The sequence below is a fragment of the Candidatus Izimaplasma bacterium HR1 genome (assembly GCA_000755705.1).
GTDB lineage: Bacteria > Bacillota_I > Bacilli_A > Izemoplasmatales > Izemoplasmataceae > Xianfuyuplasma.
Genome location: CP009415.1, coordinates 980,415 through 1,038,085, shown reverse-complemented (window position 1 = coordinate 1,038,085; position 57,671 = coordinate 980,415). Strand labels below are relative to the sequence as shown.

At 31.6% G+C, this 57,671-nt stretch carries 46 protein-coding genes and 2 riboswitches (1 of these 48 only partly in view); of the genes, 10 read left to right on the top strand and 36 right to left on the bottom strand.

What is annotated here, in order from left to right:
* On the top strand, window positions 1-1,343 hold the 3' portion of the coding sequence (locus tag KQ51_RS05050) for a nucleoside kinase (RefSeq protein WP_038469688.1). Its footprint begins 292 nt before the window's first position; the window shows 1,343 of its 1,635 coding nt (coding positions 293-1,635); its start codon lies beyond the left edge, outside the window; the stop codon is at window positions 1,341-1,343.
* Between the two features lie 203 nt (window positions 1,344-1,546).
* On the opposite strand, the gene KQ51_RS05045 is transcribed toward KQ51_RS05050, so the two are convergent.
* Window positions 1,547-2,029: a GNAT family N-acetyltransferase gene (locus tag KQ51_RS05045; protein WP_038469686.1), complete on the bottom strand. Its 483-nt coding sequence runs from the start codon at window positions 2,027-2,029 to the stop codon at window positions 1,547-1,549.
* A gap of 176 nt (window positions 2,030-2,205) precedes the next feature.
* On the opposite strand from KQ51_RS05045, the gene glnA reads away from it, so the two are divergent.
* Window positions 2,206-3,639, top strand: coding sequence for a type I glutamate--ammonia ligase (gene glnA / locus KQ51_RS05040; RefSeq protein WP_052609218.1), 1,434 nt, complete (start codon window positions 2,206-2,208; stop codon window positions 3,637-3,639).
* A 26-nt stretch (window positions 3,640-3,665) separates the two neighbouring features.
* On the opposite strand, the gene KQ51_RS09420 is transcribed toward glnA, so the two are convergent.
* The 3 genes from KQ51_RS09420 to KQ51_RS05025 form a co-directional block, all read right to left on the bottom strand.
* Window positions 3,666-4,502: an NYN domain-containing protein gene (locus tag KQ51_RS09420; protein ID WP_052609216.1), complete on the bottom strand. Its 837-nt coding sequence runs from the start codon at window positions 4,500-4,502 to the stop codon at window positions 3,666-3,668.
* A 69-nt stretch (window positions 4,503-4,571) separates the two neighbouring features.
* The gene (locus tag KQ51_RS05030) at window positions 4,572-5,750 is read right to left on the bottom strand and encodes an L-serine ammonia-lyase, iron-sulfur-dependent, subunit alpha (protein ID WP_038469683.1); all 1,179 of its coding nucleotides are present in this window, start codon (window positions 5,748-5,750) and stop codon (window positions 4,572-4,574) included.
* 86 nt (window positions 5,751-5,836) lie between these two features.
* Entirely contained in the window at window positions 5,837-6,172 is a 336-nt protein-coding gene (locus KQ51_RS05025; RefSeq protein ID WP_038469680.1) for a thioredoxin family protein, read from the bottom strand.
* A 112-nt stretch (window positions 6,173-6,284) separates the two neighbouring features.
* On the opposite strand from KQ51_RS05025, the gene KQ51_RS05020 reads away from it, so the two are divergent.
* Both KQ51_RS05020 and KQ51_RS05015 read left to right on the top strand, forming a co-directional pair.
* Window positions 6,285-6,827, top strand: coding sequence for a tRNA (mnm(5)s(2)U34)-methyltransferase (locus KQ51_RS05020; protein ID WP_038469679.1), 543 nt, complete (start codon window positions 6,285-6,287; stop codon window positions 6,825-6,827).
* Between the two features lie 37 nt (window positions 6,828-6,864).
* On the top strand, window positions 6,865-8,310 hold the full coding sequence (locus tag KQ51_RS05015; protein ID WP_038469677.1) for a bifunctional metallophosphatase/5'-nucleotidase: 1,446 nt from the start codon (window positions 6,865-6,867) through the stop codon (window positions 8,308-8,310).
* 31 nt (window positions 8,311-8,341) lie between these two features.
* On the opposite strand, the gene KQ51_RS05010 is transcribed toward KQ51_RS05015, so the two are convergent.
* Window positions 8,342-8,719 carry a nuclear transport factor 2 family protein gene (locus KQ51_RS05010; RefSeq protein ID WP_038469675.1) on the bottom strand — a complete coding sequence of 126 codons (378 nt, stop codon included), beginning with the start codon at window positions 8,717-8,719 and terminating at the stop codon, window positions 8,342-8,344.
* 113 nt (window positions 8,720-8,832) lie between these two features.
* Between KQ51_RS05010 and KQ51_RS05005 the strand changes: the two genes are divergently transcribed.
* Entirely contained in the window at window positions 8,833-11,052 is a 2,220-nt protein-coding gene (locus KQ51_RS05005) for an alpha-amylase family glycosyl hydrolase (RefSeq protein WP_038469673.1), read from the top strand.
* A 42-nt stretch (window positions 11,053-11,094) separates the two neighbouring features.
* Here the strand turns inward: KQ51_RS05005 and KQ51_RS09415 are convergent, their stop codons facing one another.
* The 13 genes from KQ51_RS09415 to KQ51_RS04940 all read right to left on the bottom strand — a co-directional run bounded on the left by KQ51_RS09415 (window position 11,095) and on the right by KQ51_RS04940 (window position 37,375).
* A complete protein-coding gene (locus tag KQ51_RS09415) occupies window positions 11,095-12,285 on the bottom strand; it encodes a carbohydrate ABC transporter permease (RefSeq protein ID WP_052609214.1) in 1,191 nt (396 codons plus the stop codon).
* Between the two features lie 2 nt (window positions 12,286-12,287).
* Window positions 12,288-13,616 (bottom strand): carbohydrate ABC transporter permease, encoded by a 1,329-nt coding sequence (locus tag KQ51_RS09600; RefSeq protein ID WP_071162088.1) that lies wholly within the window; start codon window positions 13,614-13,616, stop codon window positions 12,288-12,290.
* Window positions 13,613-15,931 (bottom strand): DUF5696 domain-containing protein, encoded by a 2,319-nt coding sequence (locus KQ51_RS04990; RefSeq protein ID WP_038469670.1) that lies wholly within the window; start codon window positions 15,929-15,931, stop codon window positions 13,613-13,615. Before KQ51_RS04990 ends, KQ51_RS09600 begins: the two co-directional genes overlap by 4 nt.
* Window positions 15,928-18,336: a YIP1 family protein gene (locus KQ51_RS04985; protein ID WP_038469669.1), complete on the bottom strand. Its 2,409-nt coding sequence runs from the start codon at window positions 18,334-18,336 to the stop codon at window positions 15,928-15,930. The genes KQ51_RS04990 and KQ51_RS04985 overlap by 4 nt, the downstream gene beginning before the upstream one ends.
* Entirely contained in the window at window positions 18,336-19,211 is an 876-nt protein-coding gene (locus tag KQ51_RS04980) for a carbohydrate ABC transporter permease (protein ID WP_038469666.1), read from the bottom strand. The genes KQ51_RS04985 and KQ51_RS04980 overlap by 1 nt, the downstream gene beginning before the upstream one ends.
* A gap of 4 nt (window positions 19,212-19,215) precedes the next feature.
* Window positions 19,216-20,109 carry a carbohydrate ABC transporter permease gene (locus KQ51_RS04975; protein WP_038469663.1) on the bottom strand — a complete coding sequence of 298 codons (894 nt, stop codon included), beginning with the start codon at window positions 20,107-20,109 and terminating at the stop codon, window positions 19,216-19,218.
* On the bottom strand, window positions 20,109-23,138 hold the full coding sequence (locus tag KQ51_RS04970; RefSeq protein WP_038469661.1) for an extracellular solute-binding protein: 3,030 nt from the start codon (window positions 23,136-23,138) through the stop codon (window positions 20,109-20,111). Before KQ51_RS04970 ends, KQ51_RS04975 begins: the two co-directional genes overlap by 1 nt.
* 96 nt (window positions 23,139-23,234) lie before the next feature.
* Window positions 23,235-25,088, bottom strand: coding sequence for a hypothetical protein (locus tag KQ51_RS04965; RefSeq protein ID WP_052609209.1), 1,854 nt, complete (start codon window positions 25,086-25,088; stop codon window positions 23,235-23,237).
* A 24-nt stretch (window positions 25,089-25,112) separates the two neighbouring features.
* On the bottom strand, window positions 25,113-28,709 hold the full coding sequence (locus KQ51_RS04960) for a hypothetical protein (RefSeq protein ID WP_038469658.1): 3,597 nt from the start codon (window positions 28,707-28,709) through the stop codon (window positions 25,113-25,115).
* Window positions 28,710-28,986: 277 nt separating this feature from the next.
* Window positions 28,987-32,169 (bottom strand): type I pullulanase, encoded by a 3,183-nt coding sequence (pulA, locus tag KQ51_RS04955; protein ID WP_038469655.1) that lies wholly within the window; start codon window positions 32,167-32,169, stop codon window positions 28,987-28,989.
* A gap of 158 nt (window positions 32,170-32,327) precedes the next feature.
* Complete coding sequence (locus KQ51_RS04950) at window positions 32,328-33,530, bottom strand: DUF819 family protein (RefSeq protein ID WP_038469651.1); 1,203 nt, start codon at window positions 33,528-33,530, stop codon at window positions 32,328-32,330.
* 2 nt (window positions 33,531-33,532) lie between these two features.
* Window positions 33,533-34,624, bottom strand: a complete 1,092-nt coding sequence (locus KQ51_RS04945) for a hypothetical protein (RefSeq protein WP_038469648.1) — start codon at window positions 34,622-34,624, stop codon at window positions 33,533-33,535.
* A gap of 126 nt (window positions 34,625-34,750) precedes the next feature.
* Window positions 34,751-37,375, bottom strand: coding sequence for an InlB B-repeat-containing protein (locus tag KQ51_RS04940; RefSeq protein ID WP_038469645.1), 2,625 nt, complete (start codon window positions 37,373-37,375; stop codon window positions 34,751-34,753).
* 289 nt (window positions 37,376-37,664) lie between these two features.
* Here KQ51_RS04940 and KQ51_RS04935 point away from each other — a divergent pair, with 289 nt between their 5' ends.
* The 5 genes from KQ51_RS04935 (at window position 37,665) to KQ51_RS04915 (ending at window position 41,930) form a co-directional block, all read left to right on the top strand.
* Complete coding sequence (locus KQ51_RS04935; RefSeq protein ID WP_038469642.1) at window positions 37,665-39,050, top strand: YfcC family protein; 1,386 nt, start codon at window positions 37,665-37,667, stop codon at window positions 39,048-39,050.
* A gap of 91 nt (window positions 39,051-39,141) precedes the next feature.
* Window positions 39,142-39,216, top strand: a riboswitch (cyclic di-GMP riboswitch).
* A gap of 24 nt (window positions 39,217-39,240) precedes the next feature.
* Window positions 39,241-39,750: a hypothetical protein gene (locus KQ51_RS04930; RefSeq protein WP_038469639.1), complete on the top strand. Its 510-nt coding sequence runs from the start codon at window positions 39,241-39,243 to the stop codon at window positions 39,748-39,750.
* Between the two features lie 67 nt (window positions 39,751-39,817).
* Window positions 39,818-39,892, top strand: a riboswitch (cyclic di-GMP riboswitch).
* Between the two features lie 51 nt (window positions 39,893-39,943).
* Window positions 39,944-40,426 carry a hypothetical protein gene (locus KQ51_RS04925; RefSeq protein ID WP_038469636.1) on the top strand — a complete coding sequence of 161 codons (483 nt, stop codon included), beginning with the start codon at window positions 39,944-39,946 and terminating at the stop codon, window positions 40,424-40,426.
* Between the two features lie 60 nt (window positions 40,427-40,486).
* The gene (locus tag KQ51_RS04920) at window positions 40,487-41,341 is read left to right on the top strand and encodes a hypothetical protein (RefSeq protein WP_038469633.1); all 855 of its coding nucleotides are present in this window, start codon (window positions 40,487-40,489) and stop codon (window positions 41,339-41,341) included.
* A gap of 10 nt (window positions 41,342-41,351) precedes the next feature.
* Complete coding sequence (locus KQ51_RS04915) at window positions 41,352-41,930, top strand: signal peptidase I (RefSeq protein ID WP_038469630.1); 579 nt, start codon at window positions 41,352-41,354, stop codon at window positions 41,928-41,930.
* Between the two features lie 86 nt (window positions 41,931-42,016).
* On the opposite strand, the gene KQ51_RS04910 is transcribed toward KQ51_RS04915, so the two are convergent.
* From KQ51_RS04910 to KQ51_RS09410, 18 genes are all read right to left on the bottom strand, one after another.
* Window positions 42,017-44,089, bottom strand: coding sequence for an elongation factor G (locus tag KQ51_RS04910; protein ID WP_038469627.1), 2,073 nt, complete (start codon window positions 44,087-44,089; stop codon window positions 42,017-42,019).
* Window positions 44,090-44,247: 158 nt separating this feature from the next.
* The gene (locus KQ51_RS04905) at window positions 44,248-44,544 is read right to left on the bottom strand and encodes a (Fe-S)-binding protein (RefSeq protein ID WP_038469624.1); all 297 of its coding nucleotides are present in this window, start codon (window positions 44,542-44,544) and stop codon (window positions 44,248-44,250) included.
* The gene (locus tag KQ51_RS04900) at window positions 44,544-45,137 is read right to left on the bottom strand and encodes an electron transport complex protein RnfA (RefSeq protein ID WP_038469621.1); all 594 of its coding nucleotides are present in this window, start codon (window positions 45,135-45,137) and stop codon (window positions 44,544-44,546) included. Before KQ51_RS04900 ends, KQ51_RS04905 begins: the two co-directional genes overlap by 1 nt.
* Window positions 45,130-45,894, bottom strand: a complete 765-nt coding sequence (rsxE, locus tag KQ51_RS04895) for an electron transport complex subunit RsxE (RefSeq protein WP_071162087.1) — start codon at window positions 45,892-45,894, stop codon at window positions 45,130-45,132. The genes KQ51_RS04900 and rsxE overlap by 8 nt, the downstream gene beginning before the upstream one ends.
* Window positions 45,887-46,468 carry an FMN-binding protein gene (locus KQ51_RS04890; RefSeq protein ID WP_038469619.1) on the bottom strand — a complete coding sequence of 194 codons (582 nt, stop codon included), beginning with the start codon at window positions 46,466-46,468 and terminating at the stop codon, window positions 45,887-45,889. Before KQ51_RS04890 ends, rsxE begins: the two co-directional genes overlap by 8 nt.
* 1 nt (window position 46,469) lies before the next feature.
* A complete protein-coding gene (locus KQ51_RS04885) occupies window positions 46,470-47,594 on the bottom strand; it encodes an RnfABCDGE type electron transport complex subunit D (protein WP_038469616.1) in 1,125 nt (374 codons plus the stop codon).
* Window positions 47,595-47,605: 11 nt separating this feature from the next.
* Window positions 47,606-48,640 carry a cytochrome d ubiquinol oxidase subunit II gene (locus KQ51_RS04880; protein ID WP_038469613.1) on the bottom strand — a complete coding sequence of 345 codons (1,035 nt, stop codon included), beginning with the start codon at window positions 48,638-48,640 and terminating at the stop codon, window positions 47,606-47,608.
* Complete coding sequence (locus KQ51_RS04875) at window positions 48,633-49,802, bottom strand: cytochrome ubiquinol oxidase subunit I (RefSeq protein WP_038469610.1); 1,170 nt, start codon at window positions 49,800-49,802, stop codon at window positions 48,633-48,635. Before KQ51_RS04875 ends, KQ51_RS04880 begins: the two co-directional genes overlap by 8 nt.
* Window positions 49,803-49,845: 43 nt before the next feature.
* A complete protein-coding gene (locus KQ51_RS04870; RefSeq protein WP_038469607.1) occupies window positions 49,846-50,025 on the bottom strand; it encodes a hypothetical protein in 180 nt (59 codons plus the stop codon).
* On the bottom strand, window positions 50,022-50,648 hold the full coding sequence (locus KQ51_RS04865; RefSeq protein WP_038469602.1) for a hypothetical protein: 627 nt from the start codon (window positions 50,646-50,648) through the stop codon (window positions 50,022-50,024). The genes KQ51_RS04870 and KQ51_RS04865 overlap by 4 nt, the downstream gene beginning before the upstream one ends.
* 107 nt (window positions 50,649-50,755) lie before the next feature.
* A complete protein-coding gene (locus KQ51_RS04860; protein WP_038469599.1) occupies window positions 50,756-51,454 on the bottom strand; it encodes an SOS response-associated peptidase in 699 nt (232 codons plus the stop codon).
* Window positions 51,455-52,353: 899 nt separating this feature from the next.
* The gene (locus KQ51_RS04855) at window positions 52,354-52,938 is read right to left on the bottom strand and encodes an NUDIX hydrolase (protein WP_038469596.1); all 585 of its coding nucleotides are present in this window, start codon (window positions 52,936-52,938) and stop codon (window positions 52,354-52,356) included.
* 845 nt (window positions 52,939-53,783) lie between these two features.
* Window positions 53,784-54,023, bottom strand: coding sequence for a CDGSH iron-sulfur domain-containing protein (locus tag KQ51_RS04850; protein ID WP_038469593.1), 240 nt, complete (start codon window positions 54,021-54,023; stop codon window positions 53,784-53,786).
* 65 nt (window positions 54,024-54,088) lie between these two features.
* Window positions 54,089-54,592: a hypothetical protein gene (locus KQ51_RS04845; RefSeq protein ID WP_038469590.1), complete on the bottom strand. Its 504-nt coding sequence runs from the start codon at window positions 54,590-54,592 to the stop codon at window positions 54,089-54,091.
* Window positions 54,593-54,772: 180 nt separating this feature from the next.
* On the bottom strand, window positions 54,773-55,333 hold the full coding sequence (locus KQ51_RS04840; protein ID WP_038469587.1) for a DNA-3-methyladenine glycosylase I: 561 nt from the start codon (window positions 55,331-55,333) through the stop codon (window positions 54,773-54,775).
* 9 nt (window positions 55,334-55,342) lie between these two features.
* On the bottom strand, window positions 55,343-56,068 hold the full coding sequence (locus KQ51_RS04835) for an MBL fold metallo-hydrolase (RefSeq protein WP_038469584.1): 726 nt from the start codon (window positions 56,066-56,068) through the stop codon (window positions 55,343-55,345).
* Window positions 56,069-56,152: 84 nt separating this feature from the next.
* Window positions 56,153-57,127 carry a hypothetical protein gene (locus KQ51_RS04830; RefSeq protein WP_038469581.1) on the bottom strand — a complete coding sequence of 325 codons (975 nt, stop codon included), beginning with the start codon at window positions 57,125-57,127 and terminating at the stop codon, window positions 56,153-56,155.
* 11 nt (window positions 57,128-57,138) lie between these two features.
* Window positions 57,139-57,585 (bottom strand): LytTR family DNA-binding domain-containing protein, encoded by a 447-nt coding sequence (locus KQ51_RS09410; protein WP_052609207.1) that lies wholly within the window; start codon window positions 57,583-57,585, stop codon window positions 57,139-57,141.
* Window positions 57,586-57,671: the final 86 nt, after the last annotated feature.

The following is a 57,671-nucleotide window of genomic DNA, read 5'->3' as shown; positions in this document are numbered from 1 at the left end:
TTTGCTATGTAGTAAATGATAATACTATTCAAATTGAAGAGGTATTAGAAAATATAGATAAAGAGCTTAAGAGATTAATAGCATTAGATATTCCATTTGAAAGAATGACTAAAACAGTTAAAGAAGCTAAAGAATTCTATCAAAGAAACTTTTATCAAGATCGTATTGATATTTTGGAATATCGACCTGAGAAGAAAGTTCACTTCTACCGTTGCAATGGGTACCAAAATTATGTATATAGTTATATGGTTCCTAGTACTGGTTATTTAACAAAATACAAAATGAGACCTTATGATATTGGTTTTGTAATTCAGTATCCGCGTGCGGAAACTGATTCGAAAATTCCAAAATTCAAAAACTCGCCAAAATATATTGAAACATTAAGAGATGCAAGTACTTGGGCTCATTTAGTTGAAGCTGACACTATTGCTAATTTAAATCGTCATGTAGAAAAAGACAGTGTTGTTGATTTTGTTCATATGTGTGAGGCAAAACATAACGCAATGTTAACTGAGATTGGTGATTTAATAAAAGATAATGATGATATCAGATTAATTGCTATTGCTGGTCCATCTAGTAGTGGTAAGACAACTTTTAGTAATAGACTGCGAATCGAGTTAATGACTAGAGGATTAAAACCAGTAACAATTAGCTTAGATGATTACTACTTAAATAGAGAAGATATTCCAACAGATAAAAATGGTAAAGTTGATTTAGAACATATTAATACTTTAGATATTGAATTGTTCAATCAAAACATGACTGACTTAATTAAAGGAATCGAAGTAGAAATGCCTGTCTTTGATTTCACAACCAAACGTCGTGGAGGTTATCGTAAGCTCAAAGTAGGAACAGATAATCCAATTATTATTGAAGGAATCCATGCTTTAAATGATAAATTGACAAGCAGTATCCCTCATGAGCAAACATTTAAGATTTATATAAGTCCCCAATTACAAATGAACTTAGATGATCATAATCCAATTAGCATTACTAATGTACGTTTACTTAGACGTATCGTTAGAGATAAACAGTTTAGAAATGCTAGTGCATTAAGAACAATTGGAATGTGGGAAAGTGTTCGTGCCGGAGAATTTAAATGGATTTATCCTAACCAAGAACATGCTGATTATGTATATAACTCAGGACTACAATATGAATTAAGTGTTCTTAAGAAATATGCATTACCTACATTAAAAGAAATTGCTAATGATAGTGAATTCTATATTACAGCAAATAGATTAATAAAATTCTTAAAGTATTTCGTTGATATTCCTGATGAACATGTACCATGTAATAGTTTATTACGTGAATTCATCGGTGGTAGTTGCTTTAGAGAGTAATTGACCATTTAAATAAATTAAACACTGTAAAAGTTATAAAATAACTTAATACAGTGTTTTTTTAATATAACAACCTTACTAACTACTATTTCTAAATTTGCTTCTTTTCGGTAGTTTTCGTCCATTATATAGAAGGTTTTAGACACTCTTCACAGTCAACCACTTCAGTACTTATTTGATTAAAAAGTTCAAAAAAAAGAGGATTACTCCTCTTTTGAAAATTTTTCTAAGTCTTTTCCATCCATTCTAAATGGAATCCAACCACGTAATGGTTTAGCTCCCAAATTTTCATAGAATCGAATTGAAGGTTTGTTCCACTCTAGACAATTCCATTCAAAACGTAAGCAATCATTTTCTAATGCAATACGTGCTAAATATTTAAGCACTTTTTTACCAATTCCTTTACCTCTTTCCTTGTCTTCAACAAAGAAATCCTCTAAGTGTAATGTTGGTCTTGCTAAGAATGTAGAGAAAGAGTAATAATAAATTGCGAATCCAATAGGTTCACCGTCTCTTCTAACAAAGATAACTTCAGCACGTTCATCATCAAAAATATTCTTCACAATATCTTCAACTGAAGCTTTCACGTATTTCCTCATTCTTTCGTATCTAGCTAATTCTTTGACGAAGTATAAGATTTTGTCTGCTTCTTCTCTTTTAGCTCTCGTAATAGTAATTTCGCTCATTTATTCATCACTTCCTTTTCATTTAATTTTTCTTATTTATATTTTATCATATTTTTAGTTTTTTTTATAGTTTTTATGCGATATAAAAAAAATTAAAAAAGTGTTTTCAAAATCAGTTAATGTGTTATAATGTGCGTGTGAAAGCGTTTTTAGTATCTTTGAAAAGGAGTAGAATTATGTTTAAAAATATTGAAGAAATGATTAAATTTGTACAAGAAGAAAAAGTTGAAGTAATTGATTTTAAAGTTGTTGATATGAAAGGTAGATGGCATCGTCTAACTATCACTTCTCAAAAACTAGATAAATCTGTAATGGAAAAAGGAATTGGTTTTGATGGTAGTAGTTATGGATTCTTAACAGTTGAGAAATCTGATATGGTGATGATTCCAGATCCTGCTAGTTGTTTCTTAGATGAATATAAAGAACACAAGACAATTGTTTGTATAGCCGACATTTACCAAATTGATGGAAATAATTTAATTAGATTTGAAGATGATCCAAGATATATCGCTGAAAAAACTGAAAGTTTTATGCGTGATAATAACTTAGCAGATGAATGCTTACTTGGTCCTGAATTTGAGTTTTTCGTTTTAGATCATGTATCATATAAAAACACAAACCAACATATGGAAGTAAAACTTGATAGTGCACAGGCAAACTGGAATAGCAGTGATGATAGTTATAAAAATATCGGTTATACTGTTCCTCATCATGGTGGATACCATGTTGATAGTCCTTGGGATGCTAGTTATGAATTTAGAACTGCTGTTAGTTTAGCTAGTGAACGAGCTAATATTCCAATTAAATATCATCATAGTGAAAATGGTGGACCTGGACAAGTTGAAATTGAAGTAAATTTTGCTGGAATCAAAGAAATGGCAGATAGAACAATGAAGATCAAAAACATTTTGAATCTTACTGCATTTAAAATGCGTAAAAGTGTAACATTTATGCCAAAACCTTTTGTAGATGAATGTGGGAATGGAATGCATGTTCATATTCAACTTAAAAATAAAAATGAATGGATTATGTATGATAAAAAAGGATATGCTGAATTAAGTGATATAGCCCATTATGCTATTGGTGGAATTTTAAAACATGCAAAAGCAATTACGGCAATTACTAATCCTTCTACTAACTCATATAAACGTTTAGTACCTGGTTATGAAGCACCAGTAACTATTGGTTATGCTACTGCTAATAGAAGTGCAGTTATCCGTATTCCCGGATACACAATCCAAGAAGATGAAAAGCGTTTTGAACTACGTAGCCCAGATGCTACTGCTAATCCTTATTTAGCATATAGTGCAATTATGATGGCAGCATTTGATGGAATTAAAAACAAGATCCATCCGAATGATATTGGTTTTAAACCTTATGACTTCAACTTATACACTTTAAGTCCTGAAGAGCAAAAGAAAGTTAAAACCTTACCAACTACTTTGATGGAAGCCGCTAAGGAGTTAGAAAAAGATTATGAGTTTTTACTACAAGGTAATGTCTTTAGTAAAAATATTATCAATAATCATCTAAAAAGAATTAAAGAAGAATATTTACTCGTTAATAAAATGCCTCATCCAATTGAATTTGAGATGTATTATAGTTTGTAAAAAAAAGGAGCTAAATTTTAGCTCCTTTAATCTTTTTGTATGCTACTTAAATATAAAATGATTTTTTGCTTATCGTTAAGTGTAAATTGATGACTTGAATCTTTTAGAAACTCAATTAAATGTGCATCTACTAAAACTTTATATACTGCTTTAAATTTCTTGAATTTAGTTTGCGATAAATTTAAGTTTTCATCAATTTGTCTGAATCTATTGTTTGTATCTAATGTTGTATAGATTTTTTCTTCTTGATAAGAACGCATTACTTTTAACATGTTCATTAAAGCACGTTTATTTTGTTTATTAGTAAGATATGGTTTGATTTTCTCATAATCAGTTGTTTTCGCTTTAGTTGTTTTTGCTTTTGTTGTTACTGGTGCTTTTGATTCTACTATAACGCGATAATCATTAATGATTAAGATTTTATCAGTTGATGATTTAAAGACGATTCTTTGTGAATCATCTGGTGTTGCTACTAACCATACTTGTTTATTGAATTTACGTAATGTATTCATTACGATAGAATAATCACTATCACTTGTTAAAAATACAAATAAATCAAATGCTGGGTTTCCAACATGTAATTTCTCTAATGCATCAACACTGATCATTAAATCAGCACGATTTTTTTTACCTGTTATATGTGGTGCATCTTCGATTGTGAAGTTTAATTCACTTAGTTGATTTCTATATCGTTTTAGAGTTGATGATTCTCCAATGGCTTTCTTTAATCCAAAGACGGCTTTTTCTGCGCCTTCAAATTCATTTGTTACTTGTAATCTAATATCATCTAGTAAGTCTTCAAGACTTATTAACCCTTTAATGTTTTCTACATCTAAGTATATAGCTACGTTTACTGTCTTCATAATTTCCTCCTTTTTACTTCTTTTTTATTATAACACACTATTAAAAAGAAAGAACTATTTAGAATAGTTCTATTTTTTATAGTATTTTGCTAATCCACCTATACTTGTTTCACGGTAATTTTCATTTAAGTCTTTTCCTGTTTCCATCATTGTATGAACAACTGTATCAAATGATATTTTTCTACTACCCATTAATAGGAAAGATAATTCACTTGCGTTGATTGCTCTATGAGCAGCAACGGCATTTCTTTCAATACAAGGTATTTGAACATGTCCTTTTACTGGATCACAAGTTAGACCTAAGTGATGTTCTAAGGCAATCTCTGCTGCGTATTCAATTGTATCAATATTGTTATTAAATAATTCACTATGAGCAGCTGCAGCCATACTGCATGCTGTTCCTACTTCTGCTTGGCATCCTGCTTCTGCTCCACTGATAGAAGCATTGTGTTTTATAATATTACCTATTAACCCTGCTGTTGCTAAAGCGTCTAAAATACGGATGTCACTGAACTTATGAATATCTCTTAAATAATATAGTACACTTGGTAAAACACCACTAGCACCGCATGTCGGTGCTGTAACTACTGTTCCACTGTTTGCATTAACTTCACTAACTGCATAAGCGTATGCACTAACTAGTCTTAATTGATTACTTGTAGTTAAGTTTTGATTATATAGTAAGCTTCGCGCTTTTCTTACGACTTCTAATTCTCCTGGTAATACTCCTTCAGTGTGAAGTCCAAGATTAATTGAATCTTTCATTTGAAACCAAATAGTTTCTAAAAATTCTTTGAAGTCTTTGTCTTCATACTTATATACATATTCATAAAGTCTAAGATTATTCTCTTTACAATATTTTTGAATTTCATCAAAGTTTTTATGAGGATAAATATGTTTAGATTCTTCATATTTATCTCCTTGTTTTAGGATACTTCCTCCACCGATTGAATAGTAACGATCATTAGCTATTAATTCATCACCTTTATAGACTAATACATCCATAGTATTAGGATGTTCAATATCACAATTCGAACTAAAAACTACTTCAACGTTTTCTAAGATATCTTCAATAACTTTATCAGTTAAATGCCCTTTTCCAGTTAAACTTAAAGAACCATACAATACTACTTTATATCTGTCAGCATCATACTCACTTTTAACACGATTACAAATTCTTTCAGGTCCAATTGTGTGCGAACTTGAAGGGCCTCTACCAATTTTGTATAACTCTCTTATTGATTCCATATGAACACCTCACTTGGGTTTATTCATTTTTATAATAACACTAAAAATAATAAATACAAGTACAAAAAAAACTCAGATTTCTGAGTTTAGTTTGCTAGTTCTTCAGTTTCTAATTTTTTAAGAAAATCATGTAGTGGTTGTTCAGGTACAAAACCAACGTTTTGTCCAAGTACATCGCTACCTTTAAAGAATAATAATGTAGGAACACTACTTACTCCATATTCACCTGCTTGAGGATGACTATTTGCATCTGCTGCTATGAATACTACATTTTCTAAATCTTCTACACCACTAAGTTTTTCAAAGACTGGTTTTAACATTTTACATGGTGGACAAGTTGTTGTGGCAAATTTTACTATGGCGATTTTTCCTTCTTCTAAATGATCTTGAATTGATTCATTACTTTTTAATTCTACTAACATAATATCACTCCTTTTTTAAATACATTTGTATTCTACTCCTAAGTGTAATTTTTTTCAAATAGTTTGCTCACGAACTTTAGTCTGATATGCTATAATGAACTGAGGTGATTTTATGGTAAACAATGTTATACCATTTGTTCATAGTTTATTACGTGATAATGTAACTAAAACCGATGTTGTAGTTGATGCTACTTGTGGGAACGGTAATGACACTTTGTTACTAGCGGAATTAAGTAAATTTGTATATGCATTTGACGTTCAAGATGTAGCAATTAGTAATACTGAAATGTTACTTAATGAAAGTAATGTGAGTAATTATAAAATCATCCAAGATTCTCATGAGAATCTTGGTAACTATATTGATAGTGAGTTAAAGGCGGTTACTTTTAATTTAGGTTATCTACCGGGTAGTGATAAAAGTATCCAAACTTCATTCAAAAGTACAATAAAGGCTATTGAGGATTCACTTAGTTTACTTGTAAGTGGTGGTATAATTACGATAATTCTTTATGTCGGACATAATGGTGGATTAGATGAGGCAAACGAGGTAAATAGCTTTTCAAAACAACTAAATAGAAAAGCATATAAAGTTCTTCAATATAGTTTTATAAATAGGGATACTTCTCCTTATGTAATAGTTATTGAAAAACATTAGATTAGTGATATAATGTAATGTTACTGAGGTGAGAAAGATGAAAAAATTATTTACAATATTATTGTTATTATTGATTAGTTTTACTCTGAGTTCTTGTGATAAAGAACCAGAAATTACTGTTGAAGATTATTTAGAAGTCTATTACTTAAATGATTTTCATGGAGCGCTTACTCCAAGTAGTGATCAATTAGGAATATCTTATATTGCTAATTTAGTTAATACAGCACAAACAGAAACTCCAGAAAACTCTATATTCATTGTTGGTGGAGATATGTTACAAGGTAGTGCATTAAGTAATTACTATGATGGTTTAAGTACAATTAATTTACTTAATTTAATGGGATTAGATGCTTTTACACTTGGAAACCATGAATTTGATTGGGGTCTAGATGTTATTGCTACTTATAAAGATGGTAATTTAGAAAATGGTGAAGCAGACTTTCCGTTTTTAGGTGCTAATATTTATTATGAAGGTACAACAACCAGTCCTGATTGGATTGATCCATATGTAATTCTTGAAAGAGGAGAACATAAGATTGGTGTTATTGGAACAATGGGGTATGGTTTAGAATATGCAATAGCTCAAAGCAAAATTGATGGTTATGAATTTGGTGACCCTGTTGAAGCTATTGAACATTATAGTGAATATTTAAGAACTACTGAGGGATGCGACATTATAATTGTTTCCTCACATGACTCTGGTAGCTATTTGAATAATGAATTACTACGTTTACCTGATGCAGCAAGAGTTGATGCCATTTTTAATGGACATTCTCATTCATCTTATCAAAGAATTGATAATGATGTAGCTATTGTTCAATCAGGAAGTAATGGTGAATTTGTTGGTTATGTTAAATGGGATTTCAGATTTGATCCTGTAGATATCGAGGTTGATAATATCGATGCATATGGATCAGCACTATTAGATGTAGCAGACCCAGATGTTGAAGCATTATTAAATCAATATATTGCTGAGACTGATGAATTCTTAGGAGACGTTATTATTACAAGTAATGATAACTATTCTAAAGGTGAACTTAGTTGGTGGTTAACAGATTTAATGAGAGAAGTTACACAAAGTGATATAGCTTTCCACAACTATGGTGGAACTAGATCAGATATTAGTTTAGGTGAAGAGATATCATTAAGTACGTTATATGATATTTGGCCATTTGATAACATTATTAAAACTGTTTTGCTAAGAGGAGATACAATAAAAGTCTTAATTAACAGTGGTGATTTAGCTTATAGTAGTGATATATCATTATTTGAAGATGATGTACTTTACCGAGTAGCTACAAATGATTATGTTTTTGATAAAACAACTAACCCATTTATTAATGGTGAAGATATCGTTAATACTGGTATTGTCATTAGAAATTTAGTTAATGATGAGTTATTATTACAAAGTGAAGAGTATTCAGATTTTTCTACTAGAAATAGTTTTATGATAGATCACAATGATTACGTAATCGAAGAATAAAAAAACAAAAGACGATTTTTAATCGTCTTTTTTAATTACCCATATCAAATACTATTTTCCACTTACCTTCTTCTTTTTGCCATGTTGTTACGTATTTCCCAATCTCTTTAAATTCTTTATCTTCAATCTTATAAGTTCTTATATATGTACCTGTAGTAACTCCCAAAGTGCTATCTTTACTTATAAAAGCATGAAGTGGTTCCCAGGTAAAATCAATATTATCTAAGCGATAAATCATTCCTACTAAACTCACCATTTTACTTCTATCTTTGATGTATGCTTCATGTTTAGGAGTACCCATTATTGCTTTTTTAGATAAGTATTTAGCCCAGCTTTCTACACCTGTTTTTTGTGACTCCAGACAAAACAGTTTATCTAACTCCATTAGTTCTTTAATTTCCTTTTTCATATTATCACCTATTTAAATTATATCTTATATTTTTGAAGTATGTAAGTGGTTTCTTATTGAATTACAAGTGCTTTCATATATGATATAATAGAAGCGCCGTAGGAGGTTATATTATGAAGAAATATATTTTAGGTATTATACTAATATTAGTTGTTGCTTTAAGTGGTTGTAGATCTGGTGTTAATACCGATGTAACATTTAGTATCGATAGTGATACTGTGGTTTCACAATTCGAGGGAGAAAATTTTGTTAAACTTTATGATGTTAGTGCTAGTGATTATCTTGGAAAAGATATTAGTGCTTTTATTGAAGTTAGAGGTACTTATGATTTAGATGTACCCGGTAACTACAATATATCATTATATGTAGCTGATGATTACGGGAATAACGGTGAAATTAATATTGTTTTAGAAGTTAAAGAAATCACATGTGAAATAGATGACACTCAAGAAAAATGTATAATCCATATTGAGAGTATTAATTTTAGTGAAGTTACTAATAATATAACAGGATTATATTTAGATGATTTTGTGAAAATAACTGTTGAAGTTACTCCGCAAAATGCTGATAACAGAACAATTATTTTTAGTTCAAGTGATGAGACAGTTGCTACTGTTTCTGAATATGGTTTTGTCTTTGCTCATAAAGTAGGTACAGTAACAATTACTGCAAAAAGCGAAGATGGAAGTTTTGAAATTACAAAAGAAATCTCAGTTTGGGAGAAAACATGTGATGTCGATCCTTTGCAAGACAAATGTGCAGCTGATATTCTAGATGATCAATCAAGAATTGTAACACTTGGTTCTAGTAATGTTAGTGGTACTAATTATAATGAAGTGTATGTTAATAATCGAGTTTATTATCAAATATATGTTAGAACATTTGCTGATTCTGATGGTAACTATAAAGGTGATATTAATGGTATCATTGATAACTTACAATATTTAAAAGATCTAGGTGTTGGGGGAATATGGTTAATGCCTGTTACTGAATCTAGAAGTGATCATGGTTATGAAGTTGATGACTATTTTGATATTGATAGTGAATACGGTACAATGAGTGATTTTGAAGACTTACTTGTTGCTGCTGATTTACTAGACATTGATATTATAATAGATTTAGTTATAAACCATATGGGAGCTTATAATGAAATTTTCCAAGACGTTTTAAGAAATGGGACTAATAGTGATTATTACAATTGGTTTAGCTGGTTAGATAGTGATGATCCTAAAGCAAGTTATAAAGGTTCTTGGGGACAAACAATTTGGTATGCTCCTGAAGGTAGAGAATGGTTAAAGGACGGATTCTTTGATATCCATCCTAGTTTATATGATAAGGTTTATTGTGGTTACTTTAGTGATTGGATGCCTGATCTAAATTTAGAAAATCCTGAAGTTAGACAATATCTCGAAGATGTAGGAGAGTTTTGGTTAAATAAAGGTGTTGCTGGTTTTAGAATGGATGCGACTAGTCATTTCTATGCTAATAACGAACACTTTGGATTAAATAATCATGAAGAGAACGTTGCTTACTTAACAGAGTATTTTAGTTTCTTAGAAACTGTTAACCCTGAAGTGTTTGTTGTTGCGGAAGCTTGGGAAGGTTATGGAACTTATGCTAGTTACAATGCATCTGGTGTTAGTACGATAAACTTTGAGTCAAATTATAAAATTAAAGATGCTGTTAACGGAAATTATATCAATTTCGCAGAAAGCATTAATGCTGTATACAATGAATACAGTAAGTATAACCCTGATTTCATCGATGCACCGTTTATATCGCATCATGACGGCTTAGGACGTATCGCTTCTCATACTGGTGGTTTTGAAGAAACAAGACTAGCTGCGGAGGTTCTACTGACTTTAACAGGTAATCCGATTATTTACTATGGTGATGAAGTTGGAATGAAAGGTGTTTCTAATACGAGAAACAATATGATCTGGGGGAGTTACTATAGTGGTTTATTTGCAGCAAGTATTGATATCAATACTGATACAGTTGATGAGCAATTATTGGATCCCGATTCATTACTAAGTGTTTATACTAATATAGCTAATGTTAGAAATGATTCTCTAGCTTTAAGCTATGGTGATTTCACACCATACCAAGATGGTTATCTAGAAGGTTACTACCGTGCATTTGAAAATGGTGAAGATAAAGAGGTTGTTGTTGTTTTATTCAATTTCACAAATACATTCTTTATTCCAATACCTGATGAATTTACATCATATGAAATCATGTACCGTACCAATGATTCAAACTTTGGAGGAATTAGTCCAAACAGTACAATGATTATTAAAATCCCTTGGGATTTATATGAAAGTCTAAACTAAAATAAAAAGGTCTGAATTTAATTCAGACCTTTTTTTTGATTGTTATTCACCGGCGATTCCAGATTTATCAATACTTTCAATAAAGTATCTTTGGATAAATCCGTACATAATTGCAAGTGGTAAAATACTAAGGATTGTCCCAGCAAACGATTTTGCTTCTGTATAATCAACATTCACATTGCTTCCTGAAGTATTAAAGTCAGCAACACTGTTCCATGTTGATTGAAGTTGTCGTAAGAACATCGGGATTGTATCAATCTGGGCATTTAAATATGCACTGGTGAGGAATGTTTCATTCCAGTTTACTGCAAACCCATATACGAAGGCAATTACAAAGGCAGGCGTTGCCATTGGAATCGCTATTCTAACAAATATTTTGAAACTATTCGCACCATCTAAGTAAGCTGATTCTTCAATTTGTCCAGGCATCATTGAGAAGAATTGGTAGAAGATAAGAATAAAGAATGTAGCTTGAATACCTGAGCCAAAGAATGCTGGTACCCATAATGCAAACATTGTTCCCTTTATACCAATTTCGTTATACATTAATGCACGAGGGATAAATAGTAATGTTTTAGGTAAAATATAGATTAGTAATAACATTACGAACAAGAATCCTTTTAATTTAAACTTAAATCTTGCGAGTCCATAACCAATTAGAGCACTACTTATAACAGTAACAAATGTTGTTGTACCACTAACAAATAGTGTATCAGTTAAACTTTTTGGTAAGAACAATAAGATAACTGTTAAGAATATACTTGTACCAAATAATTTACCTTTATCTTCGGTATATAATCTACCTAGATATGTAGCAAAAACTGGTAATAAGCACACTAAAACAAATTTGAATGTTTCAATATGTTGTAGTTTTTCAGTTAAAGTATAAACAGCTAATCCTGTTGACTCATCAACAGCATTTAATACCCCAAATGTTCCTTTAACAAATGTTATATCTAAACCTAATCCACGCCATGCATATAAGTAATTATCAAAGAATACCCTTGAAGGGATCCACATAATAGTACTATCTACTAAGTCTGTGTTTGACATCAAACTGATCATAAACATGTAGAAGATTGGATATAAGAATACAAATGCAAATGTAATACTTAAGAAATATACTAAGAAATAATATAGGATCCCTTTACGGTTTCCACTACCTAAAATTCGTGCTCGATAATGAGGCCAATTAAGTTTGAAGTCTTTAAAGAATTTTCCTGTTTTTTCCATAATTACGCCCCCTTACTCTCTAAAGCTAGTTTTTGTGACTTGCTTAAGAGTTTTTTCTTACGATTTTTACCAAGAAGGGTTCTTCTTAACTGTCCATTAGAAATGAACAATAGAATGGTAATAACGAGGATTTGCACGAATGTATAAATTAATGCCATTGCACTAGCGTATCCTTCCCTTCGATCGAAGGCGGTACGTGAATCATTAATGATTCCATTGATTGGGTTACCATCAAAGTTTCCTAAGAATACAACGATAAAGATAATACTTACTGTAATCGCAGGACTTATGATTGGAAGAGTTATCTTCCAAAACATACTCCAAGAGTTAGCTCCATCAATACTAGCTGCTTCATATAAACTTTTGTCTACTTTTTGAAGCATTGCTAAGAAGATTAAGATTGGCACTCCGGTATACCAGAGAATTTCTATGATAATACCGAATAATTCCATAAAGAGATCAAGAGCAAATTCGGGTACAATTGTTGTAATAACATCGATTACAAAGAAACTTAAGTTAATATCCATACCACCGTACTCGCTCATATTAGCAAGTAGTTCACCATTTAAGATGATAATTGGTAAGAAGAATATCATTCTAAAGAATCCTTTACCTTTAATACTCTGATTTAACAACATCGCAATGATTATTGCTAATGTAATAATAACTGGTGTAAATAATAATACCCTTACGATAAAGTTTTGCACTTCTAATACAAAATCAATATCTACTTGTAATATTCTTCTAAAGTTTTCAATTCCTACCCATTGGTAAGTAAATTCTGTTTGGTATTGGATAACATTGTTAAAACTCATATAAATGATTCGTCCTAGTGGGTATAAAACTAAACCTAATAAACCAACTATAAACGGTGATGTAAATGCGTAACCTGTTGCCGCTTTTTTCTGTTCCATTGTTAACCCTCTTCTACCATTTTGATGTCTTGTAAATAAAGGTTTTAAAGTCACTTTATAAAGCGGGTATAAGATAAATCGTTTTATCCAACTAAGTGGTGGATATTTGAATAGGAATAGAATAAATCTACCAATATTAACAATAACTGTGCGGTAAATCCAAACAATACCCATAATAATAAATCTTATGAAATACTTATAAATATTATAGATGATAAATCTGTAGATTGGACTAATAACAAAAGTATAAATATGAATTAATACATATCTGTTTAATAAAACAGATGCAAATCTAATACCATACCAAATACCTTTTGCAATAGTAATAAAAAACCATTCGATTCCATTGATAGCAAAACCACATATTTTAAAGTATCCATTAATGATACCTTTAAAGAAATCTACTATTCTAGTCATGATATCACCACATAACTTTGTGGATCTACAGTGTAAGTGTCCACTGTAATTTCACTTGTATTGTAGTTAAGGAGTATTTGCGTTCCATCATCGTATTCAACAAGAACAACTCCTGAAGAAATAAAGGTGTGGTCAACCATTTCTTTTTGGATTGTACTATTTAATCCTTCGGAATAGAAGTCTTTATAAATTTCCATTCTATTTTGAAGAATTTGATATTCACTAATATATACATTACTTGAATTAGTAAGTTTTAAATCATAAGTAGACCCACCAGTTAAAACATAACTAGGGAACACTCCAAATTCAACTAATCTCAGTAAGGTAAATTGCTCATCTGATGCAAAGTTAAGGTGCTCTGAGTACATATCTACAGTTCCACCAAGTACTAATTGTACAAATGGAATTGAAGCACTAATGAATGAATAATCACTACTACTAATAGGTGCATCATAGTATGTGCTAACATATCTAAATAAGTATGCATCTGGTGTATAGATACCCGTATTAATATTGTTAGTGTAATAGTAATCTAACATTTCAAGCATTTCTGCTTGATTTTCATTGGCGTATTTAACACCGTCATCCCAACTCGTATATACTGTACGGTCAAACCCTGCTAAGGCAATGTTTTCGATACCATATTTACTTAGACTTTCAAGATCATCTTCTGCTCGACCAAAGAAAGTACCAGTATCATTTACTAGATGTGCAAAATACATTGAAGAAAGTTCTATATAATATATCTCACGTTTACTTAATGTTTGAGCGTGGTTTCTTGAATAATCTTTGTAGCTTCTAACATAATCTAAATAATAATTAAACTCGATTCCTTCATTTTCAAAGAACTCTAACATATCTTTAAAGTCACCTTTACCACCAAGTTGACGGTAAACATCAAAACTATAACCCATATCAGACATATTAAATGTTTTTAGTGAAGTGATTAGTTCATTGTAACCTTCATCTTGAAGTAGTTTTACTGTATCTACTACTTCTTTATATGAAGTTATCTCAGTAATTGTATTTGATAAGATCCCTTGAGTAATCTCAGCACCAATGAAATCTACTTTTGTTGGTACTTCTGCGTAGTTTTGTCTATTTTGATCAGGGAATGTATCGTTTTCAATTAGATAGTCTTTATAAGATTTTGCTACACCAACGTAATCAGCTTCTTCACCTGTCATAAAGACAAATTTTAAAGTAGCATCATATACATTAGGGTCATCTTGATATGAAATACGATATTGATCTTCATTTGAACGCGATTGATATTGCTCATAACTTTGACGATATCTAAAGTTAAAGAATGAAGAGTAAAATGCATTTACATGTCCTGCTGTACGGAAGTTGTACTGAGCATAAGGTGCACCTGATTCAATAATTGTATAGAATCCAGTATTACCTGTATCATGAACTACTCCGTATATTGGTAATGTAAGTCTTTTAGTATCTTTTAAAGTAAAAGCACGTGCTCTAGGAGATAGTGATGAATAACCCAAATCTTCTCCATAAACATCAAGAATTAATGTTGTTTTATTTTCTGGATTTTCTTCTAATGAGATTAATGCTCCACTTCCATCAGGAATAATTACATATCCATCATCTTCACTTAATGTTGAACCAAAGTATTGGAAGACAGTGATGTTTCTTAATAAGTAATAAGTAGAGTATTGACTATTATCCCATAAATCTGGATTGTATTCTTTAATAGATTCATAAGGAATATTTACATTTAAACTTCCATCATCTATTGTAACTTCTAAATCAAAACTGATTTGAATGTAAGGATGATCAAAATCAACCTTAGCAACATAACCATTACTCAACGTTTCTATTGTTGAAGAGGCTGCTGGTTGTGAGTCGTTTACAACGTTAACGTTACTTAGATAACTTACAGTTACAGGAGAATCTAAGATAAATAAATCTAATGATACTCCTGATTTTACTGGAGCTAACGCTTCATCAGTAAAACCATTATATCTAGCTAAAGCTTCGGGTGTAATACTATATGAGCTATAAACATAGCCATTAGCTTTAACTCGAACAGCAACAGCTAAAGTGTCTCTTTCTAAGTATAATTCTAAATCACCATCATCTGCCATAAGTTCAAATGTGTCAGGGATAGTAATATCATATGTTTCTAACTCTTTTTCTGGTACTTCAATGTAACTATTCATATCAATTGAACCATTTGATAATCCGTTACCTAAATTGATATCATAATCAATTTCATTTCTTGCGTTTACTTTTGAAATAACAAATGCCCCAAATATAAAGGTAGGAATTAATAGTATAATTAGTAGTTTTTTCATCGCTCAATCAACTCCCTTGCAATTTGCTCGGTGACAGTGAATATCTGTGTATCTATTGAGTAGATAACAAATAGGAAGATACCCATTATCAACATTGTGAAAAGACTGATTCCAATAACTCCAAACGTTTCTCCTACTTCGTAGTTATGAATCTCTTTAATCATAAAGAAGAAATAAATAGCTACCCAGATATAAGTAATCGTTAATGGACCATTGTAGAATACAGCTTCTTGATAAGTTAATACATTACTCAAAATAGTTATTAGTGGAAAGACAATTAGTAACGGAGTTAAGCTCATAGCAGTTGCTACAAATACATTTTTGAATGAGCCTTCACCATCTCTTATTAGACAAACGAAATAATTAGCAACTACCCAAAGTGCCAAAATACTTATTAAGATGATTAATTCATACATAATATTTGGATTTGGATCAGCTAAGAAGATAACGTTAGTTACTGTTTGGTACATAATATATACTAATGCTAATAAGAAGTATATTATACCTGCAGTAGAAACACTAACCGCTGCTTTGCGCTTTATTTCATAGTAACCATCTAATGGATGTTTTAAGAAATGTTTTATATAAGTTAATTCTCTTATCGTTTTATTCTTTTTCTTAATTTTTACCCATAATTCTTCAAAACCTTTTGTGAAATGGGTACGTTTATTTACAAACTTAAATATGAATCTTGTTAGAAATAGAATAGAGAATATCAAAATTACCGTTTCTAAGTTTTGTTCTAACCAAGTTTGGCGTATTTGCCAATAAGCATCACTAATACCATCATTATAAGAAGCTAATTTGAAGTGATATAATGCCTCTTCGTAATTATCTTGTCTTATAAATGCATCACCAATACCTTCATGAGCGATATCGAAAACAGTAGCATACTCTAAACTGAACTCCCAGTTTTCTTTAGCTAACTCCTCATCACCATCTTGATAAGCTTGGAAAGCGTTGTGAACAGAGTTAGTAAACTCTGTAGGGTCATAAATTTGTAAGAAACCATTACCTCTATCGACAACAAACAATCTGTCTCTTGAGTCAGCTGCTATACTTGTTGGATTAAGTAATAATCCATCACGGTTAGCACCAATATCAGTAACACTGAAACTGAAAATTAATTCTCCATCAGCATTATACTCATTGATCCAACCATATTCCTCAATTACAAGAACATTTCCATAATTACCAACCCATAGATCTACTGCTCCAACCCAACCTCGAGCATCATTGCTAAAGAAGTTCGTTCCAGAAACATTAAACTTTTTAATAACATCATCTTCTAAAGTTGAAGTTACTGTGTAAACATATCCTTTTTCATCGATAGCTACACTTGAAACATAATCAACTAAAATATTAGATTCAGTACGAAGTTTATCTTTTTGCTCCTCAGATAATAACAATGCTCTAATTTGATCTAATAAAGGCATCCTAATTGGATTCCCACCAAAGAAAGTAATGTAATCACCATCACTATCAAGCATGATAAGTCCGTTTTCACTTTGAGCACCAACAACGTACATATTACCTCTTGTGTCAACTGCGACTTTTTTAGGTGTAAATTTATATCCACTAACAGGATCTTCAGGATCACCAATAAAAACAGGATGATCAGGTGTAGTTACTGTTTGGATAGGTTTATTTTTTTCTTGGAATAAAGTGTGACGGAATAATGTTTTTCCTGCAAAATCTGCAGTCGTTCCGTTTACAACTTTACCAAACATTTCTTCAAAATTAATTTTTCTAAATATTTCTTCTTTTGAATCGTAATCTTTAAAGATTACAGTACTATTTAAAGAACCATCAGTTGGTACAACGTCTATTTCATAGACAGGAGTACCTATTGGATCGTTTTCATCATCTGAAAGGTAGAATACATCACCAGTATTCATTGTCTCTGAACCATCCACATCATCTAACCAAATAAAAGACGATGGTGCTCTGTTCAATACTTCATCTCGATCAAAGATAAAGATACTCTTTTGGAAACTGTCAGGAACATATACTTTATCTTCTGTAACAAAAATACTGTTTACAGCGATAAATCCATGTTCAACATTTAACTCGTCCTTATCAGAGTATGCAATCTCATCAACATAGTTTAAATCTTTATCAAAAATAAATACTTTAAACCACCCAGAATCCGTCACATAGATATAATCTTCATGATCTACATAAACATACTGAGGGTTTTTAAATTCTACACCATTGGCCGATAAAACTTGGCCTGCGGGAGTATATGCATCACTAGTTCTTATCCAACCTTGTTCATTATCAGTTGTATAAGTATAGTATGGAGTTGAACTAGCAAATAAATTATCAGTTGCGACACTAAACATTACAAATATAATTAATGTGAAAAGTCCGAATGTTACTGCATGGACTAATTTCCTTCTCATTATTTGATACCTGAAGTGGCCATTGAAGCCATTACTTTATTTTGCATAAAGATGAAAATCAATAAGTTTGGTAAGAACATAATTAACTGTGCAGCAGCCCCAACACCGGCAGTAACGACGATGTTTCCTACTTGGCTAACTACAGTACTCATATAAAATGGTAATGTCCTTAGTGCTTCTTGATCAACAAATAGATTTGAACCTTCGGTATATCCCCATGACATTTGGAAAGATAGGATAGCTACCGTTACAAGAGCAGGCATAACTAATGGGAGTGCTATATTCCAATATATACGCCAATTCCCCGCTCCATCTATTTTTGCTGCTTCTAATAGTTCTTTAGGTACGTTTGTATCCATAAACTGTTTTACTAAGAATAATCCAACCGGCATTGCAAGTAAAGGAACGATATGTGCTAAATATGTATTGTAGATACCAATGTTTATTAATACTAAGAAACGTGGTATAGCTACTGCCACAGGCACAAACATTAAACTGTATTGATTAATTTTGTTTAAAGTATGTTTTCCTTTAAACTCTAATTTACTTAGAGCAAATGCTGCTAAACTACTTATAATCATACTCAAAATTACAACAATTAAGGTTGTAAAAACTGAGTTAAAGATATATCTACTAATCGGAATCCCTGATTCCTGACTAAATGCTACTAACCTCGCAAAGTTAGCAAATGTTGGTTGCTTAACAAAAAACTTTGGAGGGTAAGCGAATAATTCACTGAAAGGTTTGAACGCATGGTTAACTATAAAAACAATGGGTAGTCCCATAAATACAGATAAAGTAATTAAGAATATATGAAAACCATTTTGATTTTTGTTATATCGGTCTGGGTTAAATGTAATTCCACTTTTAGCCATAAGATCAGTCCCTTTCTCCGAATAATCGGTAAGATATTTGATTGAAAAAGACAACAACTAAGAGGAGGATAACAGTAACGGCACTTGCGTACCCCATTTCAAACCTCGTAAATCCAAAGTCATTGGCATGGTCGACAATCAACCAACCTGCATACTGTGGTGGTGTTGCTCCACCAGCAAGAGCACTTGCTAAACCAGCACTATTAAATGTTCCGATAATTGCCATTACGGCTCCAAATAACATTTGTGGTTTCATAGAAGGAATTGTAATATAGAAGATTTCTTGCCATCTATTTTTCATTCCATCAATAGCTGCTGCTTCATATAAACTTCTATCTATATTTAATACCCCAGCTAGCATTGCTAAGAATCCTAGACCCATACTACTCCATAATGAAACGATAATCATAATCGGGAATAAGATATCTGCGTCTTGTAAGAATTGTATTGGAGAATCAACGATATTTAAAGTGTACATGAGGAAGTTATTCAAATAACCAGTCTCATCACCACTAAAGACAATTCGCCATACATTAGCCATCATGATTGGTCCAGTGATTGATGGTGAGTAAATAATTACCGCATAGATAGTACGAGCACGATGTGGTACTTGAGCTAACATCCACGCTAAACCAAAACTCATCATATAACCAATTGGTCCAACAATAATACTAAATAAGATTGTATTTGATAATGCTTTTTGTAAAAATACACTATCTCCAGTAATAATATCTACATAGTTTTGTAAACCAATAAATACAGGAGCCTCAATTGTATTGAATGAAGTAAAACTTAGTACAAGAGCGGCTAAAACTGGTAGTGCAATAATTATAATGAATAATGCAGCGTATGGTGCAATGAATAGATATGGAGATTGTAAAATTCTTTTCTTTTTCACTATTCATCACTCCCTTCGATCATCCATAAATGGATGTTGTCAGAAGTTGGAACTAGAAAATCTTTAATTCGAACTCCGTCTTCATAATAACCGAACTCCGTTAGTTTTCGTTTAAGCTCTCTATTTATTATGATAACTGCGTCATCGATGGCTACACGAGGGTTAGTTCCGTCATTGACCACCTTGTTCCACGCATTACTTAACTCTCTTTCAACTAAGTAATCTCCTGGAACTTTTCCGGTAGTTCTTACCCATTCCCATTGCTCTAAGATTTCATATTTACTATCACTTGGCCACGCTGAAGTCTTAAATGCTTCTACATTAGCTGTCATATGTAAGAATTCATCTCCAAGTAATGATTGTAATTGGTAAGTAAAATCACTTTGGATATCTGATTTAAACCACCACTTGAAATATTCCCAAGCAATGTCTTGTTTATCTGTATCTTTAAAGATTACACTACTAGTCCCAAATGTTGGATCCCATCTTTCAATACAGCGACCATCTGTTAATGGTCCACCACATGTAGTTTCATCTTTATCTTCATACTCAATTCCAGGAATCGGCATTACTGCCCACTGTCCTGCTAGTTCTGGTGCTGCATATTTTAACTGAATATATGTATTACCATCACCAATCCCGATTGGAGTTTGGCCATCTCGGAATTTCTGGAAGAAATTTGAAGTTGTAATTGGTATATTATAAACACTGAATAAATCTGTCATAAATTCAAATGCATCATATGCTCCACCTTCGTTTAGTAATACTTTATCTCCGGTTTCATTATAGATAATCCCACTGTGTTGGTAGATAAATGGAGTTGTTTCCCCGAAGGTTTTAAACGCGTTATCTCCGCCAAGTGGCGTGTAGAATGTGTAATTATATTTTTGCATTAGAGGAATTAAACTAACTACTTCTTCCCATGTTTGAGGGGGTTCGACGTCTAAGAACTCTAATATATCAGTACGGTAGAATAATAATTTAACATCCATTGTTTCAGGTAAAGAATATACTCCTTCTTCATAGATGAAAGGAATAAAACTATTCATATTAAATTCACTAACTAAATCGTAGAATCCATCCATTAAACTTAAATCTTCAACCATACCCCTAATTGCGAACTCAAACGGTCTTGTTACGGTTAATCCCATTGCAGCATCGGGAGTTGTGTTGGCAGCATTAGCTAAGACAATTTTATTTTCATCTGGCATAACGCTTAGTTGAACTTTAATTCCTGTTTCTGGAGTAAACGTTTCATCAACCATTCTTTGCATTACTTGAATATATAAACGAGAACCACGAACCCATATTTCAACGGTGTCTTCATCAACTTTTGCAGCTTCGTTATATTTCGGATCAAAGAATGAATATGTAAATGCACGAATACCTTCCCATGCTTTAACAAAGATGTTTGCATTGGTATTAGGTAATTCTACATCTTCACTATGCATATAGATTGCGTCTAATTGCAACGGTGAATCAATCAGTCTTGGTAAAATAACATTAATTCTACCATAAACAGAACCTTCACCTTCATTAAATCTTGATTTATAAGGGGGAATTTCATCAGGATCATCAATAAATTCGTTTAAGTACTTAACACATAAATCTAATTCATTAATAATCGATAGATTATCGTCATCATAAATCTCGATAAACTCAGTTTTTGCGATTAATATTTCTGCCTTAATATCATTTAACTCTTCGACTAACGTTGGCATATAGATTGCTAGTTTATAATCACGATCACGGTCGGTTAATCCACCAGTGATTTTATTTATTTCTCTAGATAAATCATCAATGTGATTTAAAACTTGTAATAAACGGTGATATACGTCTCTAATTTCATGATTAATTACTTTTAAAGTAATCGAATGTTCTCCTGCTTCTAAATATATTTGATAAGGACTTTCTCCATCACTTAATGTTTCTGTTTTCCATGAACGGGTAAATCCAAAAGCATAACTTTCTAATTCTTCAAAAGGTATTTCACCATCAATATAGATAGCTCTTTTACTATCTAATTCGTCGTTTTCACTTTGCATATATTTAAGTGAAATATTGTAGTATCCAGTTTCTTCTACAGTGAAAAGGTAAGTTACACCATCCCCACTCTTGCGGTAACTAGTTTGATCAAGGACATTTAAAACTCTGTTTTTATAAGAATAAGGTGTTAATGAAGGATCTCTCATAAATTTAGATCTTATATTTTGTCTTGATTCGTATGTATAACGTTCTGCGGCTAGTTCAATTGTTGAAACATTTGAACTACCTGCGGGTTGATCATTTAAATATTCGGAATATGCTGAAGGTGCTTCGTATAAATTACCAATTGTGATATCTCCGTAAAGAACATATCCTTCATTAGTTGTAATAGATACTACGCTAACTCCCTCAGGTAAATAAACTTTTAATGGTTCTACAAAATAGTAGTTAGGATCACTAACGGCAAAACTACCCCAACTGTTTTCTAATTCACTGTTTGGTGTTAATTCATCACCAAAACGATCAAAAACAGGCTCATCATCGATTAGCCATTTTGTTGGTACTTCTATATTTGCCATTTCGTTATATTGTAATTCATCATTTATTTTAAGACTGATAGTTGGTCTTAGTAAAGTTTCCTCCAGAAGGTAATAATCAAAATAAATTTCATATAGTCCTTCATTCGTTGTTGTAACTTCAAACTCGATTTCGTCTAATGGGTTAGCTTTGATAACATTTTTACCATACCCATTGCTATCTTGTCCAAAGATAACCTCTCCACCAGTTATATCTGATGATTCTATAATATATACTTCACTTGGCAAAGTTCCTTCGACTTCTAACCAATTAGTATACACTCCATAATAACTACTACTCTCATCGTAGCCTTCAACGTAAGTCGTACTTGCTGAATTTATCTCAGAAAGTTTAACGCTACTTAGGTCTTTATCCTCACCATACACCTCTGCATTGTGATTATCTACGAATATACATGCTCCGAATATTAATGAAAGTAATAGAGTAAATATTAGTATTTTTTTCATAACACTCACTCCTGTTCAATAATAAACCAACGGCTCTTCAAGTAACCTTGAAGAGTCATTGGTCATTTATTTTTTATGATTCTTCTCTTAAAATTATTATTCGTCGTCTCCAACTGTGTAATAATATTGTAAGAAATCAACGATTTGATCATTTAGATCAGTTTCGTATTCTAACCATACGTCACCCCAGCTTAAGCTTTCGTCACGCATTTTATCTTTAATATCCCATGGATCAAACTCGTTAGCAACACTTGCGAATGCAGGTATTTGACGAGGATATGGGTTTGCATTTGATAATTGATATTGGAAGTCCTCAATTTGGAATGCAGCAAAGTTAAAGATGTCTAAACCACCTGAATCTGTTGCAAATCCTTTTACTAATGGATGATTAGCTAATGCATCAGGGTTAGAAGTTATTGGCCAACCTTGAACATAGTTCATTAAATATAAATCTCCATTAACAAATGGGCTATTTCCTTCACCATCAGGAACATTTAATTCATCAATTAAGTCCCATCTAGCTTGTAATCCTTCTTCACCAAATGTTAACCATTTGATTAATTGGAATGCAGCTTCTGCTTTTACTCTATCAGCTTCTAATAATTTTGACATTGAATAGTAGTCATGATATGTAAATGTCGCAGTTTCTCCACCCGTAGGCGCTTCAGGATATGGATAGATATCAATATCGAATCCTCTACTTACCATTTCATTAACTTTTGCGTTAAATTCATATAAGTACATTGTATTGATTGCACGTTTTCCACCTACCCAAGAATCAGCGATTCCCGGACATTTTTCTTCACGTGCAGTTTCTTCTAAATCATAGAAATGCCAACCTGAAATTGCTTCTGTAGCTACAGTTTGTAACCATGTACCGTAGTTTGTAGCACTTGCAAAATCAAATCTTTGTGTTTCGATATTATATCCTTTATATCCACCTGGTACACCATCAAAGTAGTTAGCACCAAATAAACTAAAGTCAATAACACCTGGGAATACACATTCATCATTAGTATTTAAATTTCCTAATACAGCACGTAAAGCTTCATACTCAGCATAAGTCCAGTCGTATCCAGGAGCTGTAAGTCCATACTCAGCTAATAAACTAGTATTTACAACTACTAATGGTCCAACACCTTGCCAAGGAATACCCCACATTTCGCGGTTATCATAAGTCATCATACCCGCTAATGCATTTGGTGTAATCATTTGTGCTTCTTCATCAGTTCTAATATAAGGATTTAAATCTAAAGTCATTCCTTTATCATATGTTTCAGCAGCTTTAGGATTAAAGTAAATATCTGGTAAACTTCCTTCTAAAAGAGCAGACTCTTGAAGTAGTAATAAACCATTATCTCCATCTTCCCAACCTGTTGTAAATCTTTCATCACGAGTTACAGTAATGTTTGGATATACTTCCATAAATTTCTGGATTGAAGACCAAACAGGGTTATCTGTACCTTCGATTTCGTAATAGCTCCAACCCATTGACAATTCAATTGTATCTTCTTCCCAATCGGCAACACCATTACTATCTTCATCAACATTGTAAATTGTACCTTCAAATTCTTCTCTTGCAAGATCTAAAGGTGTTTTACAAATTTCTTGAGTTGGATCTTCTTCACATGTTAAAGCAACTACACGAACAGTTACATTAAACGCAACACGAAGTCCATCTCCATCAGTAGCACTAAGTACTACATCATATTCTCCAACTTCATTTAAGTTGAAGTTTCCGTTAATTGTTACATCAACGCTATTTCCTTCATCATCTGTAGCAGTGATAGAAGCTAAATCTAAAGCAATTGTTCCTACTTTAACTTCGATTGTCCCACCATCACTAATCCCAGCGATTGTAGGCGGAGTAGGCTGTACAGTCTCTCCACCACAAGCAGCAAGGGTTAAGACGAATATAAGAGTAGCGAATAATAAGGCAATTCTTTTCATACTATATATTCCTCCTATTAATTTTTATTTTTGTTTTCTAACAAAGAATAATACGGCACCACCAGCAATAGCAGCAACGATAAGTCCAATTGAGCTTCCTAATCCAAATGATCCGAAACATCCTGTATCAGGAGCAGCTGTAATTGTTACTTGTAAAGTTTTTAAAGTTTGGTTTCCAGAAGGATCCGCAGCAGTGTAATTTACATAATATACACCAGCAGCAGCCATGTCAACTTCAGCAGCGTCAACTGTGATTGTACCATCACTTGAAGTAGCGAATGTTGCCCAATCAGGAGCAGTTGTTCCAGCTTCGTATTCTTTAGCAGCATCTACTACTAATTCTGGATTAGTATCATCAACGATAGTAAATTCAATAGCATAAGTTCCTTCGTTACCCCACATATCAGTAGCAGCGATTACGATTGAAGCAGTTCCTGCTGTACTCATATCTAATGGAGTTTTAACTGTAAAGTCTAATTCACCTTCACGGTTATCTACAAATCCTAAGATAGTGAAGTAATCATTTACATCAAAATCAGTAACAGTATTGTTAACTGTAAATACTGCAGTAGGATCGATTGTAGCTGTAACTGTTGGAGCTTCTGTATCCATTAAGACAGGCATCATGATATCAATACCAGATACATCATTGAATAATAAGTAATATTCGTTATCTTTATTTAATTCAGTGTCTAACATAATTGTATGATATTTAGAAGTGTCAATTGCACTAGTACCTTCTTCTAAGTAATAATGTCCCATATTCTCAACAGTAATGTTTACATTATCTGTTACTAATTCAGCATCATCATCATTGCTCCATGCAAATCCATCAGCAGAAATATCATATAAAACTTTGAATGCTACTTCTTCATCAGTTGCAGGTAAACAAATTTCCCATACGTAGTTACCTTCAGAGTCCATACCGATTGGAGCGATAGTATTATCAATATCCCAATCTGCAGCAACTTGAATAGAACCAACGATACCTAATTGAGGTAATGTTGCAACTTCTGTATTCATAATATTCATATGAATGAATACTACGTTTTCACCTTCAGCACATGTAACAGTTTGAGTATAGTCACCAGCACCATAAGTTAATCCATAATCAGAACCACTAACGAACATAAATGTATCGTCTGGACCGAATAATGATAACTCAACGTTAATTCCAAATACCATTGCAGGATCTGTAAATTCTACTTGAATTTCAGTTGGAGAAACAGCATAAGTACCCATTCCTTCAACTACATTAGGTTGTTCTATATTAACAACAGTAGCAAATTCTAAATCCCATGTAATGATTTCAGCATCAGCAGTTTCATCAACTTCTGTAGTAGCTGGGTTATCTTCAATTGCAGGTATATCAATATACTCTATAGTATATGCTTCACCATACATGAATCTATCTTCCATAACGATATCGAAAGAGCTATATTTTGCTTGATATTCTTCAACACTTGGACCAAAATCAGTCATCGCGTTAGAATCAGTTAAATCGATTACTAATACTTTAGAAGTATCTCCAGCTAAATCATAATTGAAGTTATCTTCTGTTATTGAATCAGACCAAGTAAATCCGTCCATATCAGTATCAATAAATAATTTGAATCCACCACTATTTGATGTCATTTCGATATCAAATATATAATTACCGAATCCGTCTGAATAAGAAACAAATTTAGGTGTAGTTTCTTGCCAACCGTTAAAATCTCCAGTTAGACCTAAATTATGATAATCTTCTTCATATCCTAGTATATAAACACTTAATCTATAAATGCTTGTAGGTACTAAAACAGCTTCATGAACTAATGTTTCATCAATCATTGGATATAATGCAACAGCAGCTTCAGTTGCTTCTTCAGCAAGTTCAATTGCCATATTATTAGGAGTTACTTCTACATCATCAGGATTACTCCAAGCAAATCCATCGTCGCTTGTGTCAAATAATACTTTGAATTCTCCATCTACATCTTCAGTACAAACTTCCCAATAAGGAACGCCTTCAGTTGTTTCACCAACAGGAGCGATTGTATTTTCAATATCCCAACCATTTAATGTACCAACTAATCCAAGTTGTGTATGTGCTAAATCTGTATCAATAAAGATAGTAAATAAGTTATTAACACAAGTTTCATCAGCAGTATAAGTATACATTGTAGGATCTATTGTTTTAGGTGTGTTTTTTATATGGTAATCGTTTGAAATATCATTGAAGTATACTTCAACAATTCCACCACCACTAGTATCAACATTAATATTGTTATCTGGATGAGAAATTTTAGTATCATTCCATCCTAATACAGTTGATTCATCAACTTCAGTAGTTTCAACATCATCTTCACCGTTTTCTTCTAATATAACGAAGTTAACTTCAGTTTCAAATGTTGATAACTCGAATACATAGTATCCATTAGCGTCAGTTGTTGTAGAAGTTACTGCAACGTCTGGAGACCATCCTTGGAAGTCACCAGCAATACCTAGATCAGCAATGTCTAATGCTGTATCTACGTAAACTACTACTACAGTTTCAACCATTGGTTCAACATCAGATTCATATAATCCAACATTTAATGCTTCAGGAATTATGATTTCTTGAATTCTTAACATAGCTCCATTTGCATCTTTAACCATAAAGTTACTTGGAATTAATTCCCAAGGTTGTTTTAAACCAAAGAAATCAACACTAATTGTTGAAGTACCTGAAATTTCAGTACCAGCAACAAATTTATTTTTTAAACCAGCTCTGTATCCATCTTCAACACTTGTTAAGAATGAAGCGTAATCTGCTTCAAAGTCACAAGCACCATGAACATAGTACATTACTTTTGCTCCACCATCAGATTCAGCGTCAGCAGCTTTGATATCAGAAACATCAGGTTTGATATCTGAAGAACAAGATTTTAACTCTTCACCTGAATCAATACCATAATGCATAATGAATCCGATTGTGTTTTGTGCATCAAATCCAACTTCAATTCCACCAAGTCTCATTGGTACACCGTCAAATTCTCCAGCGTCCAAAGCAACATCGATAGCTAATTCAGGGAATACCCAGTAATCAGCTCTTGGAGTTCCTAAAGCACCTTGATCCCATGTATGGAATCCCCAACCATCATAAATATCAGCATTAGCAGCTACAGCAGGGTTTGCATAAACAAATAATAAAAGAGCATTTTCTTCATGTTCTTTTATAAAGAATCCGTCTGCACCCTCAACATAATAAGCATGTAACTCTGTGATAGTTTCAGCTTTTAAGTCTGTGATGTCTAACATAACTTTACCTTCATTAGCAGGTGCTAATAAAGTATTATCTGGATCTGTAGTGTTACTTACAGGTTTAAACTCTAGTGAATCAGATAATGCAGCTAATTCAGCAGTTGTATAACCTATTGTAATAACTCCACCGAGACTGTCTGTTGTATCTGCAGTATCTCCCCATTCATTCCAGTTTACACCGTCCCACAGTCCTGTTCCTGTGTTTGTATAATCACCGTCATGTTGGTAAACATGTACATAAATCACTGCGTCATATGCAACAGCACTAGCTTCTTGCGAAACTCCTACTACTGTTAATGACAACATTAAAACTAATAATAAACTTAATAATTTCTTCATTTTTATTTCCTCTCCTTTTTGCAATTTTAAAAAACGCTTACATATTACTTCTTCCTAATTTTACAATTATTTATCTATATAGTCAACTTATACAATCAAATGTGAAACTGCTTTCACATACTAAAACAGTACATTTCCAAGGGCTTTAGCTCCTTAAAGTGTAGGGCCTATTTTATGTATATAACGGCTTTGCTAAATAGTTTAATGAAAATGCTTTCATAAAGTATTTATACTTTAATTGAAATTGAGTAAAAAAAAGTACGAAAATTCGTACTTTTTATTTATTTTTTCTAATTAAGAACAAAATACTGGCAAAGCCAATAAAACTGAATCCTAATATAAACAGAGAATTGTTCGAAGCAATCCCGCCAAAACATCCTGTTGAGACTTTGACACATTCACCGTCTTCTACTGTTTCTCCGTCCAGACAAACAATTGGTTTTGGTAAATCAACACACTCACCATTAAGTTCGGTTTGATCATCATCACAAACCAGTGGTTCAGGGTCAGCTACACAGACTTCATTTTCATTGTGAAATCCATCGTCACAAACTAGTGGAGTATCATCAATAAACTCTAATACTCTTAGGGTATAAGGTGTACTAACAGAGCCATAAGCATCTTTCATTACGATTTCGTAATCACCTGGTTCTAAATCACTTATTTGGACAGTTGTAGATGGTGTAACTACAGTTATAAAATCGCCACCATTTAAACTGTATGAATAAATATCTGTGTTTGATTTTAAACTAAATATTCCAGTATCATAAATCGTTCCAACTGAACTAGTAATGACTGGTAGATGATGTGGTGATGGAATAACATCTTCAACATTACCTTCAACGAAGACTAATGTTTCTGATTCTTCGATTGGGTATCTTGTTTGATATGTACCTAATCCTGTTAATCCTGCTTCATCACGATCTGATAATAATGTCCAAGCTCCACTTGGTAAACTAATATCATTCTGTTGGTTTGCTGAGTTATGATAAACAAGTATGTTTTCATCATTTTTTGTTAGATTATAACCAATCAATCCATATCCTGGAGGATTTAGGAATGAAAGATGACTATTTATATCTGTTCGTTCTACCATTTTAAATGAATCAAATTGCTTTCTTATTTCAATGATTCCTTTATAGTAGTTGAAAGTTTCTATATTATTTGCTTTTTTAACATAACTTAATTGGTTTACTAAATCACTAGCATTATAACTATTGTGTTCTCCACCTTTTGTTCTTAGGAAATCAACTCCAGCATGAAGGAATGGAATCCCTTGACTAAAGAGAACAATACTGTTTGCTAGTCGTGATTGGTAATCAACATCTTGGTGATAACTAAAATCATTTCCGTAACCATTAGCTCTTACTAACTTATCATAGAGCGTTAGATTATCATGAGCACTTACATAGTTAATTGATTGGGAACTATTCATCCCAAATGAGTTACCTTTAATTCCGTTAATAACATCAGATGTTCCGTAACCACTAGATACATATCCTTTATCGTTACCGTCAGGAGACCCTTTTAGTGCGTTTCTAAAGATATCGTTAAAGGCAGCAATTTCTGGCATATTGTAAAGGTTATTCTTCCCGGCTTGAAGGTTGTAATCTAACTTAATAGTTCCTCCACCCCAAGGTTCTCCGTAAACAAAGATATCAGGATCTACAGCTTCAACTGCATCAGCTACGTTATTCATATTTTCATAATCATGAACAGCCATAAGGTCAAATCTAAATCCATCAATATGGAATTCTTCTGCCCAGTAAACTGTACTATCAACAATGAATTTATTAACCATATATCGTTCTGTGGCTGTTTCATTTCCTACACCAGTACCGTTACTCCAACTACCATCATTATTAATTCTTGAGAAGTAGTAAGGAACAAAACGATTTAAACTAAATCCACCACCGTCTGCGACGTGGTTATATACAACATCGTTTATAACATTTATTCCATTTTCATGTAATGCCATAACCATTTGTTTATATTCATTTACCCTTACAGCCCCATCAAATGGGTCTGTAGCATATCCACCTTCTGGTGAATTAAAATGTTGTGGATTATATCCCCAGTTAAATTCAAAATCAGTTTCATTATTCCAACCATCTTGATCATAAGTTGGTAATAAGTGTAAATGAGTAATTCCTAATTCAATTAGATGATCTAAACCAGTACTTACAGTTACTCCAGTAGTTGGATGTGTATAAGTCGTTCCCTCTACTGTTAATCCCATGTATGTCCCAGCGTATTCACTTGGTCCACCCCATGAAGTAGCACTAGTTAAGTCTCTGACGTGCAGTTCATATATAATTGCTTCATTAGGATTTGTATAACCATCAATACCACTATCTGAGCCCCAACCTAGAGGATCAGTAGCATCTAAATCTAAGACCATTGAACGTTGTCCGTTTAAACCGAAACTTACTCCATATGGGTCTTGTATATTTGTTGTTTCATTACCAGAGTTATTAATATCGTATGTATAGTACTTACCATCTAAATCACCGGTAATGGTAACTTGCCAAACACCTTTTTCTAAATACGTTAAACTATGTTCTTCATAAGGTGTATTTTCTCCATCTGAAGAACGTTGTGATGTTGTATGCCCGACATTATATAAATTCAATTCTACTTCGTTCGATAAAGGGGCCCATACTTTGAATGTAGTCTCTACAGGTGTATAGATATACCCAAGACTACCATCATAAGCAAAGTTACTTACAAACGCAGTTGAATCATAGTTAAAATCTCTACCTAAAAGTTTGGTAGTTGGTTCACCATCATAATCAATTTCAATTCCGTAATTTGCGGTAATATCAAAACCATCAGTTAATGTTAATTGCCCATTTTCTCCACTAGTAAAACCAGTAAAAGGAACTGAAACTTCATTCTCATAAATTGTAATATCAGCACTTGTAACTACTTCACCTGATAAGAACTCTACCTTGAGTTCCTCATTAATATAGGCTTTAATCAATTTATTAGATAAATCTATAGCACATAAATCCGGATCAGGAACAAGCGGATTACATCCTGCTTGATCTTCACTTACATAACTAAAGAACTCTTCACCTTGTAAGAAGTAAACATGTACTTCTCCAGAACCGTTAGGATTAGTCATATCAATAAATCTATCACTATCAAAATCTTTAACCCACGAACCACTTGAATCATCTTTAATTAATATCCCGATACTGTCTGCAGTATCAAGATTTGTACCTGATAATGTGATATCAGCTGTAGCACCAAATGTGTCAGAACCATTAAAAGCATAATCAGAACCGTCACTACCACTTGGCCATAACCACATATCCCAATCTGAATAATTATCATCATATCGATGATAATGAATAACTAATTTATTTGCAGTACTAGCAAATACACTACTTGTATCTATTGCGAATATTGCAACTATTGTAAATAGGATTGTTAATATTAATTTTCTAAGTTTCATTTCTTTCACCTCAAAGGTATAACTTTACTTACTTATTTTATAATATTGAAAGGGTTTTTACTAGAACCGTACTATAACCTTTTATTGATATAAAAAAGGCATCACTACATATTATAGTAGCAAAGCCATTTTTGTAATATAGAAACCCTTTACATGTTTTAGAGTAAATAGAGATATACTAGGGCAATTCCGAGGAAAGTACCTATCGCATAACCAATACTTCCGGTAATTAAACCAGGAACTGTAAGATCATCATTTTTAATTTGTTTTGTAATTGCTGGTACAAATGCTGGTCCGTATAATCCAGCAGTTAAAGTAACCATTGTACAATCAACATCTATATTCATTAGTTTACTAAAGAGAACATGAAGAATAAATACCCCAATTGTTATTGAACCATAAAGGATCAAAGTATCACCAATGATTCCTGTTAATAAACTTAAATCTAAACTACTAGCTAAGGCAAAACTGAAAACTAATATTCCGTATTGCCCAACAACATTCATTCCTTTTGTCTCTCTAATTTTTTTATTAAACGAGAACACTATCCCAAGAATCGTTACAGTCATCATCATTGCTGGGACTAAGAAGTCTGTCATTTTAGCGTTAGTATCGTCTTTTAAGGTAAAGATTAAAAAGCCAATACCTGCTCCTAAAACAGTAATTCCAAATGCTAATAGAATTCTATTTAGTAATTTTTTAGAGAATTTGAATGATTTGATATCTAATTCATCAGTATTTTTAAATTCTGATGAATTTGTAATGTAAATATCTTCATCTCTTTTTCGTAAGAATTTAGATAATAAAGGTTTACATAGAACCAGTAAAAATATGTAGAATATAGCTCCAATTATCATATCTGATAAATTGGCAGATGAGATAATTACTGAGCCAACACCATTACCCCTAAAGAAGTTACCAATAGCGTTCAAGTTAGGTGTACCCCCAGTATACAATCCAATTGCCATACCACTCAATTCAGCTCCGTTAGTAATTGTTTTCGCGTAAACGTAATAAACTATAGAAGAAACAATTATGGCACTAAGAATTAATGAACCAAATGATTTTAAAACCGTTTTTGAAAGTTTCCTTACCTCTTTAAGATTTGCACTAAAGAGTAATAAGGGAATTGCGATACTAATTGCTAAATGAGAACCAATTTCTCCTAAATCTTTATTTACAGAAGCATCTAAACCTAGTTTGTTTAAAACAAACATAAAGATTGCGACTAATATTCCAAATAAATATGCACTACCGATTGTTCCAATCCATCTTGTGATAAACATATTGTGATACTTAATAATTAATACTGGTACTAAAAAGATTGCGATAACTTGTACAAGTAACCAAACAATTGCCATTATTAAAACTCCCTTCCGTAAATACGGTAAATTTTAATGATTTCTCCACCAAACTTTTTAAAAGCGTTTATTGGTTTTGGATTATCCTCCATCATTGTTCCACCTTCAAAATGGGTGTATCCTTGTTCAACAAAGACATTAAACAATGTTTGATATATATGAGCGATTAAACCGGTATTTTGATATTCAGGAACGATATACTGCATCATTCCTCGTGCTCTAGTTATCTTTTTCTTACCTAACAACATTCTTATTGGTCTAATATGTCCTTTTGTTTTCTTAAATATTTGATTAAAATCTGGTAAAACAAAACAGAATCCTACTGGTTTATTTGTTTTATTTTCACGAGCAATTCTGACAAAATCAGGATTAATAAATAATTTCATTTGCTTTGCAACATCTCTTATTAAATCAATCGATGGTGCATCTTGATATACAATATCTGTTGTTGCCTTAATTAATATTTCATGAACATCATCAATATCTCTATCAAAGTTCTTATAATCAAGAGAATCTACTCTTACATCATGAGAACGATTAAAGAATTTAGAAAATGTATTTAATCTTTTTCGTGATGCATCTCCAACTTCAGCATTAAGTAATACTGTGTCGATTGCTTTTGTTAATCCGACTTTTTCTAATAGCTCGCCATAATACTCGTAGTTATATGTAGTAAATATAATTGGATCTGAATCAAATCCTTTTATTAAAACACCTCTTCTATTATCGGGATCGTATGGTGTAAAGGTTCCTTCTAAGTAATTGATATTTTGACTTTTTAAATCTTTTAAGCAATAATCAAATAACTCATTAGCTATCTTTTCATCGTTTACACAATCAAAATATGAGAAGTAACCAATATCCATATCTTTCTTTTTTGATTCATCTATTGTGTAAAGAAGTCGTCCTTTAATCTCACCGTCCTGTAATGATAGAATAGCAGTGTATTTTTTCGTTTCTAAGACTTCTTTTGTTAATTCTTTGGTAAGAACACTAAAGATTGGATAAACCATGTGTGGGTCATTCTTATATAGGTCCTTGATGTAATGGATAAATTGTTTTAGTTGTTTTTTATTTTCTACTTTAGTAATCATAAGAGTACCTCCCAATTATCAATATTTTAACACAGGTTTAAAACCTTAACAAGAAGACTTTATATGATGGAATTAATGCTTAGTAAATAAAAAAACACTTCAAAATTTGAAGTGTTTTTAAGTTTGTTATTCGACTGCTGGATTTATGATAGCTAATAATGTAGCTTCATCATAAATAACATTTAGAGTTAATGCATAATCTGGTTCAAAACCAAACTCAGTATTATGATACTCATATGGATCTTCCACTGTCCCTGAACCTGTACGAGTAGCTCCAATTGAGTTAGAACTCATTGTGAATGCAGTACCACTTGGTAATAAGACTGGAGTAATTGAGCAAGCTCCACCACCAGTTTTCATTCCGATGATATCTCCTAAGTCTTCAGTAATAAAGATTGCGACTAATTCATTAGCAGCACTATAAGTAACTTGAGTAGTTAATAGACTCCATTTTAAATGTGCATATGAAGGAATACCACTATCGATAGAAACGTATGATGTTGAATAACCATATGTGTCACGATCAATTTTACTAACTCCATAAGGTTCATCAGTAATGAATCCTAAGACTCTGTATAATGCACCAATGTTACCTCCACCATTATATGTAAGGTCTAACAATACGTTTTCAACTAAAGGTTGTTCGATCATTATTTGATCAAATACTAATTCTAAATAAACACCATTGTCACTATATACTGAAGCAGCAATGTCCATGTCATTTAATATTTCAGTGTTAATTTCATCAACTACATTAATATATAAAATATCGTATTCCGTATCATAAGTAACATAAATCATATATGTAATTCCACTAACTGATATTGAATAATAATCGATTTCTGTTGTTTCATCATCAGTAATCAATGTTGCACCTAAACCTACTAAAGCAGCTTTATAATCAGTTACGTATGTTTCATTAACATCTTTGATTAATAATTCTAAGATATTTTCATCTAATGTCGAAGATTTATAGTACCAGAATTTAGAACCTTGAGTTACTTGTGGTAACACTGTATCAGCATCTGTTACTTCTAATATATCTTCAACCATTACTTTATCATATGTGTATGAAACTTCCATATCAACAGTATTGAAGTCATCTAAAGAAATAACTACACTTTCTGAATCTAAGAACCAGAAATCAGGTCTATCTTCAAATGTTCCCCATTTTACATCAATAGCGTCAGCAACATCCCAGAATCCGTCAGTTTGATACATAGCTTTATATCTTGATCCTAGTTGATCTATACTAGTTAATTCTGGACCTGAAGCAAATTTACTGTTATAGAATGAACTTAATCTATAACTTGTATGTGGATCATCTAAACCTTTATAAATAAAGTCAAATAATTCTTCTTCAATATCAGCGATGTCTTGTGATAATAAATTATCTTTTCTATCATATAATTCAGTATAGAATGTTTCAACATCTTTAATATCTTTTAAACCATAAAATGTATCAAGATTAAATGCTATCATGTTAAAATTGTGAATTACCATATCTACAGGAATGTCTTGGCTATTTTGTGATGAAGTTCTAATTGTTGCCATTTCATCTGAATCATCTGCTGGAATAGCGTAGATTCCGTATAAACCATCGTAGTTATAATATACATTGTAGTAACTTGAACCAGCAAATAATTGGTTTGCGATGTAATATGGCAGATATACTTCTCCACCATTTAATACAACATCCATATTATATTCATCTAAATCATAAGAGATATCATCACCTTCAACATAATCATATCCAGGATATGTATCATCCATATATTCAATGTGTCTTCCATAATTAGTTTCTATAGAATAACCATATGCCCAGAAGAAAGCTGGATCATTAACACTAATTGTATTTTCAATACTATTTACAGTTAGGATTAAATCGTATGTATAATCTTCATCTTCATCATAATACTGATATTGATATACTAAAATACCATCAGTAGTATCATCAGTAAACACGATTTCAGGATCAATAAATCCTTCTAATAAATCAAAGAAGTCAGTAAGTTTGATGTATGGAACTTCTCCATTCGCTTCAAACATTAAATCTACATTAGTGTCTTCAACATCATATTCAGTTGTTAAATTCTCAAATGGTATTATTCTAGTTGTAGCTAAAACAACATCCTCTTGAGCTTCTAATGTAATATTAAATGTATGTTCTTTTTCAGTATCTCTTAATGAGAATGTAGCAGTAACTTCCGCTACCATATCAGCATCACCTTTTGGTAAAGGTATGATAATACCAGTAGTTGAAATGTAAATAGAATCAGTACTCCAAGAGATAGTACTACGATTAATTTTACCTCTTGTAATCATATCTATTAAATTTGGTTCTTTCATTAAGTTATCAATTACATATTGAATATCTTCATCAATTAAATCTTCATCAGTGATTTCAGGAACAAATAAAGTCCAGTAAGCATTGATTGTGATATCAGCAGTAATTGGAGTAGTAAAATCAAAATCTACTGTATCATCAGTTGTGAACCATAATGTAAATGTATAACCTTCTTTTGTAGGTTCAGTTGGCAATGTAGCAAGACTACCGTCTTCTACTTCTTGACTAGCAACTGTAGTCCCATCATTTGTGTTAAATGTAACTGTAAAAGTATCTAATACAGGATCTACACAAACTTCTTTTTCGTTTAAAACTTGGCCATCAGTACATACTGGAGTATTATCACATGCACTTAATGTAAAAATTGAAACTGTTAGTAATAATAGTAAAGCAATTTTTCTCATTTTCGTTTCCCCTCTTTTTTAAAGTTTTCAAACTATATCATTATAAATATAATACTATAAATTATTAGGAAGTGTCAAGAAAACTTAAGGGATAGTAAATCTATCGTTATTGTCTTATTTAAGCCATTATTTTAATACAGTTACTGTATGCAGCTCACAAAAAAAAACTCTTACATTTCATTTTCATTCTTTTTCATAAAAATATGACAATTTTAACATGTAAAATAACATTTTTATAGATAAAGAAAAGTATGGTAAAATATTAACAGTATGTAAAGCGGAGGTTAGTATGAATGACAATTTAGCAAATATTCAGAAAAAGGCTTTTTTTAGTGCAATTATCATATTATTTGTTTTATTAGTTTTAACGGGGATAATGACTTTCTTTATTCCGAGTGGTAGTTATGAATATGAATTAATTGAAGGTGTTAGAACAATAATACCTGATTCATTCCATTACACAAATGAAGGTAATATCAGTTTCTTCCGAATTTTCACCGCCCCTTTTGAAGTATTTGCGGCTGAGGGAAGTTCAATTCTAATTGCGATAATCCTCTTCTTATTAATAATTGGAGGAAGTATTAAGATACTAAATAAAATAGGTGTTATCGAACATATGATTTTTGTTATTATAAAAAGATTTAAAGATAACAAGTATTTACTTCTTGCTTTGATTACTTTGATTTTCATGTCAATAGGAGCATTGATTGGTGTATTTGAGGAAGTTGTTCCTTTAGTTCCGATTATGATTGTCCTAAGTAGAAAATTAGGTTGGGACACTAAGATAGGTTTAGGTATGAGTATTTTAGCTGCTGGTTTTGGTTTTAGTGCAGCTATTACTAATCCTTTTACAATTGGTGTAGCTCAAGAGTTAGCTAACTTACCAATCTTTAGTGGTTTCTTATATCGTTTAGTTATTTTTGTTATTGTATATGGCGTTCTTATTACTTTCTTAATCATTAATGCTAAGAAAGTTGACAAGTACCCTAAGTTCGATGATATTGAAATGACATATCACAAACCAAATCGTAAAAGTTTAATTTGGACAGGTATTTGTTTTAGTTTAATGATTATTAGTATTGTCCTATCACCTTTCGTTACTTTCTTACAGGATTATAATTTAATCCTAATTGCTTTCTACTTCTTGTTAGCGGGGATTGGTGCTGGTTTATTAAGTGACCTAGAGAACAAGAAAGCACTTAAAATATATCTTAGTGGTAGTCTTGATATGGCTCCTGGGGTTTTGCTTATCATGTTAGCAACTGGTGTTAAACATTTAATTACAATAAGCGGGGTAATGGATACTATTTTATTTGAAGTTGTTAGCTTAATGAGTAATGAATCTAGTTTTGTGGTTATAATTGGTGCATTCTTCTTTACCTTGATTGCGAATTTCTTTATTGGTAGTGGGAGTGCCAAAGCATTTATTATAATTCCAATTTTGAATCCTTTATTAGACTTATCAAATATATCTAGACAGTTAGGGGTTCTAGCATTTCAGTTAGGTGATGGGTTTAGTAATATGTTTTATCCAACTAATGCTGTTTTATTAGTAGCTCTTGGTTTAAGTAGTTTCGCCTATACAAAGTGGTTTAAATGGACTTTGATTCTACAGATTATTGTTATTTTGTTATCTGTATTGTTCTTATTTGTTGGTCTACAAATAGGCTATTAAAAATATATTTTGAATTGTTTTAGAAATTTGTTATAATTAACTATCAAATCAAAACCTTAAAGTAATATTTCATAACACTTTTTGGTGCGATGTATGATAAAGCCAAAACTGGAGTGATCCAGTGACGGAAAGCTATAGGGTCTCATGAAGACAGCCAGTTACCTAACAAGTGCCCATTAAGGAGTGTATTATGAAGAAGATATTATTTGTTGTGGTTTTGATTTTTTGTTTACTTACAACTACTGAAACAGCATATTCATACTTTGAAGAAGAAAAAACGCCCTCTCTTGGCGATAGCGGAGAGCTATACGTGATTAGTCAATCAATGATTAAAAATGAGGGAAACCTCATACCTAAGGGATGCGTACTTGGTATTAATGATACATATTCAATAATTTTTAAATATCAGTTGCTTGTAGAGGGCTCTGTTACGCTCGATTCTAGTGTAATTAACCTTGTATGGGAAAACTCTAATCTAAGCGAAGAAGAGCTAGAAAATGTATTCAATTTTGACATAAAAATTGACCACATTGATGATGCCACTTCTAATAGGGCATTGTTTGATAATCAAAATAATGATAAATTAGTCGAAATCACCATTGAAGTAACAATGAATTCCGTACCTGAACTGGTGAAGTATAGTGCACCATTCGGCGATGAATTGTCTTTTACTTATCTCTTAACAGTATCAAAACCATAAAAGTTAATTTTTTAAATCATTTTGTTTGACTCCACTTGACTCTTATAGTATTATGGTAATTACAAACAGAAGAAAACGCCAAAATTGGAGCGATCCAATGACGGAAAACTACAGGGTCTCCAGAAGACAGCCAGTTGCCTTTTAATATTAGGCAACTTTTTTGTTGCCTCAAAAATAAAAGGAGGGTCTTAAAATGATCAAAAAATTATTAATCGCACTAGTAGCTTTAGGAGCACTAGGAGGAACAGTATCTGCATATGCATGGTGGGATACACTACAAGAAACACAAAATGAAACAATAACTGTTGGTGAAGGAACTGACTTAGTTGTAGCTGTAAATGCTACTGCACCTGCAGGTAAAGTATTAATCCCTACAGGATTCGTATTGGGAGTTAATGACGTAAACGAAATCGTATTAAGTTATGATGTAAACTTAAGCAAAACTGCACAAAGTGATTTAACACTTGATGTTACTGCTTCTAACGTTGAAATCGGTGGTGTTACTACAAATGCTAGTTTAGTAAACATAGTAATTACTCCATCATCTACAAATGTAAATAGTGGAACTACTACAGTTACAGTAACTATTACTCTAACTGAGCCAACTACTGAAGCTATCTATAATGCAATCATTAATGAAGATATTACATTTGATTTAACATTCATCGCTTCATAATAACTAAAAAATAAAATTGGCCATTTAATGGCCTTTTTTGTCATTTTAGGAGGTGACTGTATGAAAAATAAAATTATCATAGCTATATTATTTGTAATGATTATTGTTTCTAGTAATACCGTTACACCTTCATATAGTTATTTTGACAGAAAAGAAAAAATTAAAAATGAAACAATTACGTTAGGTAGTTGGGAATTTATAGCATTATTGATTGGACCTGATTTCGCGGCAGATTTCGGTGGTTATGTTGACAATGAGATAGCACAGGATCCAAATTCTGTCTATCAATATATTTATACACAAACCGATTTTCCAGCTAATGAGATTATTACTACTCCAGACATTGAAGTCTTTGGATACTCATGGACATTTTGGGGTAAAGGTAAGACTAATAACTATGAAACACTTGGTTATCCATCATTAATAGACCGTGATACTGATACCTTTGGTAATCCAGTTCACGATATAAACCCTGAGTATTCTATAACACCTTTATATCAAGATTACAATTTCTTCACTGTATATGATGCGATGAACTCATTAACAAATAATCAGTATAGTTTAAGATTGAACTACAATAACAGAATGACAACTACTAGTTCTATAAGTAACATTACAAATATTTCATTCTATGCTATGTTAGGTCTATCTGATCCTAATGATCTACAACCAATGAGATCTGGACAGAAAATGTATGTCGAAGTTTCTTTAAACGGTAATAGTTGGACTAAGATTGGTACACCTACTCCTGTTCAAGTTACTTCTGAAAGTGAGAATTTTACTCATTACTCATTTGATATACCTAATAATTTATTAGGCCAAGATTTATTTGTTAGAATTAGATATAATGGTCGTACTTTATCAGGTGGATATGGTCGTTTAATCATAGACGATTTAACTATCTCAACCAGTTAAAGGTGATAAAATGAAAAATATAAAGTTAAAAAAAGGAACCATAGAAACTCTTAAGTTTATTGGTTTACTTATTATAATATTTGTTATACTAAATCTCATATTCACGTTTATCCCCCCATTTAGTAAAATGAATTTATTTGCTGTTCAAACCGATTCAATGAGTCCAGTGATTTCTCCTGGTGATATAATTGTCACTAAGGAAATAGATCCTGAAGACATTGAGGTTGGTGACATTATGGCATTTAGAGTTGATATTACCAGTGATGGTATAGATGATGTTGTTGTTCATTATATCGATGAGATTAACACATATGAAGGTGAATTAATTTTTAAGAGTAAACCACATGTTAGTGATATTCAAGATAGATGGACTATCGAGGAAGAAGATCTTGTGGGAATTTATAAGTATCAGATAAAAAGTCTGGGTAAGGTTCTCTTATTCGCTCAATCGTGGATAGGAAGAATTATTATTCTTGTTGATGTTATAATTATCTCGGTAATCTACGACGTTCTATTTGGGAAAAAGAAGAGTAACGAGGAAAATATTAATGATACAAATGAAGATAAAGAAAAAACCTCTGTAGAATAGAGGTTTTTTTAATTTCACAGGAGCTTTTTGCACATTTTGATTACAATAAAAAAAGATATCACTCAGTGATATCTTTTTATTTTAATCTAGTCTTCTTTAGTAAATTCTTCAATGATTGAATCAATTAAATGATTAGGAACTTGATCATATCTTACGAACTCACGTTGGAATACACCCGTACCTTGAGTCATCGCTTTTAGATCTATTGTATAACTTACGATTTCATTTTCTGGTACTTCAGCAATAATTCTTTGTTTTCCGTTTAAGATATCCATTCCGAGTAATTGACCACGACGTTTATTAATATCACCCATTACGTCTCCAACATATTCGTCACGAACGATGATTGATACTTTCATAATTGGTTCTAAAATTGTTGGTTTAGCATCTTTTAAAGCATTTTTAAATGCAATTGCAGCTGCAAGTTTGAATGATATTTCATTACTATCAACACTGTGATAAGAACCATCAAATAAAACTGCCTTCACACCGATTACAGGGAATCCTGCAAGTGGTCCAACTTGGAAATGATCAATTAATCCTTTTTCTACAGCTGGCCAGTAACCTCTAGGAACTGAACCACCATGGATCTCCTCATCAAATTCAAATGTTGATTCATTTGGATTAATCGGTTCGAAGCGAATTTTAACAACGCCAAATTGTCCTGATCCACCTGATTGTTTTTTATGACGACCCTCGGCTTCACATTTTTTCGTAATTGTCTCACGATATACAATTTTAGGTTCTGATTGATCTACTTCTACTTTATATACATTTTTAAGTTTCTCAATTACTAAATTGATGTGTACCATTCCTTGACCACCAATTAATAATTGTGATGTTTCACGATTTCTTTTATATTCAAATGAAGGATCTTCTGCAACTAATTTATGTAATGCTGTTGAGATTTTGTCTTCATCTTTTTTGTTTTTTGGATGGATTGCAATAAAGATTGTTGCTCCTGGAATTGCCGGTCCGTCAATAATAATAGGATTTTTCGAATCGCATATAGTATATCCAGTTTTGATTTCATCTAATTTAGTTACAATACCAATATCTCCAGCAACTAATCTATCTGTATCAATTTGTTCTTTACCTCTTAGTAATGACAATGTCCCAATTTTTATTGAGTCTCCAGTGTTAGAAACAATTACTTTGTCTCCACTTTGCACTGTACCACTGAATACTTTAATCATACTAATACTACCAATAAATGGATCAATAATAGTATTGAAGCAATATCCACTGAATGGTTCATCATTCGATGAAGTTCTTTCAGCAGTTTCTTCTGATTTAGGTAAATGTCCTTTTACAGGTTGTAATTCATTTGGAGCAGGGAAGAATTTCTCGATGATTTCTAGCAAATCAGGAATCCCGATATTCTTAAGTACCGTCCCAGCTAGTACAGGTTTTAAATCTCCGTTTAGTACACCTTTACGTAAACCACCAACGATTTCATCTCTAGTTAAAGGTTCTCCTCCGAAGTATTTATCTAATAAGTCTTCACTTGTTTCAGCAACACTTTCCATGATGCTTTCTCTCATATCACCAACAATATCCATTAACTCAGGTGATACATCTTTTTCAACTACTTTTCCATTTTCTAAAACACGTGTTTTTAGATCAACTAAATCAACGTATCCTTCAAATTTCTCATCTTTGACGATTGGCCAAAAGAATGGAACAGCTTTATTTCCCATACTTTCACGTAATTTTGCAACTAGTGTTTCAAATTTAACATTATCTTTTTCCATTTTGTTTAAGAAAATAACTGTAGGAATATTAACTTCTTCTACTTCTGATAAAACTTGATTTGTAGCAATATCAATTCCCTTTGAAGCATCAATCATTATTACTGCACCTTTTACTACACTTAGTGCTTGTTCAACTTCACTGATTAATTCTCTGTGACCTGGAGTATCCAAGAAATTCATCTTGTATCCATTATATTCTACAGGAATAATACTTGTTGAAATTGAAGATTGATGATCCTTTTCTTCCGGTAGGTAATCTGACGTAGTACTTTTTTGTTCAACAGAACCTTTTTTAGCAATTGCACCTGTCACTTGAAGTACTGATTCCATAAATGATGTTTTACCAGAACCAGGGGCCCCTACAACAGCGATTGAGCGTAAATGATTTGTGTCATATTGTTTCATATTATGCATTCCTCCGTTTTATAGAAATTTGCTTTGCTTTGAAAGCCTTTACTCTATTATAGCAAAAACCAATATTTTGTGATAGCGTTTTTATTATTTAATTATTATTTTCATAAACTTGGTTTTCCTTAAAAAAATGATTCCTAAAAATATAGGAATCATTTAGTTTCTTTGGGATTATCTTTGTAATAATCATCCATTAATTTTGAAATTCTAGTTCGCATTGCTTGATCACCTGGTTTACAACTTGATAAAGGTTGATTTTTAAAGACAATTTCGTTGGCATTAGCCATACAACCAGGGGTTCCGCAAGCCCCACAATTAAAATGTGGTAATTCATCATATACAGCTTGAACAAGTGGATGTGCTTTAACTTCTAGATACTTATTCGCAATACCGATTAATACTCCTAAAAGTAAACCGATTGCGCCAATTTCTAAGATTGCAATAACCATTAGATTAAACCTGCGAATCCTTTAAAGATGAACGCCATGATACTAGCAGCAATTAAACCAGCAGGAATTCCTTTAAATCCTTCAGGGATTGGTGCTTTATTCATTTGCTCACGAATAAAGCTAAAAGTAAAGATAACAGCACTATATCCTAAACTTGTGAAAGCACTAAAGATGATTGTTTCTGTAAATGTAAAACTATTTTGAATATTTAAAAGTGCTACTCCTAAAACAGCACAGTTCGTTGTGATAAGAGGTAAGTAAACTCCTAAAGCACTATATAAACTTGGAGAGAACTTTTTAATTGCCATTTCGAGGATTTGAACCATTGCGGCAATTACTAAGATAAAGACGATAGTTCTCATAAATGTTAAATCTGTATAATTATTAAATTCACTTGGGGATAATATGAAATAATAAATTGCCCAAGTAAGCATTCCTGTTAATGTAATTACAAAGAATACTGCCAGACCCATTCCTAAAGCTTTAGACCTTTTATTAGAAACACCTAGGAATGAACATATTCCAAGAAACTGATTTAAGATTATGTTTTGGACAAGAAATGAGGTAAAAGCTAACGTTAATAAATCATTCATTGACTAAAACCCCCTTTGCTTTTATAATTGATTCTTTTTGATTTTGTTCTTCTAAAGCTTTTTGTTTTGCTGCTTTTTTAGCTAAAGCAGCTTTTATTTTAGCATCCATTATTGCTTTGGCTTTCTTTTCTCTACCAATTCTTACAGTATTAATAATACCAATTAATAACCCAAGAGTTAAGAATGCACCGGGAGGACTTATTAAGAATGAAGCTGCAACACTTGATTCATATAAAGTTATTCCTAATAATGCGATACTACCAGTCCCAAATAATTCTCTTGTGATTGCTAGAGTACTCAATCCAAGGGTAAATCCTAGACCCATACCCATACCGTCAAAGATAGAATCAAAAACAGTGTTATCACTGGCATAAGCTTCAGCTCGACCTAAGATAATACAGTTTACAACAATTAGTGGTAAATAAATACCTAGAGCGTCGTATAAGTCTGGCATGAATGCATTTAAAGACCATTCAATTAAAGTTACTACAAGAGCAATTAGGACGATATAAACGGGTATTCTTATTTCATTAGGTACGATATTTCTGATTGAGGCAATTAAAGCATTAGTTAAGATCAAAACAAAGACAACACTTAGTCCCATACCTAATGCATTTTCTAAACTTGTTGTTACACCTAAAGTTGGACACATACCTAATACTAAGACAAAGGTTGGATTTTCTTTAAACAAACCTTTGATTAAGTTTTGTTTTGGTGTAAGTCTTTTTTTCTTACGACCTTTTTTCTCCTTAGCCATCGATATGCACCTCCTCATCTTCAAAATGAATACTGATTATATTGAACATATCGTTAATAGCATTCCATGTTGTTGTCGCTCCTGATATTTGATCTACAACAACATTATCTATAGTTTGATTTATCAGTTTAATATACTCTTCTTCTCTTGTATATCTTTCTCCTAAGTTCGGAGTTTCTCCGTGTTCATAATATGTTACTCCTACAATTGTATTCTCATAAGGATCAACCGCGATAAGAGCATTAACAATCCCGTTTCTACCTTGGGCATTAACATTGTAGATTATAGCAACTAGTTCACCATCGTTATCTAACACTTCATAGATACCACTAATGTTTCCACTAGAGTTATCGGTGTATTTACGATTTTTTTCACTATAAGTGTTATCAGATTGATCATCATTTTTTGTAAAACCATCATCAGGTGAATATAAAAGAGCGATATTTTCAGCTATTTTCTTATTTCTATTTTCAATAATTATTGGTTCAGTAAATTGGAACCCTAAGTAAGCAATACCAGTAACTAGACTAGCTGTTACCATTAAGAAAACTGCGAAATATAATGTTTTCTTCATTTTATGCACCTTCCTTTTTAGGAAGAGCTTTTTTCTTTGGTTTTGCCTTAAATCCTGCATTGATCATTGGTGTTAACATCATCATAAAACCAACAGCATAGAAAACACCTTCAGTGTTTGTTCCTGCATTTCTGATGAGCATTGTTAAACTACCAGCAATTAAACCAAAGATGATTTTACCTTTATCATTTATTGGTGTTGTAATTGGGTCTGTGGTAATAAAGATTACTACAAATAAGAAACTTCCACTAAATAACTGATACCATATATAACTCATATCATGGGGCACTCTTATAAATAATCCTTCATGGATTTCTACTTTGTTAGTTATCGCAATAATCCAAGCAATTAATGTAAATGATAAAATCATTGATACAGGAGTAACCCAGTTAATTGCCTTTTTAAATACTAAAAATACACTAATTGGAATAATGAATACTGCACCTGCAATAACACCTGGTGAGATACCTATAAAGACTTCTTTGAGAGAGTATATTGATGAGTTATCACCGAAATAACCCCAGTCACTAATTACATTGAGAATATGATCTAAAGTTGGGATGCTTGCTGGATCATATAGATTTCCAATACTTAGCGTCTCATTAAAGAAAGAATTATTGAAGATTAAGTCGATAATATAATTATCAAAAGATGTCATAAACGGTACAGAATCAACTAATCCAGGCCAACCTAAAGTAACAAAGATTACCCCGACTAAAGAACTATGAAAAACCATATGGTGGAAACCACCAAATAGGAGTTTTCCTAAAAGGGTTGCTAAGATAGCACCTAGTCCTACTAACCATAATGGAGTACCAATCGGGATTAGTAATACATAGATTAAAGCGGTAATTTTTGGATAAGACTTCTTTATCAATTCTTTTGATTCTTGTCGGTTGATATCTTTATCTATTGTATAAAACAATATTTCTGTTTCAATTGTAGCAATAATTGCGATTAATATCATTAACAGTAATTTAAATCCATACATAAACGAATACATATAGTAGTTAAGGAGTACCATAACAACGCTTAGTACGATAAGTGAGTAATAGATTAATTTCATGTTGTTTGCCTTGACGAACTTACTCCTAGCGGACGGCCAAAGCATAATTTTTTTAGCCATTGTTATACCTCCTATTCTTCATCGTTTAGTTTTACTTTTTGCCAAAACTTTTTATATTTCCATGTTTGATATCCAATAATTATTGGATAGAAAATTGATACAGTAGTTAAAATAATTCTTAACCCGTTAGCACTACTCATTGCTTCGACAATAGTTATTCCGTACATTGGATTAATGTTTGATGATAATACATATGGGAAGGAACCAATATAACCTGAAATCACAAATAACACAGTAACTGCTATTGCGTGAATTAGGAGTTGTCTTCCTTTTTCTTTGAATCCGTAGTATATTACCATTAATCCTGCTAAAACAGTTAGAATAGGCAATATATATAGTACTGGGTAATTCATATAGAGTACACCAGTCCATAAAGAAGCATCAGTGTTATTCCAGCCCATAAAGACAAGTAATGTTAAAACAGGGATAGTGTAGATTATTCCTACTTTCTTAACAAATCTAAGTCCTCTATCCTTTATATCTCCTTCGGTTAGAAGGTTGATCCATCCTGCTCCAGCAACAAAGCTTAAGGCAATAAATAGTAATCCTCCGCTAATACCTGTAACATTTAAAATACTAAATCCAGTACCTTCAAGTCCGTTAGGTCCAATGGGGAATCCAAAGAATATATTTGATATGTATGTTCCTAGTAAGAACATCATTGCGATACTAGAAACTAACCACATCATAACCATTGATTTTTGCCATTTTCGGCTATCTAGTTTATAGATAACTTCAACAGATACTCCTCTTCCAATAATAGCGAATAATAGTAAGAACATTATTACATATAGGTATGAGAATGTCGTACCAAAAGCAAGAGGAAATACCCCTTCAGTTAATGCGATAGCGGCAATTAACCATACTTCCATTCCGTCAAAGTGAAGGCCACTTATTACTTGAAGTTGTTTTCGTTCTTTCTCATTTTTACTAATTGCAGTATTTAGTAATGCAACACCGCTTATAAATATTTCTTGAGCTAAGTAAACCATCCATGTAAAACCTAAAACGAAGAATAATATATTACCTAAAGTTTCACTAAACATTATCTTCACCTCCGGTTTCATCAATGATTCCTTTTTTAATTCTTGTGATAGTTAAAGCATAGTCCATTACAAATAATATTGCGTAGAAGATAGTAATACTGATAATACTAAACCATACCTGATTGACAGGTACATCACTAATACCATCACTAACTCGCATAATATCGTATATTATCCATGGTTGTCGTCCCATTTCTGTTACCATCCATCCAGTAATAATTGCGATATAAGGTAATGGTACTAAATACATATAGTATTTTTGTAAAGTCGGAGATTCAATAAATCTTTTAAAGAACACGACTGTGTATAAACTAATTAGGATAAAGATAGAACCTAGTCCGACCATAACCCCGAAAGCAATTCTAACAACAGTTTCTAAACCACCACTGGCGGCGCCAGTAATCATATCTATTTTTCCTGGTTGTAATGGGGTTAAAAAGTTCATATACGAGTTTCCAATGATTGGCATCAATATAGCAGAAATCAGTAGAATCCATGCAGCGTATTTCGCACTAATTATAAATAATTCCTTATCTTTTTCCTTACCATATAGTAAATGCCAACTACTTATAGCTAAAACAACAAACCCACTTAGTACTATGGCACTTGTATGATTATGAATCAACATATACCAAGCATATGGATTTAACACTATGTCTAAGAAATTAGTAATAATCATTCTGTCTCCTACCCACATTGCTCCAACAGGATTTTGCATAAATCCGTTGGCAGTTATGATCCAAAGGGCACTAAGTGTTGTTCCGAGTGTAATCATTGATACAGTTGTTAACCGTAGTTTTTTAGATAACCTATTTCTCCTAAATAACCAAATTCCATTAAAGGTTGATTCTAAGAAGAAAGCGATAATTGCCTCTAATATTAAAGGACTTCCAAATACTTCTCCCATGGCATAACTATAACCTGCCCAGTTAGTCCCAAATTGAATTGTCATTGCAATTCCAGTTACAATTCCAAAAGCATAATTAATTAAGAAAATATCACTAAAGTAATTTGATAATTTCTTAAATCTTTCATCGCCTTTTCGATAATATCTGATTTCAAATATTAAGATCATGATAATAAGTCCCACTGTTAGTGGAACAAATATGAAATGAAATGCAATTGTAAATGCAAATTGAACTCTCGATAAAATTTCAATCATTGTTTCTCCTCCTGTACTCTATATAAACTCATTTATCATAATGTTATTTTTTAACTATCAAATACATAAATACAATAACTCCTAAAACCGTAGCAATTATGCCACCAATCATATGCGAATTGTAGATACTAGTAATCTCGAATACTCGTAAACCAACACTAATGATTACATAGATAACTAAAAAAACTATTCCTGAGTAAATAAACTTTTCTAATAACTTCATTTTCTCAGCTCCTTAATTAATTTATTGTTGATATAAAGGGTTAAAATAATCCCGTACACTACTTTATCAGGCCATGCGGCTACTACCATCAAATGTATGAATAATATCCCATAAACTACATAAGCAGCCTTTTGGATATTTAACCAATCCTTAGGATCTATTTCTTTTCTAATTAGTTTAAATGAAACTATTGTTAATGGTACCATCACAACATAAGCAGCTATCCCAAAAATATTGACACTGCCAATCAATCCAAACACTCTTAACAATGCATGAGGACTAATTAAGATAAAAGCCAATATTGAATAAATTCCCCGATTAGTTTTTATATTTCTGCTTAGAGTCCAATGATTAGGTAAAACCCCAACTAACATAACAACAAGCAGAAACCCATACCCAATAATTCCCTTAGTGACCAAGTAAGTCCAATCTTCTTTATAAAAAACAACACTTACAATACTAATCCCTAGGGCAAATGTATAGAATATAGTAGATTTTTTAAAGAAGTCTCGGTACTTATAAGACATGGTAACAATAATCCCCCAAACGGCTATAATACTAAATGCATTAGAAAGAAAACCTAATGCTAACAACGCGATTAATATCAATATTATACTAAGCATACAAGCTAGCCCCCTTTATTTATAATAACTCTAAAATAATTATATCATATGCAAACTATATAAATATGATAAACACTCAATAAAAAATAGTCATTTCAAAATGACTATTAAATCAATCGTTCATCAAGATATTCTTCTATACATTTAGATGAGCTATTTTTTACGCTATTAACATACTCACTAACTCTCTTTTTAGTGATATTTTGTTGATTAGATGTATCTAAGATACTAAATAATTCTTCAACTTCTTGAACGTCTTTATCCAGCCATAACTTAGCATTATCTTCATCTAAGATAATAGGCATTCTATCATGAATATCCACAAGCTCATTACTTGCTTCTTTTGTCAGTATTGTTGTTGAATAAATCACTTTATTATCCTTATCAATATACTTACTCCATAACCCAGCAAAAAAGAATATCTTGTCGTCCCTGTTTTTAATCAAAAATGGTTGTTTTTGATTTAGTACTTTTTTCCACTCATAATATCCATCTGCTAAGATTAAACAACGTTTATGTAAAAAAGAGTCCTTAAATGAAACTTTTCTTTCGATACCTTCTACTCTTGCATTAATCATTTTATACCCAGTACTACTCTCTTTTGCAAAGAATGGTATGAAGCCCCAAATCAGGTTTCCAGCACGATAATTGTCACCATCATTAATTATGCTCAACACTTCTGTTCCAGGAGCAATATTGTAACGTGGTGCTTCTATTGAAGGATCTAAATCAAATATATCAAAAGTACTAGACATAAAACTCACTAATTCAGCATATGTATAACTTACAATAAATCTTCCACACATAATATAACCTCCTATAAAAATATTATAGCACTTTCTATAAAAATCATATAAGAAAACCACCTAAAACTGGTGGTTGTATATAACTATATATATCTCAAAGGCATAAAGATAATTCAAATCATAATAGTAAAGCTTCAATGCTCATATTAAGTTCTAAGACAAATACATAAAAATGATTCAGGAATACTATCCTTGGAGAGTTTAATTATCGATGCGAATCATCCGATAGTAACAGAGGAGACTTAAAAATATAAGTGCACTCCCAAAATAAATACTCGCAATTTGAGTAATCAAAAACCATACTTATAATTGACCATAATTGAATATTGCCACAAAATAACAAAATAACTAGAAAAATAATTACATAAAAAATGCAACTGTATAAATAAAAAAATAGGTGATTATCCCCAATGTTACACAGATAAAATCTAAAAAAATGGCAAAATTATTGAAATTCAGGTGTTTATTCGAGAGAAATAATCATCAATTTTAGTAAAATAGGGCAAATTATGTGTATTTTCATTTTAGACGATATAACATATATTTAAATGGTCATAACAAATATAAATGAAATATATAAATATTGGATCAGGTAATATATTAATGTCTTAATTACAAAACTTTATTATATTTCATAAATAATATTAAAAACAATAATTCAAATTATTCAGATGTTAAAAAACACATATTCAGTATATCGGTAACGTACTCGTAAAAATTAATAACAATTTCAATGTATTTATCGTATTCTTAAATTACAATTTGAAAAATATAGAGATATTTCTGAAAATTCAATATCTTCTAGTATATAAATTCGGCTCATTTAAGAAATATTTAAAAATCATTCTTCGAAACTTCTACATTTCAGGCGAGCAAACTTAATGACCACTTATGGAATATTATAGATATTTACTTATCATTTTCAAGTTTTGATTGTTTCTCTTGATTTCATTAAAGGCTTTTTTATAGACTGACTTTATCCTATCCTCTGAAACATGATCGAAAACTGTATCTATATCAAACCATTGGACACCGGAATTTTCATCAGGTTTAATTGTAAGTTTATCATTTTCATCAACAATCATCAAAGATATAGCTTTCAAGTATAAATGATCATTTATATATACACCATTCTTGATATGATTAAAAACGTATATAACATCTAGAATAAATATATCCTCAGAATAGATCTTCATATTTTTTATTCCTGTTTCTTCCACAACTTCTTTCATAGCAACATTCAATGGGTCATCATCACCATCATTGTGCCCATCAACCCAACCCCATGAATTATAGATATTATGGTACGCGAAAAGCACCTTTTTCATTTCTTCATTTACAACAATAGCACTACTCGACATAAGAGCTACTAAATTAGATTGAAGTAAATAATCATTATTATGATTCATAAATTGAAGAATTGCTTTTTTGTCTTTTTCTTCCTGTTTGCTAAACGGAATATAATTTTCAATTAAATTTCTCATTTTATATCCTCCAATATAGCAAATGTACTATTAGGTAATATTTTGTACACTTCAGGCTGTTTCTCTCAATAATCACTAATTTTATGTAAATAACGCAAAAAGAACATACTTTTCATAAAAATTAGCAAAAAATCACCCTATTTTTCGTATAAATATATACCGGCAATAAACTGAATGATTTTATAGAATTTTCGTGATATATATGCAATTATACCATATTAGACTGTTAAATCTCTTTCAGTTTATTATATCTACAATTATAAGTAATGCAATTTCTATATCTAATGAAAATTTTATAGTATTATCAGATGAAAATTCAGATATAATTTCACTTCAGGTGGAAATATCCATAAGTTATTACTTGCCATGTTAATAGAGACCTCCTACAGTAATACTAAAATTAAAAGTTAATTCCCCACTTCAAAACATAAATCTAAATAATTTTTTTTGAGTTACCTTGATTCAATTCTCGATATTATATTTTTTATATTTCAGCTAATCATTGTTTTTCATTATAAGTCATTCAATTCAGTTTCGTCACTTTTTTTTGAACTTACATTCATTTGCATTTTTCTGTCGGATTTTAGAATCTGAATCTCTATTTCTTGGAATGAGAAATGCAAAAGTTAAAATCGTCTTTGATTCGGTGATTAAAGGTGAGATGAATACTCTCCTTTTTTTATCCTTTTTAAATGATAATATCAATTTAATAATACATATATCTAGAGTTGACCAGTATATCAATAACTCTATTGACTTACCAATTTATTGCAGATACATATTGATATTCAAAATATATAAAAAACACCCTAGAAAACTAAGGTGTTTATTCTTCAATATTTCATTTATTCTGCATTAAACTTTCTGTGAGTTCCATCGCAATACGGGGGATTAGATGTGTTTTTACATGTGCAAAGTTTTTTCGTTATATTTTCACTTACTGTAAACATCACAGGTTCACAAAAGTAACCCTTATGTGATCCATCGCAAAATGGTTGATTATCACTTTGCCCACATTGACACCAGTAATATTGTTTATTTTGTTTTAATTCTACTGCGATAGGTTCACGCTTCTTCTTAGACATTTAATCACTCTCCTTACTTAATTTTACCACAGCTGGTAATATTATTTTAATGGTATGAATATATTTCATTCTAATTCTACATTGTCAGTCAAGCAAATTCCAGCATTGCATCGTTCAATAATTAATTCATTTCCAATCACCTCGAACGATACCTCATAATGCTTCCCAATCCTAGTTTGGTATATTTCTTTGAAGAAGAAATTTCCATCCTCACAAAACACAGTTATGTTGTATCTTACTTCATCGTCAGTTAATCTTACAATTGCTTGGTGTTCATTGTTCTCATACACTTCATAATCTGTATTATCTCTAATAGCAAAGAGCACTAACGACAAAACACTATAAAAGACTAGTAGTATTGTTACAATTTTCAAATAACCAATATCTCTTTTGGTTAGTTCAAGACAGATAAGAAAAATCGAAGACCAAAAGAAAATCATAGGCAAACTAAAATCTATATATCCTTGCAAGCTAATGATTCTTCCTTCTGCCAAGTTGTAGGCTAAAATTGCAAATACAAATAATGATAAAAAAGCAATAACTCTCATTGATATTTGTAGTAGTTTCATACATTTCCTCCTTTTTAAGGATAATTAATTATATCAAAATATATTTATATTTCAAATCTAGTAAAGAATCACTGTATAAGGTAATTCTTTTTTTCACTTCTGCAATTATGATTGATAAAATGACCATTATAAATATTGCATAATTGACTAGTAAAACATGTGCAACAAAGCGAGTCAAAACTACAACCTATTTTTTGAGGAAAGATCACATCCTGAGTAATGATTATTCATTACACCAATTGCCTCTAAATATGAGTATGTTGTAACACTTCCTAAGAATTTAAAACCTCTTCTTTTTAGATCTTTTGTTACTTTATCAGACAATTCATTTTTAGTCACAAAATTATCACCTTTTAGTACCATAACTTTGTTATCAGTAAAAGACCAAATATAATTACTGAAACTACCAAATTCATTCTGAATTTCTATGTATTTATTTGCATTATTAATAGCTGCTTTAATTTTACCTATATGTCTTACAATCCCTTTATTACCTAGAAGTTCATAAATCTTTCCTTCATCATATTTAGCCACTATCTCGGGTATAAAGTTATCAAACGCTTCTCTAAATGATTCTCTTTTTCTTAGAATTATTAACCATGATAATCCACAATGAAATGATTCTAAAACTATCATCTCAAAAAGGTATCTATCATCGTATGAAGCAACACCCCATTCGTGGTCGTGGTATTCCTTATATATCTCTGAGTTTTCCAGACTAGGCCAATTACATCTATTCATTTATACTCCTCATTTCTTAATGTTTAATGAATGCCATCTCTCATTGATAAAATGAATATCGTCTTTTTTATAGAAATTTCTTAATTCTCTGTCTTTAGTATCAGCGAATTCAAGATATTTCTTTCTATAACTAAGTTCTTTTAATTCCTTTGTAATACACCCATGGGATGGTAACAATGTGTATCCCTCATAGTTTTCAATTATCCTAGTTAATGCGTCTATATGTTGTGTGATTGTTTCTGCTACATATGGTAATACAGGTAAATTATCATTTGTTGTCATATACTCATCGCCTACAAGTAAGTACTCATCATCGATGTTTATCAACATTCCACAATTAGAATGTCCTTTATTTAGAGATAATGTGATTTTATGATCATAAAAATTGATTATAGTCTCATCATCAATAAGCACAGTAGGGATTAATTTCATATTCTCTAAGTCATCAAACATTTCTAGGGTTTCTAGGGAATATCTACTACCTATTAGATTTTGTTTTGGTAGCTCATTTAAGCCATAACAATGATCAGGATGAAAATGTGTACAGATCACGTAATTAATCTTGAAGTCCTTCAATTTTTCCCTTAGAACAACCATATTTCTTTCGTATCCAGCATCAAAAACGATGCATTCTTCATCATTGTATAATACATATATGTTTAATCCCAATTGATATTCATTGATAGATTCAAACTGATATTGATAAAAGTTATCTTTTATTTTAAGTTCTTTCATATTTACACTTCCCATCTTAAATATTATACCATATATATTCTTATGATTTTGTATCAAAAAAAGAGCTATTCAGCTCTTCAGTTTTTAAAAGTACAGATTTCTAATAATTATGTTACCATTTTCTAACGTTATAGTTACAACAGTTTTGAGATCTGACCAAGAACTCTCATCTAAATCTATCACTATAGCATAGAAATCAATGTCTTGTTCATTGTTATTGATTTCATATTCTTCATCTGCTGTTATATACTGCGATAATAATGCTTCCATGTCAGTTGGTGATGTAAGCGTAGAATTCCTTACGAGTACATCTTCTTCATCATAAACCATAAAGTTGACAGTAGAAATAGTAAATTCTTCAATATCTTTAAAGATATTTGCTACTTGAATTATTACAAATTCTCGATCAGTGCTTTCGTTAATTCCTGGTAGCATGTATGCACTAATAATTTGATCAACATCTTCCTCTACTTCAATATTAAATAAGTCTTTTTGAGTTGTTGTTGTTCCTTCAATTAAGACGCTTATTGTGTAATCATATCTATCTAAGTTTATTGCAGCATGATAAGAAAGCGATTCACTAACTAGTAATGTTTTCTCAATGTTAATACCTTCTTCTATAACAATATATACATCTGCCCCTGTATCTAATTCAAGTAAGGTGAATTCGATGTCATAGACAAATAATTCGTCATTCATATCAACTAGTTCATATCCACTACTTTGTATTAGTTCTTGTGACTGGATGTATGAGTCATTCAAACTCCTGATCGAGTTAATTGAACTTCTTAAAGATGTGGTTTGATTATTTACTTGATTCTCTAAATTATTTACTTGAGCTTGTAATGCATTTATTTTTGTAAGTGTTATAATGCTTAACACCAATAATGCTATAAAGGTAAGTGTTTTAAGTAGTTGGCCAATATCTATTAGCCCCTGTGTTGCGTTACCTTCTAATGCTTTATTCATATTTTGCTTATATATCATTCGGTATGCTACTACAATTATTGCTGAAACAATTAGTAGTAAAAAGAACCAAACTATAATTATTGCTGACATATTTTCTCCTCCTATAATCCAATACTTCGTTTAAAAGCCTGATTGTAGTTTCTAGTTACTGTTAATTTCTCTTTATTCCTCATTAATAGAATAATACGAGAATTGAATGTTGGGTTAATTTCTTGAATGGCTTTTTTATTGATGATTTGTGATTTATTTATTCTAATAAAATCTTTATCATGTAAGACACCTTCTACTTCATAGAGTTTTTCTCTAATAGAATAGGTCTTATCCATTGTATGCAGACTAATTTCATGTCCAAAACTTTCGATAAAAACTATTTTAGAATAGTGGATGATTTCATATTTTGATTCAACTTCTCCGATAAATGTTTCCTGTTTATAATCGTCTTCTCTAAATGTTAGTTCGGCATCTGCAGATATTATGAATCCCGCTTTCTCTAACATTGATTTGTATTTGTCATAATTATCTTTTTGACAAACGATTTTTATCTTCACTCTTCATCACCACCCGATCAAATTTTAGTATAAAAAAAAACTTATGTATACGAATAATGCATAAGTTGCACTTATTCAATCATAAG

What these genes read in the sequence shown, in the direction of transcription:
- KQ51_RS04905 (WP_038469624.1), bottom strand. Translation starts at nt 44,544, where the DNA reads ATGGTTATTGCAATCTTAGAAATTGGCGCAATCGGTTTACTTTTAGGA.
- KQ51_RS04945 (WP_038469648.1), bottom strand. Translation starts at nt 34,624, where the DNA reads ATGATTACTAAAGTAGAAAATAAAAAACAACTAAAACAATTTATCCAT.
- KQ51_RS04960 (WP_038469658.1), bottom strand. Translation starts at nt 28,709, where the DNA reads ATGAAGAAATTATTAAGTTTATTATTAGTTTTAATGTTGTCATTAACA.
- KQ51_RS04865 (WP_038469602.1), bottom strand. Translation starts at nt 50,648, where the DNA reads ATGCTTAGTATAATATTGATATTAATCGCGTTGTTAGCATTAGGTTTT.
- KQ51_RS04840 (WP_038469587.1), bottom strand. Translation starts at nt 55,333, where the DNA reads ATGAATAGATGTAATTGGCCTAGTCTGGAAAACTCAGAGATATATAAG.
- KQ51_RS04915 (WP_038469630.1), top strand. Translation starts at nt 41,352, where the DNA reads ATGAAAAATATAAAGTTAAAAAAAGGAACCATAGAAACTCTTAAGTTT.
- KQ51_RS05010 (WP_038469675.1), bottom strand. Translation starts at nt 8,719, where the DNA reads ATGAAAAAGGAAATTAAAGAACTAATGGAGTTAGATAAACTGTTTTGT.
- KQ51_RS04930 (WP_038469639.1), top strand. Translation starts at nt 39,241, where the DNA reads ATGAAGAAGATATTATTTGTTGTGGTTTTGATTTTTTGTTTACTTACA.
- KQ51_RS04910 (WP_038469627.1), bottom strand. Translation starts at nt 44,089, where the DNA reads ATGAAACAATATGACACAAATCATTTACGCTCAATCGCTGTTGTAGGG.
- KQ51_RS04855 (WP_038469596.1), bottom strand. Translation starts at nt 52,938, where the DNA reads ATGAGAAATTTAATTGAAAATTATATTCCGTTTAGCAAACAGGAAGAA.
- KQ51_RS04880 (WP_038469613.1), bottom strand. Translation starts at nt 48,640, where the DNA reads ATGTTTAGTGAAACTTTAGGTAATATATTATTCTTCGTTTTAGGTTTT.
- KQ51_RS04890 (WP_038469619.1), bottom strand. Translation starts at nt 46,468, where the DNA reads ATGAAGAAAACATTATATTTCGCAGTTTTCTTAATGGTAACAGCTAGT.
- KQ51_RS04925 (WP_038469636.1), top strand. Translation starts at nt 39,944, where the DNA reads ATGATCAAAAAATTATTAATCGCACTAGTAGCTTTAGGAGCACTAGGA.
- pulA (WP_038469655.1), bottom strand. Translation starts at nt 32,169, where the DNA reads ATGAAACTTAGAAAATTAATATTAACAATCCTATTTACAATAGTTGCA.
- KQ51_RS04900 (WP_038469621.1), bottom strand. Translation starts at nt 45,137, where the DNA reads ATGAATGATTTATTAACGTTAGCTTTTACCTCATTTCTTGTCCAAAAC.
- KQ51_RS04920 (WP_038469633.1), top strand. Translation starts at nt 40,487, where the DNA reads ATGAAAAATAAAATTATCATAGCTATATTATTTGTAATGATTATTGTT.
- KQ51_RS04845 (WP_038469590.1), bottom strand. Translation starts at nt 54,592, where the DNA reads ATGAAACTACTACAAATATCAATGAGAGTTATTGCTTTTTTATCATTA.
- KQ51_RS05015 (WP_038469677.1), top strand. Translation starts at nt 6,865, where the DNA reads ATGAAAAAATTATTTACAATATTATTGTTATTATTGATTAGTTTTACT.
- KQ51_RS04980 (WP_038469666.1), bottom strand. Translation starts at nt 19,211, where the DNA reads ATGGCTAAAAGTGGAATTACATTTAACCCAGACCGATATAACAAAAAT.
- KQ51_RS04990 (WP_038469670.1), bottom strand. Translation starts at nt 15,931, where the DNA reads ATGAAAAAACTACTAATTATACTATTAATTCCTACCTTTATATTTGGG.
- KQ51_RS05005 (WP_038469673.1), top strand. Translation starts at nt 8,833, where the DNA reads ATGAAGAAATATATTTTAGGTATTATACTAATATTAGTTGTTGCTTTA.
- KQ51_RS05030 (WP_038469683.1), bottom strand. Translation starts at nt 5,750, where the DNA reads ATGGAATCAATAAGAGAGTTATACAAAATTGGTAGAGGCCCTTCAAGT.
- KQ51_RS09600 (WP_071162088.1), bottom strand. Translation starts at nt 13,616, where the DNA reads ATGACTAGAATAGTAGATTTCTTTAAAGGTATCATTAATGGATACTTT.
- KQ51_RS04850 (WP_038469593.1), bottom strand. Translation starts at nt 54,023, where the DNA reads ATGTCTAAGAAGAAGCGTGAACCTATCGCAGTAGAATTAAAACAAAAT.
- KQ51_RS05020 (WP_038469679.1), top strand. Translation starts at nt 6,285, where the DNA reads ATGGTAAACAATGTTATACCATTTGTTCATAGTTTATTACGTGATAAT.
- rsxE (WP_071162087.1), bottom strand. Translation starts at nt 45,894, where the DNA reads ATGGCTAAGGAGAAAAAAGGTCGTAAGAAAAAAAGACTTACACCAAAA.
- KQ51_RS05025 (WP_038469680.1), bottom strand. Translation starts at nt 6,172, where the DNA reads ATGTTAGTAGAATTAAAAAGTAATGAATCAATTCAAGATCATTTAGAA.
- KQ51_RS04950 (WP_038469651.1), bottom strand. Translation starts at nt 33,530, where the DNA reads ATGGCAATTGTTTGGTTACTTGTACAAGTTATCGCAATCTTTTTAGTA.
- KQ51_RS04965 (WP_052609209.1), bottom strand. Translation starts at nt 25,088, where the DNA reads ATGAAAAGAATTGCCTTATTATTCGCTACTCTTATATTCGTCTTAACC.
- KQ51_RS04860 (WP_038469599.1), bottom strand. Translation starts at nt 51,454, where the DNA reads ATGTGTGGAAGATTTATTGTAAGTTATACATATGCTGAATTAGTGAGT.
- KQ51_RS04935 (WP_038469642.1), top strand. Translation starts at nt 37,665, where the DNA reads ATGAATGACAATTTAGCAAATATTCAGAAAAAGGCTTTTTTTAGTGCA.
- KQ51_RS04875 (WP_038469610.1), bottom strand. Translation starts at nt 49,802, where the DNA reads ATGATTGAAATTTTATCGAGAGTTCAATTTGCATTTACAATTGCATTT.
- KQ51_RS04885 (WP_038469616.1), bottom strand. Translation starts at nt 47,594, where the DNA reads ATGGCTAAAAAAATTATGCTTTGGCCGTCCGCTAGGAGTAAGTTCGTC.
- glnA (WP_052609218.1), top strand. Translation starts at nt 2,206, where the DNA reads ATGTTTAAAAATATTGAAGAAATGATTAAATTTGTACAAGAAGAAAAA.
- KQ51_RS09420 (WP_052609216.1), bottom strand. Translation starts at nt 4,502, where the DNA reads ATGAAGACAGTAAACGTAGCTATATACTTAGATGTAGAAAACATTAAA.
- KQ51_RS04830 (WP_038469581.1), bottom strand. Translation starts at nt 57,127, where the DNA reads ATGTCAGCAATAATTATAGTTTGGTTCTTTTTACTACTAATTGTTTCA.
- KQ51_RS04985 (WP_038469669.1), bottom strand. Translation starts at nt 18,336, where the DNA reads ATGAGAAGGAAATTAGTCCATGCAGTAACATTCGGACTTTTCACATTA.
- KQ51_RS04940 (WP_038469645.1), bottom strand. Translation starts at nt 37,375, where the DNA reads ATGAGAAAAATTGCTTTACTATTATTACTAACAGTTTCAATTTTTACA.
- KQ51_RS04835 (WP_038469584.1), bottom strand. Translation starts at nt 56,068, where the DNA reads ATGAAAGAACTTAAAATAAAAGATAACTTTTATCAATATCAGTTTGAA.
- KQ51_RS09415 (WP_052609214.1), bottom strand. Translation starts at nt 12,285, where the DNA reads ATGGAAAAAACAGGAAAATTCTTTAAAGACTTCAAACTTAATTGGCCT.
- KQ51_RS05045 (WP_038469686.1), bottom strand. Translation starts at nt 2,029, where the DNA reads ATGAGCGAAATTACTATTACGAGAGCTAAAAGAGAAGAAGCAGACAAA.
- KQ51_RS04970 (WP_038469661.1), bottom strand. Translation starts at nt 23,138, where the DNA reads ATGAAAAAAATACTAATATTTACTCTATTACTTTCATTAATATTCGGA.
- KQ51_RS04870 (WP_038469607.1), bottom strand. Translation starts at nt 50,025, where the DNA reads ATGAAGTTATTAGAAAAGTTTATTTACTCAGGAATAGTTTTTTTAGTT.